The 56281-nt window shown below is 71.0% G+C and carries 57 protein-coding genes (2 of these 57 cut by a window edge); 28 read left to right on the top strand and 29 right to left on the bottom strand.

Annotated elements, in window-relative coordinates; translation table 11 throughout:
• A protein-coding gene (gene aspS, locus QSV35_RS06345) for an aspartate--tRNA(Asn) ligase (protein ID WP_286287783.1) crosses the window boundary here: on the top strand, positions 1-243 show its 3' end. The gene continues 1098 nt to the left of window position 1, outside the view; 243 of the gene's 1341 nt are visible here — the last part of the coding sequence; its start codon lies beyond the left edge, outside the window; it ends in the stop codon at positions 241-243.
• A gap of 183 nt (positions 244-426) precedes the next feature.
• On the top strand, positions 427-609 hold the full coding sequence (locus QSV35_RS06340) for a YegP family protein (RefSeq protein WP_286287782.1): 183 nt from the start codon (positions 427-429) through the stop codon (positions 607-609).
• A gap of 128 nt (positions 610-737) precedes the next feature.
• Here the strand turns inward: QSV35_RS06340 and QSV35_RS06335 are convergent, their stop codons facing one another.
• The 8 genes from QSV35_RS06335 to QSV35_RS06300 all read right to left on the bottom strand — a co-directional run bounded on the left by QSV35_RS06335 (position 738) and on the right by QSV35_RS06300 (position 5185).
• The gene (locus tag QSV35_RS06335; RefSeq protein WP_286287780.1) at positions 738-1034 is read right to left on the bottom strand and encodes a Dabb family protein; all 297 of its coding nucleotides are present in this window, start codon (positions 1032-1034) and stop codon (positions 738-740) included.
• Positions 1031-1300, bottom strand: a complete 270-nt coding sequence (locus QSV35_RS06330) for a glutaredoxin family protein (RefSeq protein WP_286287779.1) — start codon at positions 1298-1300, stop codon at positions 1031-1033. The genes QSV35_RS06335 and QSV35_RS06330 overlap by 4 nt, the downstream gene beginning before the upstream one ends.
• A gap of 118 nt (positions 1301-1418) precedes the next feature.
• The gene (locus QSV35_RS06325; protein WP_286287778.1) at positions 1419-1712 is read right to left on the bottom strand and encodes a rhodanese-like domain-containing protein; all 294 of its coding nucleotides are present in this window, start codon (positions 1710-1712) and stop codon (positions 1419-1421) included.
• Positions 1681-3429, bottom strand: a complete 1749-nt coding sequence (locus tag QSV35_RS06320; RefSeq protein WP_286287777.1) for an FAD-dependent oxidoreductase — start codon at positions 3427-3429, stop codon at positions 1681-1683. Before QSV35_RS06320 ends, QSV35_RS06325 begins: the two co-directional genes overlap by 32 nt.
• Complete coding sequence (locus QSV35_RS06315) at positions 3416-3685, bottom strand: metal-sensitive transcriptional regulator (RefSeq protein ID WP_286287776.1); 270 nt, start codon at positions 3683-3685, stop codon at positions 3416-3418. The genes QSV35_RS06320 and QSV35_RS06315 overlap by 14 nt, the downstream gene beginning before the upstream one ends.
• 115 nt (positions 3686-3800) lie before the next feature.
• Positions 3801-3899 (bottom strand): 30S ribosomal protein bS22, encoded by a 99-nt coding sequence (locus tag QSV35_RS06310; RefSeq protein ID WP_003792170.1) that lies wholly within the window; start codon positions 3897-3899, stop codon positions 3801-3803.
• Positions 3900-3980: 81 nt separating this feature from the next.
• The gene (locus tag QSV35_RS06305; protein ID WP_286287775.1) at positions 3981-4172 is read right to left on the bottom strand and encodes a helix-turn-helix domain-containing protein; all 192 of its coding nucleotides are present in this window, start codon (positions 4170-4172) and stop codon (positions 3981-3983) included.
• 89 nt (positions 4173-4261) lie between these two features.
• Positions 4262-5185: a TetR/AcrR family transcriptional regulator C-terminal domain-containing protein gene (locus tag QSV35_RS06300; RefSeq protein ID WP_286287774.1), complete on the bottom strand. Its 924-nt coding sequence runs from the start codon at positions 5183-5185 to the stop codon at positions 4262-4264.
• 83 nt (positions 5186-5268) lie between these two features.
• On the opposite strand from QSV35_RS06300, the gene QSV35_RS06295 reads away from it, so the two are divergent.
• Both QSV35_RS06295 and QSV35_RS06290 read left to right on the top strand, forming a co-directional pair.
• Positions 5269-6162: an ATP-binding cassette domain-containing protein gene (locus tag QSV35_RS06295; RefSeq protein WP_286287773.1), complete on the top strand. Its 894-nt coding sequence runs from the start codon at positions 5269-5271 to the stop codon at positions 6160-6162.
• A complete protein-coding gene (locus QSV35_RS06290) occupies positions 6159-6980 on the top strand; it encodes an ABC transporter permease (RefSeq protein ID WP_286287771.1) in 822 nt (273 codons plus the stop codon). The genes QSV35_RS06295 and QSV35_RS06290 overlap by 4 nt, the downstream gene beginning before the upstream one ends.
• Positions 6981-6999: 19 nt before the next feature.
• Here the strand turns inward: QSV35_RS06290 and QSV35_RS06285 are convergent, their stop codons facing one another.
• Positions 7000-7413 carry an ArsR/SmtB family transcription factor gene (locus QSV35_RS06285; RefSeq protein WP_286287770.1) on the bottom strand — a complete coding sequence of 138 codons (414 nt, stop codon included), beginning with the start codon at positions 7411-7413 and terminating at the stop codon, positions 7000-7002.
• Between the two features lie 96 nt (positions 7414-7509).
• Between QSV35_RS06285 and QSV35_RS06280 the strand changes: the two genes are divergently transcribed.
• Together QSV35_RS06280 and QSV35_RS06275 are read left to right on the top strand one after the other, a co-directional pair.
• Positions 7510-8898 carry a TrkH family potassium uptake protein gene (locus QSV35_RS06280; RefSeq protein ID WP_286287830.1) on the top strand — a complete coding sequence of 463 codons (1389 nt, stop codon included), beginning with the start codon at positions 7510-7512 and terminating at the stop codon, positions 8896-8898.
• Positions 8891-9562, top strand: a complete 672-nt coding sequence (locus QSV35_RS06275; RefSeq protein WP_286287769.1) for a potassium channel family protein — start codon at positions 8891-8893, stop codon at positions 9560-9562. The genes QSV35_RS06280 and QSV35_RS06275 overlap by 8 nt, the downstream gene beginning before the upstream one ends.
• 769 nt (positions 9563-10331) lie before the next feature.
• On the opposite strand, the gene proC is transcribed toward QSV35_RS06275, so the two are convergent.
• Entirely contained in the window at positions 10332-11159 is an 828-nt protein-coding gene (proC, locus tag QSV35_RS06270) for a pyrroline-5-carboxylate reductase (RefSeq protein WP_286287768.1), read from the bottom strand.
• Between the two features lie 456 nt (positions 11160-11615).
• Between proC and QSV35_RS06265 the strand changes: the two genes are divergently transcribed.
• The 3 genes from QSV35_RS06265 to QSV35_RS06255 are packed head-to-tail and all read left to right on the top strand — an operon-like array spanning position 11616 to position 14310.
• The gene (locus QSV35_RS06265) at positions 11616-12377 is read left to right on the top strand and encodes an SDR family NAD(P)-dependent oxidoreductase (RefSeq protein ID WP_286287767.1); all 762 of its coding nucleotides are present in this window, start codon (positions 11616-11618) and stop codon (positions 12375-12377) included.
• A gap of 56 nt (positions 12378-12433) precedes the next feature.
• Positions 12434-13399, top strand: a complete 966-nt coding sequence (locus tag QSV35_RS06260) for a cation diffusion facilitator family transporter (protein WP_286287766.1) — start codon at positions 12434-12436, stop codon at positions 13397-13399.
• Positions 13399-14310, top strand: a complete 912-nt coding sequence (locus QSV35_RS06255; protein ID WP_286287765.1) for an LLM class F420-dependent oxidoreductase — start codon at positions 13399-13401, stop codon at positions 14308-14310. The genes QSV35_RS06260 and QSV35_RS06255 overlap by 1 nt, the downstream gene beginning before the upstream one ends.
• 23 nt (positions 14311-14333) lie before the next feature.
• Here the strand turns inward: QSV35_RS06255 and QSV35_RS06250 are convergent, their stop codons facing one another.
• Positions 14334-14768 (bottom strand): nucleoside deaminase, encoded by a 435-nt coding sequence (locus QSV35_RS06250; protein WP_419956820.1) that lies wholly within the window; start codon positions 14766-14768, stop codon positions 14334-14336.
• Positions 14769-14903: 135 nt separating this feature from the next.
• On the opposite strand from QSV35_RS06250, the gene upp reads away from it, so the two are divergent.
• The gene (upp, locus tag QSV35_RS06245; RefSeq protein ID WP_286287764.1) at positions 14904-15536 is read left to right on the top strand and encodes a uracil phosphoribosyltransferase; all 633 of its coding nucleotides are present in this window, start codon (positions 14904-14906) and stop codon (positions 15534-15536) included.
• 18 nt (positions 15537-15554) lie between these two features.
• Here upp and QSV35_RS06240 read toward each other — a convergent pair whose 3' ends face one another.
• A complete protein-coding gene (locus QSV35_RS06240) occupies positions 15555-15851 on the bottom strand; it encodes a DUF3467 domain-containing protein (RefSeq protein ID WP_286287763.1) in 297 nt (98 codons plus the stop codon).
• A gap of 44 nt (positions 15852-15895) precedes the next feature.
• Complete coding sequence (locus tag QSV35_RS06235) at positions 15896-19420, bottom strand: TM0106 family RecB-like putative nuclease (RefSeq protein ID WP_286287762.1); 3525 nt, start codon at positions 19418-19420, stop codon at positions 15896-15898.
• Positions 19421-19513: 93 nt separating this feature from the next.
• Here QSV35_RS06235 and QSV35_RS06230 point away from each other — a divergent pair, with 93 nt between their 5' ends.
• From QSV35_RS06230 to QSV35_RS06205, 6 genes are read left to right on the top strand one after another with little or no spacing between them, the layout of a single operon-like run.
• Positions 19514-20815 (top strand): isocitrate lyase/PEP mutase family protein, encoded by a 1302-nt coding sequence (locus QSV35_RS06230; RefSeq protein WP_286287761.1) that lies wholly within the window; start codon positions 19514-19516, stop codon positions 20813-20815.
• Positions 20816-20865: 50 nt separating this feature from the next.
• Positions 20866-21114: a type II toxin-antitoxin system VapB family antitoxin gene (locus tag QSV35_RS06225; protein ID WP_286287760.1), complete on the top strand. Its 249-nt coding sequence runs from the start codon at positions 20866-20868 to the stop codon at positions 21112-21114.
• Positions 21111-21524, top strand: coding sequence for a type II toxin-antitoxin system VapC family toxin (locus QSV35_RS06220; protein WP_286287759.1), 414 nt, complete (start codon positions 21111-21113; stop codon positions 21522-21524). Before QSV35_RS06225 ends, QSV35_RS06220 begins: the two co-directional genes overlap by 4 nt.
• Before the next feature lie 57 nt (positions 21525-21581).
• Positions 21582-23663, top strand: a complete 2082-nt coding sequence (locus tag QSV35_RS06215; protein ID WP_286287758.1) for an NAD(+) synthase — start codon at positions 21582-21584, stop codon at positions 23661-23663.
• Position 23664: 1 nt separating this feature from the next.
• Positions 23665-25098 (top strand): phytoene desaturase family protein, encoded by a 1434-nt coding sequence (locus QSV35_RS06210; RefSeq protein WP_286287757.1) that lies wholly within the window; start codon positions 23665-23667, stop codon positions 25096-25098.
• A 4-nt stretch (positions 25099-25102) separates the two neighbouring features.
• The gene (locus tag QSV35_RS06205) at positions 25103-26605 is read left to right on the top strand and encodes a lipase maturation factor family protein (RefSeq protein ID WP_286287756.1); all 1503 of its coding nucleotides are present in this window, start codon (positions 25103-25105) and stop codon (positions 26603-26605) included.
• 160 nt (positions 26606-26765) lie between these two features.
• On the opposite strand, the gene QSV35_RS06200 is transcribed toward QSV35_RS06205, so the two are convergent.
• The 4 genes from QSV35_RS06200 to QSV35_RS06185 form a co-directional block, all read right to left on the bottom strand.
• Complete coding sequence (locus tag QSV35_RS06200; protein ID WP_286287753.1) at positions 26766-27596, bottom strand: SGNH/GDSL hydrolase family protein; 831 nt, start codon at positions 27594-27596, stop codon at positions 26766-26768.
• Positions 27597-27772: 176 nt separating this feature from the next.
• The gene (locus QSV35_RS06195; RefSeq protein WP_286287751.1) at positions 27773-30931 is read right to left on the bottom strand and encodes an AAA family ATPase; all 3159 of its coding nucleotides are present in this window, start codon (positions 30929-30931) and stop codon (positions 27773-27775) included.
• On the bottom strand, positions 30928-32082 hold the full coding sequence (locus QSV35_RS06190; RefSeq protein ID WP_286287749.1) for an exonuclease SbcCD subunit D: 1155 nt from the start codon (positions 32080-32082) through the stop codon (positions 30928-30930). Before QSV35_RS06190 ends, QSV35_RS06195 begins: the two co-directional genes overlap by 4 nt.
• 94 nt (positions 32083-32176) lie before the next feature.
• On the bottom strand, positions 32177-32473 hold the full coding sequence (locus tag QSV35_RS06185; protein ID WP_286287747.1) for a DUF2277 domain-containing protein: 297 nt from the start codon (positions 32471-32473) through the stop codon (positions 32177-32179).
• A gap of 114 nt (positions 32474-32587) precedes the next feature.
• Here QSV35_RS06185 and QSV35_RS06180 point away from each other — a divergent pair, with 114 nt between their 5' ends.
• A complete protein-coding gene (locus QSV35_RS06180) occupies positions 32588-32815 on the top strand; it encodes a hypothetical protein (protein ID WP_286287745.1) in 228 nt (75 codons plus the stop codon).
• A gap of 22 nt (positions 32816-32837) precedes the next feature.
• On the opposite strand, the gene QSV35_RS06175 is transcribed toward QSV35_RS06180, so the two are convergent.
• Both QSV35_RS06175 and QSV35_RS06170 read right to left on the bottom strand, forming a co-directional pair.
• Positions 32838-33137, bottom strand: coding sequence for a GNAT family N-acetyltransferase (locus tag QSV35_RS06175; RefSeq protein WP_286287743.1), 300 nt, complete (start codon positions 33135-33137; stop codon positions 32838-32840).
• Positions 33138-33146: 9 nt separating this feature from the next.
• Positions 33147-33716, bottom strand: a complete 570-nt coding sequence (locus QSV35_RS06170; RefSeq protein ID WP_286287741.1) for a P-loop NTPase family protein — start codon at positions 33714-33716, stop codon at positions 33147-33149.
• Positions 33717-34210: 494 nt separating this feature from the next.
• On the opposite strand from QSV35_RS06170, the gene QSV35_RS06165 reads away from it, so the two are divergent.
• The 6 genes from QSV35_RS06165 (at position 34211) to QSV35_RS06140 (ending at position 38478) form a co-directional block, all read left to right on the top strand.
• Positions 34211-35044 (top strand): winged helix-turn-helix domain-containing protein, encoded by an 834-nt coding sequence (locus QSV35_RS06165; RefSeq protein WP_286287739.1) that lies wholly within the window; start codon positions 34211-34213, stop codon positions 35042-35044.
• 191 nt (positions 35045-35235) lie between these two features.
• Positions 35236-35910 (top strand): VOC family protein, encoded by a 675-nt coding sequence (locus QSV35_RS06160; RefSeq protein ID WP_286287737.1) that lies wholly within the window; start codon positions 35236-35238, stop codon positions 35908-35910.
• A gap of 1 nt (position 35911) precedes the next feature.
• Positions 35912-36559, top strand: a complete 648-nt coding sequence (locus QSV35_RS06155; RefSeq protein WP_286287734.1) for a VOC family protein — start codon at positions 35912-35914, stop codon at positions 36557-36559.
• Positions 36560-36611: 52 nt separating this feature from the next.
• Positions 36612-37607 (top strand): DNA-3-methyladenine glycosylase family protein, encoded by a 996-nt coding sequence (locus QSV35_RS06150; RefSeq protein WP_286287732.1) that lies wholly within the window; start codon positions 36612-36614, stop codon positions 37605-37607.
• A 119-nt stretch (positions 37608-37726) separates the two neighbouring features.
• Positions 37727-38146 (top strand): VOC family protein, encoded by a 420-nt coding sequence (locus QSV35_RS06145; RefSeq protein ID WP_286287729.1) that lies wholly within the window; start codon positions 37727-37729, stop codon positions 38144-38146.
• A 65-nt stretch (positions 38147-38211) separates the two neighbouring features.
• Positions 38212-38478, top strand: coding sequence for a hypothetical protein (locus QSV35_RS06140; RefSeq protein WP_286287728.1), 267 nt, complete (start codon positions 38212-38214; stop codon positions 38476-38478).
• 51 nt (positions 38479-38529) lie between these two features.
• On the opposite strand, the gene QSV35_RS06135 is transcribed toward QSV35_RS06140, so the two are convergent.
• Complete coding sequence (locus tag QSV35_RS06135) at positions 38530-39690, bottom strand: ROK family protein (RefSeq protein ID WP_286287828.1); 1161 nt, start codon at positions 39688-39690, stop codon at positions 38530-38532.
• A 79-nt stretch (positions 39691-39769) separates the two neighbouring features.
• Here QSV35_RS06135 and xylA point away from each other — a divergent pair, with 79 nt between their 5' ends.
• Together xylA and xylB are read left to right on the top strand one after the other, a co-directional pair.
• Positions 39770-40975: a xylose isomerase gene (gene xylA, locus QSV35_RS06130; RefSeq protein ID WP_286287726.1), complete on the top strand. Its 1206-nt coding sequence runs from the start codon at positions 39770-39772 to the stop codon at positions 40973-40975.
• A 123-nt stretch (positions 40976-41098) separates the two neighbouring features.
• Positions 41099-42520, top strand: a complete 1422-nt coding sequence (gene xylB, locus QSV35_RS06125; protein WP_286287724.1) for a xylulokinase — start codon at positions 41099-41101, stop codon at positions 42518-42520.
• Here the strand turns inward: xylB and QSV35_RS06120 are convergent.
• Positions 42448-42990: a MarR family winged helix-turn-helix transcriptional regulator gene (locus QSV35_RS06120; RefSeq protein ID WP_286287722.1), complete on the bottom strand. Its 543-nt coding sequence runs from the start codon at positions 42988-42990 to the stop codon at positions 42448-42450. The genes xylB and QSV35_RS06120 overlap by 73 nt on opposite strands.
• A gap of 100 nt (positions 42991-43090) precedes the next feature.
• Here QSV35_RS06120 and QSV35_RS06115 point away from each other — a divergent pair, with 100 nt between their 5' ends.
• On the top strand, positions 43091-43690 hold the full coding sequence (locus QSV35_RS06115) for an NADPH-dependent FMN reductase (RefSeq protein ID WP_286287708.1): 600 nt from the start codon (positions 43091-43093) through the stop codon (positions 43688-43690).
• 54 nt (positions 43691-43744) lie between these two features.
• Here the strand turns inward: QSV35_RS06115 and QSV35_RS06110 are convergent, their stop codons facing one another.
• The 3 genes from QSV35_RS06110 to QSV35_RS06100 form a co-directional block, all read right to left on the bottom strand.
• The gene (locus tag QSV35_RS06110; RefSeq protein WP_286287706.1) at positions 43745-44164 is read right to left on the bottom strand and encodes a DUF1622 domain-containing protein; all 420 of its coding nucleotides are present in this window, start codon (positions 44162-44164) and stop codon (positions 43745-43747) included.
• Positions 44165-44209: 45 nt separating this feature from the next.
• On the bottom strand, positions 44210-45505 hold the full coding sequence (locus QSV35_RS06105) for a hypothetical protein (RefSeq protein WP_286287704.1): 1296 nt from the start codon (positions 45503-45505) through the stop codon (positions 44210-44212).
• A gap of 95 nt (positions 45506-45600) precedes the next feature.
• Positions 45601-47880, bottom strand: a complete 2280-nt coding sequence (locus QSV35_RS06100) for a heavy metal translocating P-type ATPase (protein WP_419956815.1) — start codon at positions 47878-47880, stop codon at positions 45601-45603.
• A 431-nt stretch (positions 47881-48311) separates the two neighbouring features.
• Here QSV35_RS06100 and QSV35_RS06095 point away from each other — a divergent pair, with 431 nt between their 5' ends.
• Positions 48312-48947 carry a GyrI-like domain-containing protein gene (locus tag QSV35_RS06095; RefSeq protein WP_286287702.1) on the top strand — a complete coding sequence of 212 codons (636 nt, stop codon included), beginning with the start codon at positions 48312-48314 and terminating at the stop codon, positions 48945-48947.
• Positions 48948-48972: 25 nt separating this feature from the next.
• Here QSV35_RS06095 and QSV35_RS06090 read toward each other — a convergent pair whose 3' ends face one another.
• On the bottom strand, positions 48973-49938 hold the full coding sequence (locus QSV35_RS06090) for an acetylxylan esterase (protein ID WP_286287700.1): 966 nt from the start codon (positions 49936-49938) through the stop codon (positions 48973-48975).
• 49 nt (positions 49939-49987) lie between these two features.
• On the opposite strand from QSV35_RS06090, the gene QSV35_RS06085 reads away from it, so the two are divergent.
• Positions 49988-50995 carry a LacI family DNA-binding transcriptional regulator gene (locus QSV35_RS06085; protein WP_286287698.1) on the top strand — a complete coding sequence of 336 codons (1008 nt, stop codon included), beginning with the start codon at positions 49988-49990 and terminating at the stop codon, positions 50993-50995.
• Positions 50996-51157: 162 nt separating this feature from the next.
• Here the strand turns inward: QSV35_RS06085 and QSV35_RS06080 are convergent, their stop codons facing one another.
• The 4 genes in view from QSV35_RS06080 to QSV35_RS06065 are tightly spaced (at most 9 nt apart) and all read right to left on the bottom strand, a layout consistent with a single transcriptional unit that may run on beyond the window.
• Complete coding sequence (locus QSV35_RS06080; protein WP_286287696.1) at positions 51158-53494, bottom strand: beta-xylosidase/alpha-l-arabinosidase; 2337 nt, start codon at positions 53492-53494, stop codon at positions 51158-51160.
• Positions 53491-54363 (bottom strand): carbohydrate ABC transporter permease, encoded by an 873-nt coding sequence (locus QSV35_RS06075; protein ID WP_286287695.1) that lies wholly within the window; start codon positions 54361-54363, stop codon positions 53491-53493. Before QSV35_RS06075 ends, QSV35_RS06080 begins: the two co-directional genes overlap by 4 nt.
• A gap of 1 nt (position 54364) precedes the next feature.
• A complete protein-coding gene (locus QSV35_RS06070; RefSeq protein ID WP_286287693.1) occupies positions 54365-55342 on the bottom strand; it encodes a carbohydrate ABC transporter permease in 978 nt (325 codons plus the stop codon).
• 9 nt (positions 55343-55351) lie between these two features.
• Positions 55352-56281, bottom strand: the 3' portion of a protein-coding gene (locus tag QSV35_RS06065) for an extracellular solute-binding protein (RefSeq protein ID WP_286287691.1). It continues 366 nt past the right edge of the window; the window shows 930 of its 1296 coding nt (coding positions 367-1296); its start codon lies off the right edge, out of view; the stop codon is at positions 55352-55354.

Below are 56281 nucleotides of genomic sequence, written 5' to 3'. Positions count from 1 at the left end.
GGCGTCGAGATCACGACCGGCGCGCAGCGCGAGCACCGCGTCGAGGTGCTCGAGGCGCAGGCCGTCGAGAAGGGCCTGGACCCGGCGGGCGTCCAGCACTACGTCGACTTCTTCCGCTTCGGCGCCCCGCCGCACGGCGGTTTCGGCATGGGCCTCGCGCGCGTGCTGATGCTGATGCTCGGCGAGTCCTCGATCCGCGAGGTCACGTTCCTCTTCCGGGGCCCGACGCGCCTGGCCCCCTGACGCCGCTTCCGAGGCCCGACGCGCCTCGCGCCGTAGCCTCCGGCTCCGCTTCACCTGTCACGTTCCGGGCCCTCACCCGCAGAACCTGACGGATCAAGGGCACCTTCCGCTCGCCGCCGTCGCCCGCTAGCGTGAGCGACGGCGTGCGATGTCGCGCGTCGTCAACCGGCGAAGGGGGCAGTCATGGCAGGAAAGTTCGAACTCTGGGTCGACAAGGGCGGCGACTGGCGATTCAATCTGAAGGCCGGCAACGGCCAGGTGATCGCGACGAGCCAGGGCTATTCGTCGAAGGCCAGTGCTGTCAACGGCATCGAGTCGATCAAGAAGAACGCGCCTGACGCCGAGGTCGTCGAGATCGAGAAATAGACCATCCGAACATGCAGAACGGCCCCGACGTCGGGGCCGTTCTCGTCTCCGGGCGGGTGTCACCGCCACGGATCAGGACATGCGAGCAGCGGCCGCCATATCCGCCATCGCTGCGCGGATGTCCTGATTCAGACCTCGAAGTCGACGGCGACGCGGTCGCTGACGACGCTGCGCACGTAGGCGACGACGGCCTGGTGATCGGGATGCGTCTGGTACGCGTCGAGCGCCGCCTCATCGGCGAAGTCCGCGACGAGCGCCACATCCCAGTTGCCGTCGACGACGTTCGGGCCGACGCTCAGCGTGTCGATCGACGGCACGACGCCGACCAGCGCCGCAAGGCGATCGGCGATGCCCTGTGCGTGCTCGGCACGGGTCTCCGGGTCGGATGCCGCGATCTTCCACGCGACGACATGCCTCAAGGTCACGATGCCTCCTCCAGAACGGCGGCGTCCAGCGCGGTGCGCAGGCGCGCCGCATCCACCCGCCAATGCGCATGCAGGCGGTCGTCGATGAGGACCACCGGGATCTTCTCCCACCACAGGTCGTAGAGCGCGGGGTCGTCGAGGATCGACGTCTCCACGACCTCGACATCGGCGTTCTCCGGGAGCTCCGCGATCACCTGATCGACGATCTCGTGCGCGACGTCGCACAGATGGCAGTCCGGCTTGCCGATGAGGGTGAGGGTGGTCACCGCTCCATCCTAAGAGCGGCCCGCCCTCGACGAGCTCTCGGGGACCGGTCCGCCGGGAACGACGAAGACCGGCCGCGGACGGCCGCCCCTCGACGAGCCCGGGAACCGCCCGAGGGTGTCAGTGCTCGACGGCGTACCCGGCGTCGATCCACGCCCGCGTGCCGCCGTCGACGTTTGTCGCGTCGTGACCGAGCCCCTCGAGGGCCTGTGCGACACGTGCCGAGCGACCGCCGAGCTCGCAGATCACGTCGAACTCGCCCTCGGGGAGCTGGTCGAGGTGGTCGCCGATCGTCGACATCGGGAGGTTCACAGCGCCGGGCACGTGGCCCGCGTGGAACTCGTGCTCCTCGCGCACGTCGATGAGGGGGATCTCCGAGCGGTCACGCCGCTGCTGAACGCTGATCGACTTCATGGGTCAGGATGTCCTTTCCGTGGTAGCTGAGGAGGGTCTGGATCCCTCCCGAGAGGTGGGCGGAGTCGAAGCCCGCCGCGTCGAGGATCCGGTGCGCCAGGTACGAGCGGATGCCGGAGGCGCAGTGCACGCGCACGGGCCGGCCGGCGGCGTGCGCGCGCACCTCATCGAGCCGCTCGCGCAGCTCGATGTGCGGGATGTGGAGCGCGCCCTGCAGGTGACCGGCATCCCATTCATCCTGCCTGCGCACGTCGAGGATGAGTGCCTCGTCGCGCACCGTGTCGAGGTCGGCAGCCTGCCACAGTCGCACGACGCCGTCGATGACGTTCTGGCTCACGAAGCCCACCATCGTGATCGGGTCCTTCGCAGAGCCGAACGGCGGGGCGTACGCGAGGTCGATGTCGGCGAGGTCCGTCACGGCGAGGCCGGCGCGGACGGCGGTCGCGAGGACGTCGATCCGCTTGTCGACGCCCTTGGCCCCCACGCCCTGGGCGCCGTAGATGCGGCCGGGCTCGGTGGCATCCGCCGGCGCGAAGTGCACGACGAGGTGGATCGGCGTCGCCCCCGGGAAGTATCCCGCGTGGTCGCCCGCGTGCAGGTGGATCGTCTCGAACGGGATGCCGGCGGCCTCGAGCTCGGTGCGGTTCGCACCCGTCATCGCGGCCGACAGATCGAAGACGCGCACGATCGATGTGCCGAGGGGAGCCGGCTGCGGCCGTGCGGGCACTCCCGTCGCCGCACCCAGAATCGCGTCGGCGATGAGTCGCCCGTCGCGGTTCGCGGGGCCCGCGAGCGCGACCGGACGGATGACGCCGGTCGCCGGGTCCTGCCGCGCGACGGCGTCGCCGGTGGCCCACACGTGCGGAGCGCTCGTGCGGCCGAGTCCGTCGACGACGATCGCGCCGTCGGCGGTGTCGACGCCGGCATCCTGCACGAATGCGGTGTCGGGGCGTGCGCCGGCGGCCACGACGATGACATCGGCGGTCGCGCGTGTGCCGTCGCTGATCTCGACGTCGGCGCCATCGGGCCCGTCGACGATCGCGGTCACGCGGGAACCCGCGTGCACGTGGACCCCGCCCTCGACGAGCGCGGCCGTGACGTGGGAAGCGAGCTCGCGCTCGAGGCGGGCGAGGGGATGCCGCGCCGACTGCACGAGGTGGACGTCGAGACCCCGCATCCGGAGCGCCTCCGCCGCCTCGACGCCGATGTATCCGCCGCCGATGACGACGGCGCGCGTGCCGATGGCAGCCGCATCGCGGAGCGAGAGCGCATCCTCCACCGTCCGCAGGGTCTGCACGCGCGGCGAGTCGATGCCGGCGACCTGCGGCAGCACGGCCGCGGCGCCGGGCGCGAGCACGAGCTCGTCGTACGCGAGGACGTGATCGCCGAGCAGCGTGCGCGCGGTGACGGTGCGTGCCTCCGGGTCGATCGCGACGACCTCGTGGTGCGTGCGGACGTCGAGGGCCAGCGCGGCCTTCAGCGACTGCGGTGTCTGCACGAGGAGGCTCTGCTCGTCCTCGATCTCGCCGCTGACGGCGTAGGGCAGACCGCAGTTGGCGAAGGAGACGTGCGCTCCGCGCTCGAGGACGATGATGTGCGCGTGCTCGTCGAGCCGGCGGGCGCGCGCGGCGAAGCTCATTCCGCCGGCCACTCCCCCGACGACGACGATCCGGCGAGGCGCGGCAGCGGTGCTGTCGGTCGCGTCAGGCGAAGGCATGGAACAGCCTCTCCAGGCGCGCGCGGTCGGCCGCGCCCTCTTCGCCGCGGGCGAGGCACTGCTCGAGCCCGCTCGTGATCACCGAGAACCCGGCGCCGTCGATGGCCTTCGAGACCGCCGCCAGCTGCGTGAGCACGTCGCGGCAGTCGCGGCCGCTCTCGATCATGTTCATGACGCCGGCCAGCTGGCCCTGCGCGCGGCGCAGCCGCGGCAGCACGTCGGTCATGTCGACGTGGAGTCCCGTGTCATCCTGCATGGCGCCCACTATACCCCCCAGGGTATAAAGCTCCCTGAGTGCGCGGATCAATGAACGTGCGCGGAGAAACACGAAGCGCCCATCCGAACGGACAGGCGCTTGGTGTCGGAGCCGCTTACTTCTTGTTGCGGCGCTGGTGGCGAGTCTTGCGAAGCAGCTTGCGGTGCTTCTTCTTCGCCATGCGCTTGCGGCGCTTCTTGATGACAGAACCCACGGAAAACCTCACAATGTCGGGGTCTGGACGCTCCTGGAGGGCGTCCGGGATCGGGCAGATGGAAAAATGCCTCGGAACAGTCTAGCCGACGTCGGCGACGGGCCGTTGCAGGGCCTCGGTGACAGCCCCTTCGGGAACCCGATAGCTGCGCCCGAAGCGCACCGCGGGCAGTTCGCCTGCATGGATCAGGCGATAGACGGTCATCTTCGAGACCCGCATCAATTCGGCGACTTCCGCGACCGTCAGAAACCGCACGTCCGGCAGTTCGGCCATGGTCCCCTCCGCATTCCCCAGCAATGTATCCCCACACTCTAGATCCCTGGCGGGACGCGTGTAAACCCGTGTGGCGTGTGTGACTCGCGTCACCCCTTGCCGTGATCGCGCGCCGCCCGCTCGCGCGCTTCGCGCAGGACGGCCCGTTCCTCCCTGTGCGCCGCGCGCAGCAGCTTCTCGGCCTCGCGCACCTTCTTCCGCGCCTCGCGGACCTTCTTGTCGGCGATGACCTCGGCGGCCTCCGGCACGGGACCGGGATGCGGCGGCACGTCTGTGCCCGCCGCGAGCGCGTCGAGGTGCGCGGCGATGCCGTCGAGGATGCGGTCGAGCGCGAAGGCGAACGGGTCGCTTCCCGACGCCAGCACGCCTGCTGCGATCGCTCGGTGCAGCGACGGGTATTCGTCGGCGGTGACGAGCCGGGCGAGGAGGTCGTCCGACTCGTGGCCGACCGCATCCACATCGCTTCCGGTCTCGACCGCCCGGCCGGACATGCCCGTGACGACGGTCGCGGTCCAGAAGGCCGAGCCGGTGAGCATCAGGGTGAGCGACAGACGCGAGTCGTCGTCGAGCGGCGTGCCGTCGAAGACCTGGATGCCGGCATCCATCCACGCCGCCGAGTTCGGCGTCGGCGAGACCCCCGTGATGCGGATCTCCACGCACCACGGGTGTGCGAGGTATGCCGCGAGCAGCGCCCCGTGGAACGCAGCGGCTCGCTCGCGCCATCCATCTCCCTCGATGGGCCCGGGGGCGCCGAGCGCGGACTCCTGCATGAGGAGGATGAGGTCGTCCTTTGCGCTCACGTATCGGTAGAGCGACATCGGCGTGTAGCCGAGCCTCGATGCCACCGCCGCCATCGACACGGCGGACAGCCCCTCGGCATCGGCGAGCTCGACGGCCGCCTCGACGATCCGCTCGACGCTCATCTCGCGCTTCGGCCCGCGCTGCGGGCTCGCCGCGATCCCCCACGCGAGCGCGACGCCGCGCGGGAGGTCGTCGAGATCCGGTTCGCTCATGCTCGCCATCCTAGGCTTGTGTACGTCATAAACAGTATGTTACCGTCATAAACAGTTTTGGTCGTATACAGAAAGGAACCGACATGGCACCCGCGATCGACGTGCGCGACCTGCACGTCTCCTACGGCGCACACACCGTGCTCACCGGTCTCGACCTCGCGGTCGAGCCGGGCGAGGTGTTCGCCCTCCTCGGCCCCAATGGCGCCGGCAAGACCACGGCGATCTCCGTCCTGACGACGCTCACCGCCCCGTCGCGCGGTACCGCCCGCGTCGCGGGATTCGACGTCGCGGCCGACCCCGTCGAAGTGCGGCGCCGCATCGCCCTCACCGGTCAGAGCACCGCCGTCGATGACGCGCTGACAGCCACCGAGAACGTCGTCATGCTCGGGCAGCTCTCCGGACTGTCCGCCAGCGCCGCCCGCGCCCGTGCCGGGGAGCTGCTCGAGCGCTTCGCGCTGACGGATGCCGCATCCCGGCGCGTCAAGACGTTCTCCGGCGGGATGCGGCGACGCCTCGACCTGGCGCTCAGCTTCGTCGTCGTCCCCGAGGTCCTGTTCCTCGACGAGCCGACCACCGGGGTCGACCCGCGCAGCCGGCTCGACCTGTGGGACGTCATCCGCACGCTCGCGGATGCCGGCACCACGGTCTTCCTCACGACTCAGTACCTCGAGGAGGCCGACCTCCTCGCCGACCGCGTCGCGATCCTCGACGACGGACGCATCGTCGAGACCGGCACCCCCGATCGCCTCAAGTCGCTCGTGGGCACCGACACCCTCGTCCTGCACGACGCCGACGGCGAGACGGTGGACGAGATCCCCACCGACGGCACCGTCGAGGGCCTCCGCCGCGCGCTCGACGGCGCGGCGTCCGCCGCATCCGTGTCCCTCCGCCGTCCGACGCTCGACGACGTCTTCCTCAGCCTCACCGGGTCCCCGGCCGCAGCCCAGGACTCCCGCATCCCTCAGGAGATCGCATGACCACCGCAGTCGCACCCCCGTCCCTCGGCGTGACCCGCCCGCGGCCCGCACCGCGCCCGCGTCTGCGCGGCTTCGCCGCGGAGTCCGTGTTCATCAAGCGCAGCCTCACGCTGTCCCTGCGCGACGGCGAGACGCTCAGCATGTCGATCATGCTGCCCGTCATGCTCATGCTGCTGTTCACGTTCGTGTTCGGCGGCGCGCTCGAGCCCGGCGGCGGCTATGTGAACTACGTCGTGCCCGGCATCATCCTGCTCTGTGCGGGATTCGGCGCCGCGACGACGGCGACCTACGTGTCGCGCGACATGACGACGGGCATCATCGATCGCTTCCGCTCGATGCCGCTGCGGTCGGGAGCAGTCCTCACCGGGCACGTCATCGCGAGCCTCGCACGCAACCTCGTCGCGACCGCCGTCGTCATCGGCGTCGCCCTGCTCGTCGGCTTCCGGCCGACGGCGAACGTCGCCGAATGGATCGCCGCGGTCGTCGTGATCGCGCTCTACATCCTCGCGATCACGTACCTCTTCGCGGCGATCGGCCTCGCCTCTGGCAGCCCCGAGGCAGCGAGCGGGTACGGGTTCATCCTGATGTTCCTGCCGTACCTGTCGAGCGCCTTCGTCCCGGTGGACACGATGCCCACCTGGCTGCAGTGGTTCGCCGAGAACCAGCCGATCACGCCGATCGTCGAGACGATCCGCGGGCTCCTCATGGGCACGCCGATGGGCACGGCGCCGTACTGGGCGATCGCCTGGATCGCCGTCATCATCGCCTTCTCCGCGGTGTGGGGCGCTTGGCTGTTCGGGCGCCGCCGACGGCACTGAGCCGGCGACTCGGAGGCCGCTACGGCCGGCCGGGCAGCTTGCGGAAGGCGGACGCCACAGCGTGCTTCGCCGACGCGGCCGCCCGGCCGACGACTTCCGCGGCGTGGGCGGCGGGCTCGGAGAGGCTCGAGTCGAGTGCCGCCGCCACGACCTCGGACTCGTCCACCACGAACGGCATCAGCCAGTCGTCGACCTCATCGAGCGGGGCCGGCGACAGGCTGTAGAAGCGGTGCTGGCCCTCCTCCCGGACCGACACCAGGTCGGCTTCGCGCAGCACCTTGAGGTGCTTCGAGACCGTCGGCTGGCTGACCCCCAGCTCCTGCACGATGTGCGACACGCTGGTGCCGTCGTCGCCGTTGTTCGCGCGTTCGAGAAGGAAGCGCAGGATGTCGCGCCGCGTTCCGTCTGCGATCACGTCGAAGATGTCGGCCATGTGCAAAGACTAGCCGCGCACCCATCCGAGTACCATGACGGCGTGGCGCGTCCGGACAGTACTGCGGCCGCGGGGGGACGCCCGCGGCGCTGGGTCGTGCGCACCGGCGACGGCATCCAGCATTTCGCCACATCCTCCCCGTCTCGGTTCGCGGTGATCGTCTTCACCCTGCTGATCCTGCTGTTCACGGCCCTCTTCTCGCTGCCCGCGTCGGCCGCGAGCGGGAAGGTCACGCCGCTCGCGGACGCGCTCTTCACGGCCGTCTCGACCATCTGCGTGACGGGTCTGTCGACGGTCGACATGTACACGTACTGGTCACCGTTCGGGCACTTCCTCACCTGGATCGGCGTCAACATCGGCGCGATGGGCGTGCTGACCCTCGCCTCGATCATGGGTCTCGTCATCTCGAAGCGGCTGAGCCTGCGCGCGAAGCTCATCGCTGCGGGCGACACCAATCCGCTCCGCGCGCACGGCGGCCCGGTCAACGAAGGTCAGACCGTGCGCCTCGGCGAGGTCGGCCAGCTGCTCATGACCGTCGCGCTCTCGACGCTGGTGATCGAGGCATCCCTCACCGTACTCATCTACCCGGCGCTCCTGGTCGCGGGGATCACCCCCGCAGCGGCACTCTGGGAGGCGCCGTACTACGCGGCGATGGCCTTCACGAACACCGGATTCACGCCCGCCAGCGAAGGCCTCGCTCCCTACATCAACCAGTACTACTTCCTCTCGGTGCTCATGCTCGGCGTGTTCCTCGGGCAGCTCGGATTCCCCGTCATCCTGACCCTGTTCCGCCAGCGCTGGCACCTGCGCCGCTGGTCGCTGCACGCGAAGCTCACCATCATCACGACAGTCCTGCTCTTCGTCGTCGGCGGGCTGGTGTTCCTCGGACTGGAGTGGGACAACCCAGCGACTTTCGGGCCGATGGATGCGGGGCAGTCGACGTTCCAGGCCTTCTTCCTGTCCGCGATGACGAGGTCGGGCGGGTTCTCCACGATCGACATCGGACACCTCCACGGATCCTCGCTCCTCGTCGGGACGATGCTGATGTTCGTGGGCGGCGGGTCCGCATCCACCGCCGGCGGCATCAAGGTCACGACCCTCGCCGTCCTCGCGCTCGCCGTGTGGTCGGAGGCGAAGGGGCGCCCCGCGGTGCAGGCGCTCGGCCGCCGCATCCCGAGCGACGTCCAGCGCGTCGCCCTGTCCGTCGTGGCGTGGGGCGCCACGATCGTCGCGCTCTCGACGATCACGATCGCGCAGATGACCCAGGCGCCGATCGAGCATGTGCTCTTCGACGTCGTCTCCGGGTTCGCGACCGTCGGTCTGTCGACGGGGCTCACCGCCGAGCTCCCGGATCCCGCCGTCTACGTCCTCGCCGCCACGATGTTCATGGGGCGCGTGGGTACAGTGACCCTTGCGGCCGCCATCGCGGCCACGAGCCGATCGCAGCTGTACTCGCTGCCCGTCGAAAGGCCCATCGTTGGTTGAGCATCTGCGCGGCGATGCGCCCGTCCTCGTGATCGGCCTCGGCCGCTTCGGCGCCGCGTGCGCGGGCGAGCTCGACCGCCTCGACCGCGAGGTGCTGGCGATCGACGACAACCTCGAGCTCGTGCAGAAGTGGTCCGAGCGGGTCACCCACGCCGTGCAGGCCGACGCCCGCCACCTCGAGGCGCTGAAGCAGATCGGCGCGCAGGACTTCCAGGTCGCCGTCGTCGCCGTCGGGTCGTCGATCGAGGCATCCGTGCTCATCACGGCCAACCTCGTCGACCTCAAGGTCCCGCTCATCTGGGCGAAGGCGGTGTCCGAGTCGCACGCGAAGATCCTGAAGCGCATCGGCGCGAACCACGTCATCTCCCCGGAGCGCGAAGCCGGCGAGCGCACCGCGCACCTCGTGAGCGGGCGGATGCTCGACTTCATCCGCTTCGACGACGATTACGCGCTGGCGAAGATGTACCCGCCGAAGTTCATCCGCGGCATCGGCCTCAGCCAGTCGGGCGTGCGGTCGAAGTACAACGTCACGGTCGTGGGAGTGAAGAGCCCGGGCAAGCCGTTCCGCTACGCGGACGCGGACACCGTCGTGACGAACCACGACCTCATCATCGTGTCCGGCACCAACAGCGACATCGAGCGCTTCGCCGACCTCGATCGCTGAGGCTGCGGGCGCTGCGACCGTCGACGGGCGCGTGGCTGGCGACATCCACCGCCCCGCGCCGACACTCGCGCGACGCCGACGTCAGCGCTCCTCGCCGACACGCTCATTGCCGTCCGAGGCACCTGGCGGCGCCGAGCGTTTGGGACGCGCGGGGGTGTTTCGGCGCAGGGCGCTGATCTCGGCCGCGGCTCAGCGCCGACATCAGCGGCGGCCGCCGAGACGCACACTGCCGTCCGAAACACTCGGCGGCGCCAAGCGTCTCGGACGCGCGGGGGTGTTTCGGCGCAGGGCGCTGATCTCGGCCGCGGCTCAGCGCCGACATCAGCGGCGGCCGCCGAGACGCACACTGCCGTCCGAAACACCCGGCGGCGCCAAGCGTCTCGGACGCGCGGGGGTGTTTCGGCGCGGGGCGCTGATCTCGGCCGCGGCTCAGCGCCGACATCAGCGGCGGCCGCCGATACGGCGAGCGCCGCGGCGCGTGTGGGTGGGACGCGCTGATGTCGATGGATGCGGTCAGGTGCCGGCGATGGATGCGGCGGGCGCGGACGGCTGCCGTCTCGAGCGCCGCGCCGACTCGGACGCTGGCGCGTGACCGCCGACATCAGCGATCCTCGCCGAGACGCGCGCTGCCGTCCACGACACCTGGCGACGCCGCGCGTTTCGGACGCGCAAGGGTGTTTCGGCGCAGGGCGCTGATGTCGGCGAGGCGTGGGATGGCGGAAACAGGGGGGTTGATGCGGGTCAGGCCCCGGGGGGTGGCTGACGCGGGTCAGGCGCCGGCGGCGAGCTCCCGGGCGCGGGCGAGCGCGGCATCCGTCGCCTCCACGAAGACGTCGTCGAGGTGCGCGTCCTGCAGCACGGCGATCGCGCGCTCCGTCGTCCCCTTCGGGCTCGTGACGCGGCGGCGGAGTTCGGCGGGGTCCTCGCCGGTCGACTCGAGGAGGTACGCGGCGCCGATGAAGGTCTGCTCCACCATCGCGCGCGCCTCGGGCTCGGCGAACCCCTTGCCGACGGCGGCCTTCGTGAGCTCCTCCATGAGGAGGAAGACGTAGGCCGGCCCGGATCCGGAGATCGTCGACAGCGCGTCGATCTGCGACTCCGGCACCTCGATCACGGTCCCGACGGTCTCGAACATCTCCCGCACGACGGCGATATCCGCGGCGGTCGCGCTCGTACCCGCAGCGAGGCCCGTGACCGCGCGGCCGACGAGGGCCGGCGTGTTCGGCATCGAGCGGAGGACCGGGATCCCGGCACCGAGGATCTCCTCGAACGTCGCGATCGTCACGCCTGCCGCGATGCTCACGACGATCGTCCCAGGACGCAGGCTCGGCGCGATCTCGCGCAGGAGATCCGGGACCATCGCGGGCTTCACCCCCACCACGACGATGTCGGCGGATGCTGCGGCATCCTGATTCACCGTCGGGTCCGCCTCGAGCGCGTAACTGGTGACGCCGGGCAGCTCCGCGAGCGCCGCGGCCTTCGCCGGAGTGCGGTTCGTCACGGCGATGCCGACGGACAGACCCGAGGCGACGACCCCGTGCAGGATGGCGCCTCCCATCGATCCGGCACCGAGGAAAGCGAGAGGGGGAAGCGTCATGGGCCGATCCTACGGTGCGCGCTCCAGCCCGGCGCCTGCGCTCGACCGTCTCGATCCGCCGCCTCAGTGGCGCGACACGGCGGATCGAGACCGGTCGATCCCCCACCCTTCGCTGACCCGTCCCAGTCCGTCGCCACGACGAAACGACACCGCGGATCGAGACCGGTCACTCCCCCACCCCTCAATGACCCGCCCCACTCCGCCGCCACGACGACACGACGCCGCGGATCGAGGCCGATCAATCCCCCCACCCTTCGCTGACCCGTCTCATTCCGTCGCCAAAGCACCGGGACACGACGAAACGGGACAGGCGAAGGTGCGCCGCATCCACTGACCCGTCCCGTTCCGTCGCCTCAGCAGCGCGCCACGACGAAACGGGACCGGCGAACCTCCCACCCCGCATCCCCATCCCCACCCCGCCTCCCCAACGTGCGCGGGAGCCATAGGATCGCGGGCATGGTCGAGAGCAATGCGAGGCCCGTCGCGATCGTCACCGGCGGGTCGCGCGGGATCGGTGCGGCGATCGCCCGCCGGCTCGCCGGCGACGGGTGGGATCTCGTGCTGACGTATCGAACGGATCGGGATGCGGCGGACCGCATCGCGACGGAGTGCCGTGCTGTCGGCGCGGACGCCGTCGCAGTGGCAGCCGATCTCGGCGGGGCATCCGACGACGCCGTGGAAGCACCCTTCGCCGCCGCGCGCGAACGGTTCGGGCGTCTCGACGCGCTCGTGAACAACGCCAGCACGACGACGCGCTACGCACCGCTCGCCGACACGCCCCCGGACGAGATCCGGACGACGATCGACCTCGACTACACCGCCGTGGTGCTCGGCGCGCGGCTCGCGGTGCGCGAGTTCACGTCACAGGAGCGTCTCGGCGTCATCGTCAACATCTCCTCCGGCGCGGCGACGATCGGCAGCCCCGGCGAGTACGCGCACTACGCGGGCGCGAAGGCCGCGGTCGACGCGTTCACGATGGGGCTCGGGAAGGAGGTCGGCCCGCTCGGCATCCGCGTGGTCGCCGTCGCACCGGGGCTCGTCGACACCGACCTGCACGCGTCCACGGGGGACCCCGACCGCGCCGCCCGTATGGCCGCCGACATCCCGCTCCGCCGCACGGCGGAGGCCGGCGAGATCGCCGACGCCGTCGCGTGGCTGCTGAGCGACGAGGCGGCCTACGTCACCGCGACGACGCTCCGCGTCGCGGGAGGTCGGTGAGCGCCCACGCCGGTCACACGCCGGGACGGAGGCCGCAGCATCCCTAGACTCGAAGCATGAGTGCTTCCGGCGGCGGCAAGGCGATCCTCGCGGCGTTCCTGGCGAACCTCGGCATCGCCCTGGCGAAGATCATCGCGTGGCTCGTGTCCGGATCGGCCTCGATGATGGCCGAGGCCATCCACTCGCTCGCCGACAGCGGCAACCAGGTGCTGCTCATGTTCGGCGGGCGCCGCTCGCGACGCGAAGCCGACCGCGAGCATCCTTTCGGCTACGGCCGCGAGCGCTACATCTACGCGTTCCTGGTCTCGATCATCCTGTTCTCGGTCGGCGGCCTCTTCTCGATCTACGAGGGCGTCGACAAGATCATCCACCCGCATGCGCTCGAGAACTGGTGGATCCCGATCGGCGTGCTCATCATCGCCATCGTCCTCGAGTCGTTCTCGCTGCGCACCGCGGTCAAGGAGTCGAACGAGCACCGCGCGCCCGGGCAGTCGTGGGTCGGCTTCGTCCGCCACGCGAAGGCGCCCGAGCTGCCGGTCGTCCTCCTCGAGGATGTCGCGGCCCTCACAGGCCTCGTGTTCGCATTCCTCGGCGTCGGCCTCACGGTCATCACCGGCAACTCCCTCTTCGACGCGATCGGGACGCTGTTCATCGGGTCTCTGCTGGTGCTCGTGGCGATCGTCCTCGGCATCGAGACGAAGAGCCTCCTCGTCGGCGAGGGTGCGACGGATGCCGACGCCGACCGCATCGTGGACGCCATCAACGGCGGCGCGGAGATCGAGAAGATCATCCACATCAAGACGCTGTACCTCGGCCCCGACGAGCTCATGGTCGCTGCGAAGCTGGGCTTCGCGGGCGACCGGGCGCTGAGCGTCGTCGCCGCCGACATCGACGCCGTGGAGGCCCGCATCCGCGAGGCCGTCCCCGCCGCCCGCGTGATCTACCTCGAGCCGGACGTCTACCGTCCCGGCCTCGACCCCAGCCCCTCGACCGACGCGTTCGTCGTGAAATCGGAGAATTGATGGAGTTCTGCCTGTTCTCGGAGCCGCAGCAGGGCTTCTCCTACGACGAACAGCTCGCCTTCGCGCGCGCGGGTGAGGATGCCGGCTTCCACGGGTTCTTCCGCTCCGACCACTACCTCCGCATGGGCGCAGGCGACCCGCATCCCGGCCCGACGGACGCGTGGACCACGCTCGCCGGCCTCGCGCGCGAGACGTCGCGGCTGCGGCTCGGCACCCTCGTCTCGTCGGTCACGTATCGCGTGCCCGGCATCCTCGCGATCCAGGTCGCCCAGGTGGACGCGATGTCCGGCGGCCGCGTCGAGCTCGGGCTCGGCACGGGGTGGTTCGAGCAGGAGCACCAGGCCTACGGCATCCCGTTCCCCGCGAAGCGGTTCGATCTGCTCGAGGAGCAGCTGGCCATCGTCACGGGACTGTGGGCCGCCGACGCCCCCTTCTCATTCGAAGGCGAGCACTACTCGCTGACGGACGCCCCCGCGCTGCCCAAGCCCGTGCAGGAGCGCGTGCCGGTGATCGTCGGCGGCGACGGACCCGTTCGGACGCCCGCGCTGGCCGCCCGCTACGCGACCGAGTTCAACATCGGGTTCGAGTCGGAGGAGGTCATCGCCGCGGCGTTCGCCCGCGTGCGGGCCGCGTGCGGGCGGATCGACCGCGACCCCTCGACGCTGAAGCTCTCGGTGGCGCTTCCGACGCTGGCGGCGCCGGATGAGGCGACCCTGACGCGACGCGCGGGCGCCATCGGCCGCCCGCTCGACGCGTTCCGCGACGGCGTGAACATCGCGGGCGACGCCGACGTCATCCGCGCCAAGGTGGAGCGGCTCGAGGAGCTCGGCGCGGAGCGCGTCTACTTCCAGCTCATGGACATGCGCGACCTCGAGCAGGTCGCGTATCTCGGCGATGCCCTCGGTCTCTGAGCCCACCGGCTCCAGGGCGGGCCCTACGCCCGCCGCGACTCGAAGAACTCGCGCAGAAGCGCGGTCGCCTCATCCTCGCGCACCCCGCCGACGACCTCGGCGCGGTACGGCAGGCGGCGGTCGCGCACGACGTCGTACATGGAGCCCGCCGCTCCTGCCTTGTCGTCCCACGCGCCGAACACCACGCGCGAGACGTGCGCCTGCAGGAGCGCCCCCGCGCACATGAGGCACGGTTCGAGGGTCACGACGAGCGTGCAGCCCTCCAGGTTCCAGTCGCCTACGGATGCCGCGGCCTCCCGCAGCGCGACCACTTCGGCGTGCGCCGTGGGGTCGTGCGTCTGTTCGCGCAGGTTGCGTCCCTCGCCGACGAAGCGGCCGTCCGCATCCACCACGATCGCGCCCACCGGCACGTCGCCGGCCGCCGCGGCATCCCGCGCCAGCGCGAACGCGCGATCCATCGCGGCATCCATCGCCGCCTCGACCGCGGCGGACTCGCTACTCACCCTCCGACCGTAGCGCGCCGCCACACGCCGCGCCGGGGCCCGCTGCCCGATCGCCCCATCGAGCGCCGCGCCGATCGGTAATCTGTGCGTATGCGCGTCCACATCGCCGACCACCCGCTCATCACCCACAAGCTCTCGGTGCTGCGAGACGAGCGCACACCCTCGCCGGTGTTCCGCCAGCTCACCGAGGAGCTCGTGACGCTCCTCGCCTACGAGGCGACGCGCAACGTGCGGGTCTCGCCGATCGAGATCACGACCCCCGTGACGACCACGACCGGGGTGCGCATCAGCGAGCCGCGGCCGCTCGTCGTCCCGATCCTGCGCGCGGGGCTCGGGATGCTAGAGGGCATGGTGAAGCTCCTGCCGACGGCCGAGGTCGGCTTCCTCGGCATGGCGCGGGACGAGGAGACCCTGCAGCCGACGACGTACGCGGAGCGCCTGCCCGTCGACCTCAGCGACCGCCAGTGCTTCGTACTCGACCCGATGCTCGCCACGGGCGGATCGCTCGGAGCGGCGATCGACTTCCTCTTCAAGCGCGGGGCGCAGGATGTCACGGCCATCTGCATCCTCGCCGCACCCGAGGGCATCGCCGCCATCGAGCGTCAGGTCGGCGATCGCGACGTGACCCTCGTCCTCGGCGCGCGCGACGAGCGGCTCAACGAGAAGGGGTACATCGTGCCCGGACTCGGCGACGCCGGCGACCGCCTGTACGGCACGGTCTGATTCTCGCCGGCTCCAGGGTCAGGGGGTCGCGCGGCGGCCGGTCTCCTGCTCCCAGAACTCGAGCTGCTGCGTGAGCGCCTTCGCGAGTTCGAACACCTGCTCCGGGGGGATGCGGATGCGGCTCACGACGCGCGCCGGAACGACGGCGACGCGCTCGCCCGAGCTGGTGTCCTCGCGCGGAGGCTGCGCGAGCGTCACGAAGTCCATGACGAAGACGGCCGGCGTGTGCCACACGTTCGCGAAGTCGGCGTAGTTGCCGGCGACGATCTCGGGCGGGAGGTCGATCTCGAACTGCGGGGGAAGCTCGTCTGCCATGGGGCACTCCTCGTGCTGCAGGGGTCGGGCCGGGTGCGGCGAGTCTACGCGGGGACGGTGACCGTCAGGGCCGGTTCCGTGGCGGGCTGCGCGTCCTCCACGAGACGGGCGAAGGCGCTCAGCCGGGCCACGCCGTCCGGGGTGCGCGGCAGGTCGTCGAGGATCCCGGGCGCGAACACCACGTACGCGGTGTGCTTGGCGCGCGAGATGGCGACGTTGATGCGGTTGCGCAGGAGGAGGAACTCGAGGCCGCGCGGCGCATCCCGCCCGCTCGACGCTGCGAGCGAGACGATCGCCACGGCGGCCTCCTGGCCCTGGAACTTGTCGACGGTGCCCACCGGAACATCGCCGAAGCCGGCCGCCGCGAGCGCCTCCTCGACGAGCACCTGCTGCGCGTTGTAGGGCGTGACCACGATGACGTCGGACGCGCGCAGCGGGCGCGGCGGCACCGCCGCTTCGTCGACCACGTCCGTCCACGCCCGGCCCACGACGGAGCGGACGAGCTCGACGACGACCTCCGCCTCGTCCGGCGACGCGGTGGCGTTGCCGTGGTGGCGCACGGGGAGCGGGATGACGCCCGGTTCCACACCCTCGAGCGCGCGCAGCGCGGTCGACGGGTGCGCGGCCAGCTCCCCGTCGTAGGAGAGCCACGACACCGCCTCGGCGACGGCGGGATGCATCCGACGCGACTGCGCGAGGAAGAAGCCCTCCTCAGGGCCGACGACGTCGACGCCCTCCATGACCCACCCGAGCGCCGACGTGTCGACGGGAGCCGGATGCGTTCCCTGGCTGACCTGCGGCAACTGCTGAGGGTCGCCGAGCAGCAGCAGCCGCTTCGCCGCGAGCGACACGGCGATCGTCGAGGCGAGCGAGAACTGACCCGCCTCGTCGATCACGAGGAGGTCGAGGCCCCCGCGGGCGATGCGGGTCTCGTTCGTGAAGTCCCACGCCGTGCCTCCGACGACGAAGCCGGTGGCCGCGCGCTCCTCGGTGAAGGGGGCGAGGCCGTTCGGCTGCAGGGGCGTGAACGAGACGACGTCCGCCTCCGTCGCCCGCGGCACCTTGCCGACGAGGCTCCGGTCGAGCCCCGCCGCCACGACCCGGTCGAGCAGGTTCTCCACGACCGCGTGCGACTGTGCGACCACGCCGATCCGGTACTTCCGCTCGGCGACGAGCCGGGCGATCACGTGGGAGCCGACGTACGTCTTTCCCGTCCCGGGCGGGCCTTGCACGGGAAGGTAGCTCCGGTCGAGGTCGGCGACCGCCCGGGCGATCGCATCCACGTCGGCCTCCGCGCCGTACCGCGTCGCAAGGAACGCACCTTCGGTCGTGCGCGGCGGGCGGCGCAGCAGGATGTCGGTCGCGGGGTCTGACGGCATCTCCGGTGCGGCCTGGATGAGCGCGTCCGCCCACGCGTCGATGGCCTTCTGCAGATTCCCCGTCTTCGGCGGTGCGGCCGGGGCGAGGGCGACCGGGAGGTCGCTCCACGTCTCGCCGTCGATCGCGTACTCCTCCACGATCGCGCCGTCGTCGAGCTCCTCGACGACCGTCACCGAGCGCGGGGCGGTGTGGATCCACCGCGGCGACACCTCGGTCGCGAACGGCGCGGGCAAGTCGTACACCGCGTACGGCCCGCTCCCCTCACGCAACAGGGTGCCCGGTGCGAGCTCGCCCCGCAGTTCGACGCGGCGCCGGAACGTGCGGGAGCGCCCTTCATCGGGAATGTGCCAGTCGACGGCGACCCTGCTGCGCGCAGGATCGACGACGAGCGTGTCGCGCGTGTCCTCCCAGACCGACAGCGGCTCCCGCAGACGCTCGAAATGCCCGGCCCAGAACGTCTTCGCCTCGCGCGGGTAGTAGTCGATGGCGGCCGCCGCGAGCCGCAGCGCCTCCGCCTCGCGCTCGGGCGCCTCCGCCGCCATCTTCTCCAGGAACCCGGCGTGAGGTGACGGCTCGTACCGCGCCTCGGCCGGCTCGAGGTCGGCCGACGGCAGCAGGTTCGCCTCCCGTGCCCGGTCGACCAGCCAGTCGCGCAGGCGCCTCGTCGACACGCAGTCGTACCGGTTGTAGTCGGCGAGGTCGTCGAGGATCAGCTGGGCCGCGGCATCCTGCCCGTCGTCGGCGAAAGCGCGCGCCTCGACATAGCGCTCGATCGAGACGTCGCCCTTCTGGACGTCGCTCGTGCGCACCTCGTCGCCCATGTAGAGCGGCTCGAGCTTCTTGATCGAGTACGAGCGCGACCCCACCCGCAGCGCGCGCCGCACGATCGGGTACAGGTCGACGAAGACGCCCTCGCGCAGCAGCCGGTCGATGTCGCGCTCGCAGACGCCGTACCGCGCGGCCATCGCGACGAGGTGGGAGGTCTCGTACGGCGCGTAGTGGTAGATGTGCATCGCAGGGTGCTGCTGCCGACGCAGGTTCACGATCTCGACGAACGTCTCGAGTGCCTTCTTCTCGTCGGCGAACGAATGCGCCCACAGCGCCGTGTACTGCTCGCGCATGTCGACCCACCCGAACAGGTAGTCGATGCCCCAGACCGCCGGATCGGATTCGGTGTAGAGCGGATCGCCCTCGAAGTCGAAGAAGATGTCGCCGTGGTCGGGCCGTGGCAGCGCGCCGAGCGCCTGGGGCAGCACGACCTCGTACGTCGGGGCGATCGCATCCGTCACTTCGGAGCGCAGCTGCAGCCGCGCCTGCGTCTGCAGCATCGCGAACGTGTCGGGGTTCATCCGCTCGGGCCCGGCGGGCGCGTCGGCGAGCGCATCGATCGTGGCGATGCCCGCATCCCGCAGCCGCTCGCGCTGCACCGGGCGGACGCCTGCGACGAGGAGGAGATCGCGGGATGCCTCGACCTCTGCCGTGCACGTCGCACAGCGACCGCACGCGACGACGCCGAGCTCGCCGCGCGCATCGCCCCACGCGATGGCGGGGATTCCGTCACCGAGGTCGAGGCGGCGGTCGGCGACGAGGGCACGCAGGCGGTCGCGGCGCAGTCGGAAGGTGGGAAGGAGATCGTCGACCTGGTGGATGCTCGTCGTGCCGTCGCCGAGGAGGAGCTCCACGCGGTCGGCGCGCGGCACTCCGAGCCGGTCGAGCTGATCGACGTATGCCGCGAGCTGCATGAGCGCGGTGACGCGGGCGTGGCGGGCGAGCTTCGAGTCCTGCACGACCCAGGTGCCGGACGCGGGGTCGCGCAGCAGGAAGTCGGCGAACCCGACGAACTCGGGCGTCGCGAACGCCGCCTGGTAGACGACCGTGGCATCCGACGCCAGGGCAGCGTTCGTGAGTTCGACCGCGGCCGCGAGTGCCTCGGCATCCGACGACCGCGCCTGCGGGATCTCGACCACGCCGTCGCCGTACTCGGCGAGATAGCGCTCCAGGACACGTCGCTCGTGGGCGTCCCCGAGGCGGCCGGCGCGCGCGAGCGTGGCATCCTCCGGCTCTTCCACCGGGGCGACCCGACCGAGCTTCGCGTCGATCGCGCGCAACCAGGCGAACTCGCATTCGGCAGCGGCCTTGAGGTCGCTGGCACTCCAGACGATGCGACGTTCTGCCTCGATGAATCTCACCTTCTCGACAGTAGCCGGGGCCGACGACACCGCCGCCGGCGCGGACGTGATCCTTCGGTGCAGGCCGAAGCATCCCGGGGCTACTCTCACGCCATGAGCATCCTCGAAGACCCGGCGTACACGGTCGTCCCGGTTCCGCAGGCGACCTCGGGCGTCGCATGGCTGCGCGCGCACGTCGCCCGCTTCAGCGAGGGCGAGGACCACGCCCGGCGACGAACGCTCGCGGAGCGCCTGCTCGCGACGGTGGATGCGTCCTCCCTCCGCCGCCCGGGTGCCCCCACGGCGAACCTCGCGGCCGCGCTCGGATTCCCGCGCAATCGCGCGCTCGTGGCGGACGTCGCGCTCGTCGGCGCGGCCTACCAGCCCTACTTCGTTCAGTCGCAGGAGGCGGACGACGCCCTCGCCCGTCTCGTCGATCGCGCCGGCGGCCGATGGGACGAGGAGACCGCCGCCCGGATCGCGCTCCTCGTGCAGTCGCACCACGCCACGAACGCGCTGATCGCCGGGGCCCATCCGCCCGTGCCCGCGACACGGCGAATCTCGCCGAAAGGCGAGGAGGTGCAGGTCGACCTCACCGCGACCCCGTTCGGCGCCGGCCGGCACGCCTGTCCCGGCGAAGACCATGCGAGGGCGATGGCCGACGGAGCGCAGGCCTTCCGGCGGCTGCACGACGGCCCCGCACCGCTCGTGCTGCCGAACGCGTGGGATGCCGCATCCGCCGCCGCATTCGCCTCGGCCGGATTCGCCGCGATCGGCACGACGAGCCTCGGCGTCGCGGCCTCGCAGGGCCTGCCCGACGGCGAGGGGCTCCTGCTCGACGAGACGCTCGCCCTCGCGCGACGGCTCGCGACCCTCCCCGTCCCGGTCACCGTCGACATCGAGTACGGCTTCGGCGCGGATCTCGAGGAGTTGGGTGCCGAACTGTCGGCCATGGGGATCGCGGGCGTCAACCTCGAGGACGGACGTGGCAACGGCCTCGCCGACCCGGCGGAGCAGGCCGAGCTCATCCGCCGGCTGAAGGCGGATGCTCCCGAACTCTTCGTGAACGCGCGCGTCGACACGTACTGGGTCGGGACCGCGCACGACGAGACGCTCGGTCGCGCTCAGGCGTATGTCGACGCCGGGGCGGACGGTGTCTTCGTCCCCGGCCTCACTGATCCCACCGAGATCGAGCGGATCGTCGCGGCGGTGCCCGTTCCGCTGAACCTGCTCGCCGGGCTGCCCATCCCGCAGTTGACGGACCTCGGCGTCCGCCGCGTCAGCACGGGCTCGCTGCTGTTCCGCTCGGCGATCACCGCGGCGGTGGATGCGGCGCGCCGGGTGCGCGACGGCGGAGACCTTCCGGAGACGATGCCCTACGACACGGTCCAGGGATTGAGCGGGGCCTTCCGCTGACGCGACCGACCCGACGGTAGAAAGACACCGTTTCCTGGTAGAATGGTGCCGTGAGCCTCAACATCAAGAACGACGACGTGCACGAAGCCGTGCGCGAACTCGCGGATGCGCTCGGGGTGAGCCAGACGTCCGCCGTCGAGATCGCTGTGCGGGCGAAGCTCGCCGAGCTCGACAGCAGACGGGATGCGCGCGTCGCCCGCCTGCGCAGCACGGTCGCCACCGCGCAGGCTGCCTTTGCAGACGTCGACCTGCGCACTGTGGAAGCGGACCTCTACGATGAGGCAGGACTCCCACGGTGATCGTCGACACGTCGGCGCTCATCGCGCTTCTGAAGGCCGAACCGCACGCGCCGGCGATTCTGGCGGCGTTCGAGGGCGACGGCGACGCGGCGATCTCCGCCGCGACCCTCCTGGAGGCCTCCATCGTGGCAGATGGCTCGCGCGATCCTGTGCGGTCCGCACGCTTCACCGCGCTCCTCGACGCGCTCGAGCTCGAGGTCGTCTCGTTCGACGCCGAGCAGGCCGATGTCGCGCGCCGCGCCTACCGCGACTACGGGCGCGGGTCCGGGCATCCGGCCGGGCTCAACCTCGGAGACTGCTTCGCGTATGCACTCGCCACGACGCGGCGTGACTCTCTCCTCTTCGTGGGTGACGACTTCACCCGCACCGATCTCAGCTCGGTCCTGCCCGACCCTCGTCCGACGGCCTGACCCACCGGACCGCGATCCCGCCCCGTGCCTGACGGGGCGCAGTGCCAGACTGGACGGATGAGCCTCGCGTACGACAGCGCCTACCGGCACGGGTTCGCCCGCGTCGCTGCCTGCACGATCCCGGTCGCGATCGCCGATCCGGCGTCCAACGCGGAGGCCGTGCTCACGGCGGCGCGCGAGTGCGATCGGGATGCGGTGGCCGTCGCGGTCTTCCCCGAGCTCTGCCTCACGGGCTACGCGATCGACGACCTCGTGATGCAGGACGTCGTGATCGACGCCACCGTGGCCGCGATCGAGCGGCTGGTCGAGGCATCCCTCGATCTCATGCCGATGCTCATCGTCGGAGCCCCCCTGCGCCACCGGAACCGGCTGTACAACTGTGCCGTCGTCATCCATCGCGGCGAGGTCCTCGGGGTCGCGCCCAAGTCGTACCTGCCGACGTACCGCGAGTTCTACGAGCGCCGCTGGTACGCGCCGGGCGACGATCTGGCCGGCGACGACATCACCATCGGCGACCGGCAGGCGCCCTTCGGTCCCGACCTCCTCTTCCGCGCGCTCGACGTGCCCGGCCTCGTCGTCCACGCCGAGGTGTGCGAGGACATGTGGGTCCCCGTCCCTCCGTCGTCGCCCGCCGCGCTCGCCGGCGCCACCGTGCTCGCGAACCTCTCCGGCAGCCCGATCACGATCGCCCGGGCGGACGACCGGGCGCTCTTGTGCCGCGCGCAGTCGCTCCGTGCGAACGCGGCGTACGTGTATGCGGCCGCGGGGCTCGGCGAATCCTCGAATGATCTCTCGTGGGACGGCCAGACCATGGTCTTCGAGGCCGGCGACCTGCTCGGCGAGACCGAGCGGTTCCCCGACGGACCGCGGCACACCGTGGTCGACGTCGACCTCGATCGCCTCCGGCAGGAGCGCCTGCGCCAAGGCACGTTCGACGACAACCGTCGCGCGGTGCAGCCGGAGGCGCGCACAGTGCATTTCCGGGTGAACCCGCCGGTGGGCGACATCGGGCTGCGCCGCATCCTCGACCGCTTCCCGTTCGTCCCCGACGACCCCGCCCGGCTGGCGCAGGACTGCTACGAGGCGTTCAACATCCAGGTGTCCGGACTCGTGCAGCGGATGCAGGCCATCGGCAATCCGAAGCCCGTCATCGGCGTCTCGGGCGGCCTCGACTCGACGCACGCGCTCCTCGTCATCGCACGCGCGATGGACCGGCTCGGCCGCCCGCGCAGCGACATCCTCGCCTACACGCTGCCCGGTTTCGCGACCTCCGACCACACCAAGTCCAACGCCATCGCGCTCGCCGAGGCCATGGGAGCGTCGATCGAGACGATCGACATCACCGAGCCCGCCACCGCGCTGCTGCGCGGCATCCATCACCCGTTCGCGGACGGCGAGCCGGTGTACGACGTCACGTTCGAGAACGTGCAGGCCGGAATGCGGACCGACCTGCTGTTCCGCCTCGCGAACCAGAACGGCGGGATCGTCATCGGTACGTCCGACCTGTCCGAGCTCGCTCTCGGGTGGGCGACGTACGGAGTCGGCGACCACATGAGCCACTACGGCGTCAACGCCGGCATCCCGAAGACGCTCATCCAGCACATCATCCGCTGGGTCGTGTCGCACCGGGAGGGCGTGTCCGACGAGGCGGCGGTCATCCTGCAGGCGGTGCTCGACACGGAGATCAGTCCCGAGCTCGTCCCGCCCGGCGCCGATGGCGCGGTGCAGTCCACCGAACAGTCCATCGGCCCGTACGCCCTGCACGATTTCACGCTGTTCCACGTGCTCCGCCGAGGCTGCCGGCCGACGAAGATCGCGTTCCTCGCCGAGCACGCGTGGCGGGATGCTGCGGCCGGCGAGTGGCCGCCCGGGTATCCGGCGAAGGACCACCGCGCGTACGACCGCGAAGAGATCGTGACCTGGATGCGGGTCTTCCTCAGCCGCTTCTTCGGTTTCGCGCAGTTCAAGCGCTCGGCGCTGCCGAACGCGCCGAAGGTCTCCCCCGCGGGCTCCCTGTCGCCGCGCGGCGACTGGCGCGCGCCGTCGGACGGCAACGCGCGGGCGTGGCTCGCGGAGCTGGATCAGGTGCCTCTCCTCGGAGACTCCGACCTTCTCGGAGATCCCGCCTCGGAGGGCTGACATGGCGCGCACTGCGACAGTCGTCGGCAGCGGTCCCAACGGGCTCGCCGCGGCCGTCGCGCTCGCCCGCGGCGGATACGACGTGCAGGTGCTCGAAGCCGCGCCCATCGCGGGCGGCGGCGTCAGCAGCGCGGAGCTGACGCTTCCCGGGTTCATCCACGACGTCTGCTCCGCCGTGCACCCGGTCGCCCACAGCTCGTCATTCATGCGCGCCTTCGGGCTCGACCGCATCGAGTGGATCCGGCCGGAGATCTCGTTCGCGCATCCCCTCGACGGCGGACGCGCAGCCGTCGCATGGCGCGACCTCGAGCGCACCGCCGAGGGACTGGGAGCGGACGCGCGCGCGTGGCGCGCGGTCGCGAGGCCCCTCAACCGGCACCTCGAGGGCGTCGCCGATTTCACCGGACACCAGCTGCTGCGGATGCCGCGGCATCCCGTCACCACCGCGAGATTCGGGATGCGGGCGCTTGAGCTCGGCACCCGGCTCGGACATACGACGTTCCGCACCGAGGAAGGCGCGGCCTTGTACGCCGGGGTCGCCGCGCACGCGAACACGCCGCTGCCGTCGCTCGGAGCCGCGGGGTCCGCGCTGCTGCTCATCGCGCACGCGCACTCGATCGGATGGCCGTATCCGCGCGGCGGTGCCCAGCGGATCGCCGACGCGCTCATCGCGGATCTCGAGGCGCACGGCGGGGTCGTCGAAACGAGCCGCCGCGTGAGGTCGCTCGAGGAGCTCGACGACGACCTCGTCCTCCTCGACACGTCGCCGCGGCTGCTGCTGACTCATCCCGACCTCCCCTCGTCCTACGCCCGCGCCCTCCGGCGATACCGGTACGGACCGGCGGCGGCGAAGGTCGACCTGGCGTTGGACGGACCGGTGCCGTGGACGAATCCGGATGTTGCGGCGGCGCCCACCGTGCATGTGGGCGGCACGCGGCAGGCTGTCGAGGCGAGCGAGAACGCCGTCGCCCGGGGGCGCGTGACCGCGAACCCGTATGTGCTCGTCGTGCAGCCCTCGGTGCTCGACCCCACGCGCGCTCCGGCGGGGATGCAGACGCTGTGGGCCTACATCCACGTGCCGCTGTCGTCGCCGCTCGACCCCACCGAGCTCGTCCTCCGCCAGCTGGAGCGTTATGCGCCGGGCGTACGCGATCGCGTGCTCGCGTCGCACGCGACCCCCGCATCCGAGCGGGCGACGCTGAATCCGGCGGAGCTCGGCGGAGACATCCTGGGCGGCTCGTTCACACTCGCGCAGGCGGTGCGCCGACCGGTGATCTCGCGCACGCCGTGGCGCACCCCGCTGCCGGGCGTCTACCTCGCGTCGGCGTCGACCCCGCCCGGCCCCGGCGTGCACGGCCTCGCCGGCTGGTGGGCGGCGCGCCAGGCGATGCACGACGCCGGCGAACACGTCGAGCTGGGCGACCTGTTCTGGTGACGATGTGGACGGGTTCGCGGCCGTCGACTTCTTCCTCGCTCGCGAGGTGCTCCAGCGCGGGATCGCTGCGCTGTACGCCATCGCCTTCCTCTCGTCGTGGAACCAGTTCCCGGCGCTCCTCGGCGAGAAGGGGCTGCTGCCGGCGCCCGCTCTTCTGAGGTGGGCTTCGTCATCGACACGGGCGGCCCGGATGCTGCGCCCGACCGTCTTCCGCTCCTGGCGCTACACCGACCGGCGGCTCCGTCTGCTGTGCGCCCTCGGCATGGTCGTCGGCCTGGCGCTCGTCACCGGCATCCCCCAGCTCGGACCGCCGTGGGTGCCGGCCGTGTGCTTCCTCGCCCTGTGGCTCGGGTATATGTCGATCGTCTCGATCGGGCAGACGTTCTACGGGTTCGGCTGGGAGATGCTGCTGCTCGAGGCCGGATTCCTCGCGGCCTTCCTCGGGTCACGCGACCAACCGCCGCCGACGGTCGTCACCGTGCTGTTCTGGTGGCTCGTGTTCCGTCTCGAGTTCGGCGCCGGGATGATCAAGATCCGCGGCGGCAGGGAGTGGCGCGATCTCTCCGCGCTCACGTACCACCACGAGACCCAGCCGATGCCGGGCCCCCTCAGCCGTCAAGCGCACCTGCTGCCGCGCTGGTTCCACCGCGGCGAGGTGCTCGGCAACCACTTCGCTCAGTTGGTCGTGCCGTGGTTCCTCTTCGTGCCCCTCCTCGGCCTGTGGGTGGCGAGTCCATGGCCCTACATCGTCGGGGATGTCGCCGCGGCGATCGTCATCGCGACGCAGCTGTGGCTCATCGTCACGGGCAACTTCGCCTGGCTGAACTGGGCGACGGTCGTACTGGCGTTCTCGGCGGTGTCGGTGCCCTTCGCCGCTCGGATCCCCGGCTCGCATCCGGTCGCCGGCTCCCATCCGGTCCCCGAGCCCGTCGAGGGGTCGCTGCCGTTGTGGTGGCTCGTCGTGACCTGCGTCGTCGGGCTCGGGTACCTCGTGCTCAGCTGGTGGCCGGCGCGGAACCTCGCCTCGCGCCGGCAGCTCATGAACGCGAGCTTCAACCGCTGGCAGCTCGCGAACGCGTACGGCGCGTTCGGGACCGTCACCAAGGAGCGCATCGAGATCGTCGTCGAGGGAACCCTGTCGAATGCGACGGATGCCGAGTGGGTCGAATACGCCTTCAAGGGGAAGCCCGGAGACGTGCGTCGCCTGCCCCCGCAGGTCGCGCCGTACCACCTGCGCCTCGATTGGCTGATGTGGTTCCTGCCCCTCGGCGGGCTGCGGAGGCTCGACGATCCGTGGTTCGAGGCGTTCCTCGCAGCGCTCCTGCGGGCGGATGCCCCGACGCTCCGGCTCATCGCCCGGGACCCGTTCGACGGCACGCCGCCCGCATCCGTGCGTGCCGTCGCGTACCGCTATCGGTTCTCGACCCGCGCGGAGTACCGCGTCTCGCGCGAACGGTGGCGGCGGACGCGGTTGGGGGTGGTCGTCGGTCCGGCGCGGCTGCGCTGAGCAGCCGCATCCCTCTCCCCTGGCTCGACCGCCGAGGCCGCTCTCGTTCCCCTTGCACTGTGGATCGAGCACGGTCCCGGCGGAGCCGGGGAGTCCTGAACCCCGGGGGCCTCCCCAGTCGGTCCCCGCGGGTCAGACAGCGTCGGTCAGGACTCGCCGGTCAGGATGCCCATTGGGACGCCGTCCACGTCACGCCGGCCAGGTGCCCCTGGCCCGTGAGCGAGGGGTGGAAGTAGTCGCGCGTCGAGATGTCCGAGGTCGTGAACTGATAGTTGTAGACGGCGCCCTTGTCGTACGTGCAGTTGACCGCCGCTGTGCACTCGGCGAGGAGTGCTGCGTTGTAGGCCTGGACCTGTGCCTCGACGGCATTGCGCCGCGCGGTGTCTGCCGGCGAGGTGCTGCCCGGGTTCGCGAGCATCGACTGGCAGATGCCGAGGATCGACCACCAGAACCGAGCGCCCCAGTTGTTCCTGTTGAGGTTGTACATCCGCAGCAGGCTCGGCACGCTCGCGACGAAGACCTGCGGGCGAACGGTGCTGCCGGCGAGGGCGGCGAGCGCCTGGTGGATCCGGGCCTGGTACGTCGCCGTCGGCGTCATGCCGGCGACGGTCGAGGTGCACGCGTCGTTGGCGCCCATCTCGATCGTGACGTATTGGGCCCCCTGGGCCGCGGCTGCGTTCGCCTGTCCGAGAAGATCGGCGGACGTCGCGCCGGACACGGAGTCGTTGAAGGCGGTGATCGCGATGTTGTACTTCGCCTTCAACCGCAGATACTGCGAATTGACCGTCGTGTTGGTGCCTGTGGACCAGCTGTTCGCCGGACACGCCGTGAGCGTGCTGCAGGTCATCGCGGCCTGCGAGATCGAGTCGCCGAGCGCGGCCATGCTGCTCGGCGGGGGTGGCGCCGCGGAGGCGGACGAGGCCGAGAAGAGCGCCCCGGCGACGAGGGCCGCGGCGGCCGTGATGGATGCGACGGTGCGTGAGATGCGCATGATGACTCCCCAGCGATCAAATGCGAACTGCGCCGCAGGATACACCCGCGTATCGAAGCGCAACAGGGGGTCTTCGTGCGGGCCTGACGGGGCTGTGCGACCGGATTCCACGGTCTGTGCGGGGCGACTCCGGCCGCTGTGCACGGTCGATGCCGGGGTACCGCGCGCACTGTGATTCAGCCCGGTATCGACGCGCCCTGGAGGATGCGGCTCGGCCCCTGCGGCGTCGCCTCGACGCGCAGCTGCGCGGGCACCTGCTCCTTCATGGCCTCGACGTGGCTGATGATCCCGACGGTGCGCCCGCCCTGGCGCAGCTCGTCGAGGGTGCGCATCGCGAGGTCGAGGGTCTCCGCATCCAGCGACCCGAAGCCCTCGTCGATGAAGAGGGTGTCGAGCCGGATGCCTCCCGCGTTCGCTGTCACGGCCTCGGCGAGACCCAGCGCGAGCGCGAGCGATGCGAGGAACGTCTCCCCGCCGGACAGCGACTGCGGCGGGCGCGCCTGCCCCGTGAACGAGTCCATGACCTCGATCCCGAGCCCCGAGGCGGTGCGCCGGCGCGCGAGGGCATCCGTGTGCTGGAGCCGGTAGCGCCCGGCGGACATCTCGGACAGGCGCAGGTTCGCGCGCTCGACGATCTCCTCGAGCTCGGCGGCGAGCACGAACGTCTCGAGGGTCATGAGGTGCGTGTTGGGCGCACGACCTGCGACCGTGTGCGCCAGGCGCTGCACGACGGCCGCCCGTTCGGCGAGCTCCGCAGTGGCCGCATGCGCCGCATCCGCCTGCCCGACGAGGTCGCGGAGCGACCGGGCCGTCTGCTGCGCCTCGATCGCCGCCGACACCGCGCGGTCCCACGCGTCGCGCGCGACCGCGGCGGCGCGTTCGGATGCGGCCGGGTCGAGCTCCGCTCCGTCGTCGGCGGCGAGCGCGAGCTCCAGTTCGAGCAGGCGCGCCTTCTCCCCCTCGAACGCGATCTCGTGCGCACGGATGCGGGCGTCGAGGGCCGCGCGGACGGCACCGTCGCGGAAGGCCGCCCGAACCGCGCCTGCGGGGTCGTCGGGGTCGTCGGCTTCGGCGGGCTCGGCGGCTTCGTCGGGCTCGGCGAAGACGGATGCCGCGATCCGCGCATCGCGCTCTCCGATCGCGGACGCGAGCTCGGCGATACGGGACGCCCGTGCATCGATGGCTGCCGCGAGCGACTGAGCCGCATCGCGGAGGGCCGTCGCCGCGGCGACCCGGGCGGCGACGGACTCGGCGTCACCGCGTGCTTCCTCCACCGTGACCTCTGCTTGCGTGAGCGTCGTCTGCGCCGCAGAGAGTTGCGCCCGGGCGTCGGTGAGTCGCATGACTGCGACTTCGCGTTCTGCTGCCGCCGCCGCATCCTTCGCCACAAGCCCATCGCGCTCGGCGACCGCGGCGATGCGCTTCTCGGCGGCCGAGCGAGCAGCGGCGAGCGTCGCCGTCTGCGTCACCTTGCGCGCTCCGAGGGTCTCGACATCGTCGCCGCCGGCGCGGGCAGCGGCCTCACCGTGCGCGGTGCGTGCCGCGCGGGCGGTTTCTGCGGCCGCGCGCTCGGTCTCGGACGCGGCATCCTTCGCCCGTTCGGCGTCCGCGAGGTCGCCGTCGGTGACCGGAACCGCGCCGGGGTCGGGCTGCGCCGGGTGCGGATGGTCGAGCGATCCGCACACCACGCACGGCTCGCCATCGACGAGGTCCGCCGCGAGCTCGCCCGCGTGCCCGTTCAGCCGGCGCCGCATCAGGGAGGCGAGCGCGGACGCGGCCGCGAGCGCCGCCTCGATCGCCGACGCGTACCTGGTCTCGGCGCTATGGAGGGTCGCCGCGAGAGTTTCGGCCTGCCGGGCGGCGACGAGGCGCACCTCGGTCTCGGCGAGGGCGGCTTCGGCCGGAGCGACGCCGGATGCATCGGCTGCGAGTCCATCGATCTGTTCGCCGAGGTCCTTCAGCAGAGCGGGGGTCGACGCCCGGTCGGTGTCGATGCCGGAGATCGTGGTCTCTGCGGCGGTCACGGCTCCCGCGGCCGCAGCCACGTCGCGACGCAGCGCGTCGAGCCGCTGTTCGATCGCCTGGGCGGCCGTCCAGAGGGCGATATCGCCCGTGAGACGTTCGGCGCGTTCGCGCAACGTGCCGGGATCGGGATGCGCCGCCGCATCGCCCGGGGCGCCGTCGGTTGCTCCCCCGTGAGCTCCCACGGATGCTCCGTCGCCGGCGGGCATCGCCGCCCATCGCGCGAGCGCGTGCTCTTCGGCGACGCGCGCCTGCGCGGCCGCGCCCTCGGCGCGTTCGGCGGCCGCGATGATGTCGCGGAGCTCCTCCGCGCGCGCGGCGCGGTCGAGCACGATCCGGTCGGCGGCGATCGCGGGCGCCTGCTCCTCGAGTGCTGCGAGCGCCGCGCGCGAGTGGTCGCGGGCTCCGCGCGCCTTGACACGCTCCTGCACCCCGATGTGCGCGGCCGTCGCGTCATCGGCCGCTGCCTTCGCCGCATCCCGCGCCAGCGCTGCCGTCTCGACGCGGTAGTCGGCTCGCGCGACCGCCCGGTCGTCGGCCGCGAGCCGCCCGACGACATCGGTCGGAACATCGCCCGCCGGCACGACGTCGTCGTTCCGCGCGAGGTCGTCGCCCCCCGGCGCATCGGCGTCGCCCAGCCCGTGCACCGCGACGAGGTGGTCGACCTGGTCGAGCAGTGTCGCGAGACGCACACCGCCATCTCCGAGCGCGCGGTCGGCGTCACGTCGGCGCTCCTCGAGCGCCTCTTGGTAGTCGGCGTAGCGCCGTGTGCCGAAGAGAGTGCGCAGGAGGGCCTGGCGCTCATCGTTCTTGGCGAGGAGGAACTGCTGGAAGCGCCCCTGCGCCAGCAGGATCACCTGGAGGAACTGGTCGCGCGTGAGCCCGAGCACCTCGTCGAGCGCGAGCCCGACGTCGCGCGGGCCGGAGGCGCGCGCCATCCATCCGCCGTCGACCCATTCGTCGAGCTGGGCGCGCTGTCCCTCCTTCGTGACGCCGTCGCCACGGCGCTTCGGACGCTCGTACTCCGGCGACCGCGTGATCTGCCAGCGTCCGCCGGACACCTCGAAATCGAGGACGACCTCGCTCGCGTCGTCGGGATCGCTGTGATCGCTGCGCAGCCTCTTGTCGCCGTCGGGGTACCGCGGCACGGAGCCGTACAGCGCGAAGCACACGCCGTCGAGGACGCTCGATTTGCCCGCGCCGGTGCGGCCGGTGAGGAGGAAGAGCCCGTCGTCCGCGAAGGCGTCGAAGTCGACGATCTGCCGTTCTCGGAAGGGGCCGAACCCCTCGAGCTCGAGTCGATGCAGCTTCACGCGGAGGCCTCCGCCACGACCCGTTCGTCGATGATCTCGCGGATGAGCTCGCGCTCGGCGTCGGTCACGCCCTCGCCGCCCCGCACGTGGGTGAGGAAGGCATCGATGAGCTCGACGTCGTCGCGGGCGCGGCTGACGCGCTCGGCGTAGGAGGCGCGGCCGTCGGACGGCCGGGCGGGAGGTGCGTGCGAGACCGTCGCGCAGAACGGGAAGCGCTGCTGCAGTGCCCGCATCGGCTCCAGCCGCGGCGTCGGGTCGGTGTACTCGGCGGCGACCCACGCGTTCTCGTACTCCGCGTACACGGGGTCGGACAGCAGGGCATCGAACGTGTCGTGCAGGGTCTTCAGCGGCCGCGGTACGGGCAGCTCGAGCCACTCGACGCCGGCGAGGCCCGCGGCATCCATCGTCACGAGCCACGACCCGCGCGGCTTGTTCTGCTCGCCGAAGCTGTAGTGCAGCGGCGCTCCCGCGTACCGCACGCGGTCTTCCAGCTGCTGGCGCCCGTGGATGTGGCCGAGCGCGACGTAGTCGGGTCCGTCGAAGGTGCGCAGGGGCACGACATCCAGCGTGCCCTGGCGGATCTCGCGCTCGACGCCGGGCGTCACCTCGACGCCGGCCGCGAAGCAGTGGGCGATCGCCACCGACCGCCCCGGCCGCGAAGCGAGGTCCTCCCGCACGAGCCCCATCGCGTGCGCCATCGTCTGCGCCTGCGTGCGCAGCTCGACGTCGGGCCACACGCTGCGCACGATCGCCGGCTCGAGGTACGGGATGCCGTAGAACCGCACGGGCCCGTCGGCATCCTCGATCTCGATCGCCCGCCCGACCGCGCGCGGGTCGGTGAGGACGTGGATGCCGTCGCGGAGCAGCTTCGCCTGGAACCCGAGCCGCGCGGCCGAATCGTGGTTCCCGCTCGTCACGATGACACGTGCGCCCGCGTCGCGGAGGGCCGCGAGCGCGTCGGTGAGCAGGGTGTAGCAGGCGGGTGCGGGGGCCGCCGAGTCGAAGACGTCGCCCGCGATCACGACGACGTCGACGTCGTGTTCGCGCACCTGGGCTGTCATCGCCTCGAGCACACCGCGCAGCGCATCGAGGGTCGCGTGCCCGTGGAAGGTGCGCCCGATGTGCCAATCGCCGGTGTGGAGGATCCGCATGCATTCAACGGTATGGTCGCCCTCCGACATCGCCAGGGCGACAGGCGGGGAACCGGCGCGCCCGTCGGCGGGGACGTTCAGGTCCGGATGCGGCTCACGCCTGCGCCTGCACCGCGCGCGGAGCGTATCGACCGCTGCGCTCGGCCCGGGCGCGCGCCTTCGCCGCCTCCTCCTCGCGGTTCTTCGGCGGTGTCACGGCGACGAGGTCCTCGATGAGGTGGCCCGTGATGTGCGCGATCTCCGCGACGGCACGGTCGAAGGCGGCCTGGTTGGCCTTCGACGGCTTGGTCGTCCCCGAGATCTTGCGGACGTATTGGAGCGCCGCCGCGTGGACCTCTTCGTCGGTCGCGGCCGGCTCGAAATTGTGGAGGGTGTGGATGTTGCGGCACATGCTCCGAGGCTACGCTCGCGCTCCGGCATCCGGGCAGGACCGCGTCATCCGGGAATGTCCGACCCCCTGACTAACTTGAATCTCAGCAGGATCACACAAGATCAAGGAGACACGATGTTCGAGCTGTACGGGGTCGACGTCCGGTTCCACCAGGAGTCGACCTTCCGCGATCAGGAGATGCACATCACCGAGGTCCGCGCCCAGCGGCTGGTGCCTGAGATCGTCCGTCGCATGCACACGTGCGCCGGCCGTGTGCGCAGCGCGCTGCGCGCGAGCAACGGCTCGTGGGCGCGCCCCATCGGCATCAGCTCGGGTCGCGCACGTCGCGCGGTCGCGGGCTGAGGCTCCGCCTCCACGAACGCCGTCAGGCGCTGCGGCGCTCGTGGAGGATGCCGGCTCGGTCGGGGTTCTTGTCGAACCACTCGGCGACGTACCAGCAGACCGGGATGACCTCGCGGTCGCCCTGCTCTTCGAGCTCGGCGACCGCGCGGTCCACCAGCTCTCCCGCGTAGCCGCGACCGCGGAACGTCGGGACGGTGAACGCGCGCGTCATCGCGACGGTGCTGCCGTTGTCGTTGTAGTCGAGGACGGCCACGAGCTGGTCGCCGTCGTGCAACGTATAGCGCGAGGCATCCTTCTCGTGGGCGAAGCGGAGCGTGGTCACCGCGACAGACTACGCCCGCGCCGACCCGTCACGGGTCGTCTCGGACGCGATGGCGGCCACCCATTCGTCGACGGCGCGCTGGCCGCGCAACTGCACAACGGGCACTCCCGCGGCGATGCGCGCCAGCATCCTCTCCCGGACGATCGGATGCTGCACCCACGCGAACCGCATGATGTTCTCGTCCGGATCCCATCGCAGCCAGGACGACACGCGCTCTCGATTGCCGTGCCACAGTTCTTCCCGCAGGATGCCGCGGCGCACCGTCCTGCGGATGACCCTGCGCATGACGGCGGGGCGCGAGTGGTCGATCCACACGAACGTGTCGGCGCCCCCGGGCGTGCCCGGGTCGAGGAGTCCATCGAGGCGACTCGTCCAGTTGCCGTCCGCGACCCAGCCGCCCGGGTTCCGTGAGGCGAAGTCGCGGACGATCGCGAGCGCCTCGTCGAGGTCGCGGAAGGTCCAGTCCGCATCCCAGAACACCGCGTCGAGGTCCAGGCGCGGCAGGCCGAGTTCCGCGGAGAGTCGCTCGGCGAGGGCGGTCTTCCCCGATCCCGAGATCCCGACGATCCGCAGTTTCACGACGGCGAGTATGCCACTCGATGCGTGCCGACGGCCTGAGCACGTCCCGACCCGGCGAGCGACGAACCGTGCATTTTGCGAGGGAAATGGAGAAATATGATGCTCGCGTCACATTTCGTCATGGACGGGCCGTGCAAGGTGTGCTATTTGACTCATACCGTCACGATCGGTCATAATCGGCGTCATGACTGACAACGCACGCACTCTGTCCGCCTGGGAGGCGAACGAGGCTGCCGGCCGCATGATGGCCGGTCGTGTTGTCATGTGCTGTCGAATGTGCAGCTGAGACGGTGACCACCGCCGGGCTCGCGCGCCGCGTCTGACCTGACGCTACGAGCTACTGCCGCGCCGAGCCCCCGAGACACCGGGAGTCCGCGCTCACCCGCGCGCCCGCGTGACTCGCATACCGCCCCCGATCCGACATCCGGGGGTCGCGCTCAACAGCATCCGAACCCGATGACATTCCGGGTTCCGCCTCAAAGGACAGCACTCCAATGACCACCGTTCTCGACGCTCCCGTCCGCACCGCCACCACGACGGGCAACGCCGCTCCCGCCGGCCTCCGCGAATACGCCGCCCTCACCGCCGCCACGCAGGGCCGCACCGCGCAGGACCTCGCGGCCGCCCGTGCCGCTGCTGCCCAGCAGGCCGCCGCCCAGCGCGCCGCCGCCCAGGCCGCGCAGCAGGCGCCGGCCGCCCCCGCCGCGGGTCGCAGCCTCCCCGCCGGCACCGCCCCGCGGGGCTTCGCCCTCTACGTCGGTCTCGACGAGGTGAAGGCCGCGGCATCCGGAGTCTCGCTCGGCGTCATCGTCGAGGCCCTGCGCCGCACGATCGCCGAGCTCGCACCGGCCGCGGAGACCTACGCGACCGTCGCCCTCGCCCCGGCGGGCGCCGGCGGACGCGATGTCGACGTCGTGCGTCTCGCGCTCCACGAGCCGAGTGCCGTCGCGCGCACCCAGCCGGACCCGGAGCCGGAGATCGAGGACGCCCCGGGCGTCGTCGTCGACATCTCGCGCAAGCGCGTCGTCATCGACGGGGAGTCGGCCGCCTTCACGTTCAAGGAGTTCGAGCTGCTGCAGTACCTCGTCCTTCGCGAGGGTCGCACGATCGAGCGCACCGAGCTCGTCTCGTCGCTGTGGCAGGGCGCATCCGACGAGGACGCCCCGGGCGAGCGCACGATCGACGTCCACGTCCGTCGTCTGCGGGCGAAGCTCGGCCGCTACGAGGACATCGTCCGCACCGTGCGCGGCGTCGGCTACCGCTTCGATCGGCACGCGGATGTCGTCATCCGCTACGGCCACGGCACCCCTTCGCCCGACCGCTTCTGAGCTGCGTCAGGCCGGCCTGAGCCAGCCGGCCGTTCGCCGACATCAGCGAACCGCGCCTGCACGGCCCGCGACGCCCCGCGCCTCGACCGGACGCGCTGACGTCGGAAGGAGAGCCCTCGACCGAGGCAGGGGATGTCCGCAGAGGATGTCCGCGGCCGGGTCTAGCGTCATGAGCGAGCCGAGGAGCGCACATGACCGACCGAGAAGGCACGAGCGCGGAGCACATCAGCGCGCAGCAGTTCCACGAGGCCCCGGGCACCGCGGGGTGGCACGTTCTGTATGGCGGCGCGCAGGCGATCTTCCCCACCGACTCGCTGCAGACGGGCGCGGAGTTCGCGCTGCGAGTGGCGGACGCCGCGGCTGAGCTCGACCGAGAGCCGGACATCGACCTGCGCCCGCACGCCGTCGCCGTGTGCACGGCGCGCAACCGACGCGGCCGGCTCGATCGCATCGACGCCGAGGTCGCACGGCGCGTGTCCGACGTCGCCAGCGGGATGGGTCTCGCCCCCGACGCATCGCGTCTGCAGACGGCCCAGATCGGCATCGCCCAGGCCGAGGGCGTCGACACGAGCGAATTCTGGCTCGCCGCGCTCGGCTACGAACGGGTCGACGACGTCCTCGCCGATCCGCTGCGCCGCGGACCACGGCTGTGGTTCTACGAGCTCGACAGACCGGGTCGCGGACGCACCCACATCGATGTGGCCGTCCCGAACGACCAGGGGGCGCCGCGGGCTGCGGCCGCCATCGCCGCAGGCGGGCGTCTGGCGATCGGCGACGACATCCCTGCGTGGTGGGGGCTCGCCTCGCCCGACAACCACAGCGTCGACATCGCTGCCTGGGGCGACGTGTCCGAGCAGGTGATGTGACGTGGCCGACGAGACGATTAGCGGGAAGACGTTCCACTCGGCTGTCGGCGTCGCAGAGTGGCGCGTGCTGTTCGCCGGCGCGATGGCGCATTGGCGCACGAACTCGCTCAGGGAGGGCGCCCGCTTCGCCGCCCGGATCTCGGCGGCCGCGGAAGAGCTCGGCCGTGATCCCGACGTCGACATCCGTCCACGAGACGTCGTCGTGACGACGCGTCGCCCCGACGGGACGCTCGACGAACGGGACCTGGCGCTGGCGCAGCGGATCTCGAGCATCGCGCGCGACGCCGGGCTCGAATCCGACCCGACGGTCCTGCAGGCGATGCAGATCTTCGTCGCGCAGGCGCCGGGTGTCGACGTGCGACCGTTCTTCGAGGCGGCGTTCGGCTACGAAGACCTCTACGACTCGGATGCCGTCGACCCGAACCGGCGCGGCATCCCGTTCGCCTTCAATCCCATCGCCCGCGCCGGACGCGGGCGCACGCACATCGATGTGTCCGTGCCCGCCGATCAGGCCGAGGCGCGCGTGCGGGCGGTCGTCGCGGCGGGCGGCCGCCTCGTCGACGACAGCCACGCGCCGATGTGGTGGACCCTCGCATCCCCCGACAACCATGGCGTCGACATCGCCGCGTGGGCCGACATCGACAACTGACGCCCGCGCACGCGGCGGATCCGGTGTCGGGTGCCGCGCGTATCGTGAGGACATGACCATCACGCCCGAGGCCTCCCGCGCCGGAGGGCCGCGGGGAGCCTCGCGGCGCACGGCCCCAGCGCCGCCGGCCGCGGGCCCGGTCGTCGAGACCGAGTACCGTCCGCGCGGCCCGCTGGATCTGCGCGCGACCGTCCTGGCGCACCGGCGCGGTCCGGGAGACCCCTCGATCGTCTCCGACGGCGGGGTGATCTGGCGTGCGATGCGCACGCCCGCAGGCGTAGCGACGATCGCCATCGCCGAGCGCAAGGATGCCGTCAAGGCCACCGCGTGGGGCCCCGGGGCGGAATGGGCGATCGCACAGCTGCCCGCGTTCTGCGGAGCCGACGACGATGCGACCGGGTTCGACGCGTCGTTGCATCCGCTCGTCGCCGACGCCCACCGGCGCAACCCCGGCCTGCGGATCGGTCGCAGCGACCTCGTCTTCGACGCCCTCGCGGGCTCGATCATGGAGCAGAAGGTCACCGGTCTCCAGGCGTTCGGGGCGTGGCGGCGCATCCTCCAGTGGTGCGGCGAGCGCGCACCCGGCCCGACACCGCGGCCGATGTTCGCTTCGCCCACCATCGACGGCTGGCGCGCGATCCCCTCGTGGACGTGGCATCGGGCCGGCCTCGAACCGCCGCAGTCGCGCACCATCGTCGCGGCCGCTGCGCGCGGTGCATCGATCGAGCGGGCGTTGGCCGGCGCATCCACCGGCTCCGAACGCGACCGCATCCTGACGAGCCTCGCCGGCGTCGGCCTGTGGACCTCGGCCGAGACCCGGATCCGCGCGCTCGGCGACCCCGATGCGGTGAGCGTCGGCGATTACCACCTCCCCCACGAGGTCGGGTACGCGCTGACCGGCGAGCGCACGGACGACGACGGGATGCTGGAACTCCTCGCCCCGTGGACGGGTCAGCGGCAGAGGGCGATCCGCCTCATCCTGGCGTCCGGCGTCCGCGAGCCGCGGCGCGGTCCGCGGCTGCATCCGGAGGACCATCGGACGCGCTGACCGCAGCATCGAATCCGCCCTCGGCTTAAGCCGTTGTGGATGTCGGACCCCCTGGGCACACTGATCCCTGTCCGCTCGTCACACGCGGGCGGCCCCTCCACCAGTCAAGGAGCACAACCGTGTCCATCCTCAACCCCTACATCTCCTTCAAGAGCAACGCCCGCGAGGCGATGGAGTTCTACCAGTCCGTCTTCGGCGGCACGCTCGATGTGTCGGTGTTCGGAGACATCCCCGGCATGGCGCAGGATCCCGCCGAGAACGACCTCGTCATGCACGCGCAGCTGACGACCGCCGACGGGTTCACGCTGATGGGCTCCGACACGCCGGAGCGGATGCCGTACTCCGCACCGACCGGCATCTCCCTGTCGATCAGCGGCGACGACGAGGCGAAGCTCGAGGGCTTCTGGAACGCGCTCGCCGTCGGCGGCGAGGTCACCATGCCGCTCGACACCCCGCCGTGGGGTGGGAAGTTCGGAATGCTGAACGACCGGTTCGGCATCGGCTGGATGGTGTCGGTCAACGCGGCCCCGGCGGCCTGACGCGCCCACTGTCCGACCCGCCGGCGATCCGGCGCCTCCCGTCGGTGCCCGAGTAGGCTCGCCTCATGACGACGCCATCGGGCACCGGCGGGCCCTCGACAGGCTGGCCGCGCGGCCGCACCCAGTGGATCATCGGCACGGTCGTGCTCATCGGGCTCGGCGTACTGGTCGGCGTGCTCCTGCACAACGTCCTGATCGGGCTGCTCCTGGCAGCTCTGGTTTCGATCGGCTGGATCATGGCGTTCGAGTCGTCGCGCGGCCGCAAAGTCGGCATGAACAAGCACAGCGGCGACCCGTTCGACGATTCCGACGACAACGGGGCTCAGCTGTAACGGAGGCTCAACACCGCCGCTCCGGGTGCTCAACCGGCAGGCCGAGCTGCATCACGCCGCCGACGCGTGCAGCGGGTGGTGCAGCAGATCGCGGAATGCGATCTCGGCGGCTCCCACAAGCAGTCGGTCCACGCCGAGAGAGGCCTGCCGGATCTCGAGCTCCTCGCCGTTCGCCGACATGCACTGCGCCCGGACGAGCGCGAGGAGGTCTCCGGATGCCGCGGCGAGCGTGGCGAGGAATCCGCCCAGCACGACGACCGACGGATTCAGGACGTTGACCGCGTTGGAGAGCGCGGTGGCGAGGATGCGGGACTGCCGCGCCAGCTCGGCCGCCACAGCGGGATCCGTCGACGCCGACAGGGCGGCGGCGAGGGTCGGCTCGTCGGCGCCGGGCATCGCCATCATGGCGAGCACGCGATCCCGGTTGACCTCGTCTTCGAGCACTCCGCCCGGCACACGCTGGTCGGCCGGGTCGGCGATGCCTGGCCGGTTCTGCCCGAACTCGCCGGCATAGCCGGCCGCGCCGGTGACCGGCATGCCGTGCACGATCAGCCCGCCTCCGATGCCGCTCGCGCTGTCGAGGTAGACGACGTCGTCGACACCGCGGGCGGCGCCGTACAGGTGCTCGGCGAGCGCGCCGAGGCTCGCGTCGTTGTCGACGGTGACGGCGAGCCCGGTGCGCTCTGCGACGAGATCGCGGATCGGCGCATCGCGCCAGTCGAGGTGCGGAGCCTGGCGGACGAGGCCGTCGGCGGCGCGGACGAGCCCGGGGACCGCCACGCCGATTCCGACGATCCGATGGCCGGCCAGTTCGTCCGACGCCCACTCGCGCACGCGCTCGCCGATGAGCTCGGCCGTCGCCTCGGGCCCGAGCGGGCCGGCGATCGCGATGCGTTCGCGCAGGGCCACGGACTGGTCGAGCCGCACCGCGCCGAGGGTCACGGCATCCACTTCCGTGTTCGCGGCGATCGCGACGACGCGCGGATCCACCGACGCCATCGGCGACGGCCGCCCGACGCGCTTCGTGGGCTCCGGAGCGCTCTCCTCCGCGAGTCCGCGCTCGGCGAGCTCGCCGATGAGGCTCGCGATCGTCGAGCGGTTGAGACCCGTGCGCTCCGTGAGGCTCGCCCGCGAGTGCGGCCCCTCGAGATGGAGCAGCTGCAGCACGCGACCCAGGTTCGCCTCTCGCGCACCGGGGAGCGCAGCATCCATCGTCACGAACCTCACTGTACGCACCCGTCGATATGTTGTATATTTCAACAAATACTCTTCGACGACGAACAGGACTCCCATGCCGACCCCCACACGCGACGACAAGTTCTCCTTCGGTCTCTGGACGATCGGGTACAACGGCACCGATCCGTTCGGCGGCCCCACCCGCCCACACCTCGACGTCGTGCACGCCGTCGAGAAGCTGGCCGAGCTCGGGGCGTACGGCCTGACGTTCCACGACGACGACCTGTTCGCCTTCGGGTCGACGGATGCCGAGCGCCAGGCGCAGATCGATCGCCTCAAGGCCGCCCTGGCCGACACCGGGCTCATCGTGCCGATGGTCACGACGAACCTCTTCTCCGCACCCGTCTTCAAGGATGGCGGCTTCACGTCGAACGACCGCCAGGTGCGCCGGTTCGCGCTGCGCAAGGTGCTGCGCAACCTCGATCTCGCCGCCGAGCTCGGCGCCAAGACCTTCGTCATGTGGGGCGGGCGCGAGGGGGCGGAGTACGACGCGGCGAAGGACATCCGTGCCGCGCTCGAGCGCTACCGCGAGGCCGTGAACCTCCTCGGCCAGTACGTCACCGACAAGGGCTACGACATCCGCTTCGCGATCGAGCCGAAGCCGAACGAGCCGCGCGGCGACATCCTGCTGCCGACGGTCGGGCATGCGCTCGCGTTCATCTCCTCGCTCGAGCGCCCCGAGCTCGTCGGCCTCAACCCCGAAGTCGGGCACGAGCAGATGGCGGGCCTCAACTTCGCCGCCGGCATCGCACAGGCGCTGTACCACGGCAAGCTCTTCCACATCGACCTCAACGGCCAGCGCGGCATCAAGTACGACCAGGACCTCGTCTTCGGTCACGGCGACCTGCACAACGCTTTCGCACTCGTCGACCTCCTGGAGAACGGCGGCCCCTCGACGGGCTCGGGGACCACAGGCGGCCCGGCGTACACCGGCCCGCGCCACTTCGACTACAAGCCGTCGCGCACGGAGGACGAGACCGGCGTATGGGACTCGGCTGCCGCGAACATGCGGACCTACCTGCTGCTGAAGGAGCGCGCGGCCGCCTTCCGCGCCGACCCCGAAGTGCAGGAGGCCCTGGCCGCGGCTCGCGTCGACGAGCTGCGCACCCCGACTCTCGGGTCGGGCGAGTCATACGATGACCTCCTCGCCGACCGCTCCGCGTTCGAGGACTTCGATGCGAGCGCCTACTTCGGTGCCCGGGGCTTCGGCTTCGTCCGCCTGCAGCAGCTCGCCACCGAGCACCTGATGGGTGCCCGCTGACAAACCTTCTGCGCTGACTTGCGGCGGTTGGCGGGATAGCGTGCACCGAATGCAGCCATTCGCCGCAAGTCAGCGCACAGATGAGGCGCACAGAAGAAGCGCACGGAAGAGGGAGGGAGCGCGATGACGCTCGTCGCCGGCGTCGATTCGTCGACCCAGTCCTGCAAGGTCGTGATCGTCGACGCGGAGACCGGCCGGGTCGTGCGGATCGGGCGCGCCGCCCACCCGGACGGCACCGAGGTCGACCCGGAGGCCTGGTGGGTCGCGCTGCAGAGCGCGATCGCGGATGCCGGCGGCCTCGACGACGTCGCGGCGATCTCGATCGGCGGTCAGCAGCACGGGATGGTGGTCCTCGACGCGGAGGGACGCGTCATCCGCCCCGCCCTCCTGTGGAACGACACGCGGTCGGCGGATGCGGCGGCCGACCTCGTCCGCGAGGTCGGCGCAGAGGAGTACGCCCGACGGACCGGTGTCGTCCCGGTCGCGTCGTTCACGGCGACGAAGCTGCGGTGGCTGCGGGATGCGGAGCCGGAGAACGCGGCGCGCGTCGCCGCTGTCGCGCTCCCCCACGACTGGCTCACGTGGCGTCTGCGCGGGTTCGGGCCGGCAGACCCGGACCTCGACGAGCTCGTCACGGACCGGTCGGACGCCTCGGGCACGGCGTATTGGGGGCCGGACGGCTACGACCGCGACCTGTTGGTTCGCGCGCTCGGCCATGACGCTGTCCTGCCGCGCGTGTTCGGGCCCGCCGAGTACGTCCACGACGGCGACCTCGTCATCGGCGCGGGAGCGGGCGACAACGCCGGCGCAGCACTGGGACTCGACGCAGCCCCGGGCGATGTCGTCGTGTCGCTCGGCACCTCCGGAACGGTGTTCGCGGTGACGTCGGCGCCGGTCGCCGACGCGACCGGGACCGTCGCCGGATTCGCGGATGCTGCGGGCGGATACCTGCCGCTCATCGCGACGCTCAATGCGGCGCGCGTCCTCGACGCGACGGCAGGGCTCCTCGACGTCTCGCACGACGAGCTCGGCGAGCTCGCGCGGCAGGCGCCGCCCGGCGCGGACGGCGTCGTGCTCGTGCCGTGGTTCGAGGGCGAGCGGACGCCGAATCTGCCGGACGCGCGCGCCTCCCTCTCCGGGCTCTCGCTGGCGACGACGACCCGGCCGCATCTCGCGCGGGCCGCGATCGAGGGGATGCTGTGCTCCCTCGCGCTCGGACTCGAGGCGATCCGAGCCGAAGGCGTGGAGGCGCGGCGCATCCGCCTGATCGGCGGAGCCGCACGCAACGCGGCCGTCGCCGAGATCGCGGCGCAGGTCTTCGACATCCCGGTGACCGTGCCGGCGCCGGCCGAATACGTCGCCCTCGGGGCCGCGCGCCAGGCGGCGTGGGCGCTCACGGGCTCACGGCCGGCGTGGGACGTCGAGGTCGAGGCATCCCCAACCCCGGATACGCGGCCCGAGATCCTCGCGAACTACCGTGCAGCTGCGACTGTCGCCGCTTCGCCCGCTCCTCGGGCGACCGCACCGGCCCGTTCGGCGATCTGAGCGCACTCCGACGGGCAGGCCGCCGCCATCGCGTCGAGCACTTTCGCGGAGATGGCGCGCAGGGATTCCTGCTCGCCGGCGTCGAGGACGTCGAAGAAGATCTCGCGCATGACGGTGATGCGTTCGGGCAGCGCCGCCTCGACGGTGTCACGGCCGGACTCGGTCAGAACGACCCAGGTGCCGCGCATGTCGGACTCGCATTCGCGGCGCTCGATGAGCCCGCGCGCCTCCATGCGCCGCAGCTGATGCGACAGGCGGCTCTTCTCCCAGCCGAGTGAGGCGGCGAGCTCACCGGAGCGGGCGACGCCGTCGGGCCGGTCGAGGAGCGCCGCCAGCACCTCGAAATCAGGGCCGGAGACGGATGCGCCGTTCAAGCGCGTCTCGACGGAGCCCTCGAGGCTGCGGTGCATCGTCGTGAAGGCGCGCCACACCGACCACTCGGTCTCGCTGACGGCTGGACAGTCCTCCACGCTTCACAGCATAACACGATTGGTGACATGTCAACTTATGCGCTAGCATCTGTTGATACATCATCAACTGACGCGTCAACCTCCCCAGATTGGAACCTTCGTGTCTGACCTCAACATCGGAATCATCGTCGGCAGCACCCGCCCGGGCCGCATCGGCCACTTCGTCGGCGACTGGGTGAAGGCGAACGCCGCCGCCCCGGGCGTGAACTTCGAGGTCGTCGACCTCCACGACTACAAGCTCCCCCTTCTCGAGGAGATGTTCCCGATGGGCGCGGGCAACTACGCCGGTGCCGCCGCCAACGCCTGGGCGCACAAGATCGCCGAGTTCGACGGCTACATCTTCGTCACCGGCGAGTACAACCACTCCATCCCCGCCGCGCTGAAGAACGCGCTCGACTACGTCAAGTTCGAGTGGCAGAACAAGGCAGCCGGCATCGTCTCCTACGGCTCGATGGGCGGCGTGCGCGCCGGCGAGCACCTGCGTCAGGTCCTCGGCGAGCTGTCGGTCGCCGACGTGCACCAGCACGTCATGTTCTCGATCTTCACCGACTTCACCGGCTTCGGCACCGCCGACGTCGAGTTCACCCCGGCCGAGATCCACAAGGCCGAGCTCGACGCGCAGGTCTCCGAGCTCGTCTCCTGGGCCGGCGCCCTCCGCCAGGTGCGTGAGCTCGCCGCCGATGAGCAGGTCGCGGCCTGATCGCCTCGTGACACACGGAACCCCCGGTCTTCGGACCGGGGGTTTCGTCGTTCTTCAGGACTGGCGTCGGGCGCCCGCGTCCTTGGTGCCCGCATCCCTGATGGCGGATGCGGCGACCTGCGCGCCGCTCGTCAGCAGGGCGCGCCGCCACGGAAGCGTGCCGTCGATCTCGATCTGGATCGACATCGACAGGAACGTGCGGATGAGCACGATGATGCCGAGGGTCGCGGCATCCTGCAGGGTCGGCTCCCGGAGCGTCCGGATGAGGTCGGCGGCGACGAGCACCTCGAGGCCGAGGAGGATCGCACCGCCGAGCGTCGAGCGGACGACCTGGAAGGTCTTCGCGCCTCCTTCTCGCCGGATGAGCGAGCGGACGCCGAGCACCACTGCGAAGAGGAAGCCGACGATCATCACGGCGGCGCCCACCACCTCGAACGCGACGACCGCCGCGCCGAAGATCTCGTCGATGTTCATGCGCCGATCGTAGAGCCCCGCGCCCCCGACAGCGGCGAGGACGCGTCAGAGCGACGGATAGACCTCCACCGTCGCGCCGGGCGGCAGGTCGTCGTAGAAGCGCACCGCGAACCGCGTCCGGCCGCCGGCGGGGACGCGATCGATGACGTCGTACTCGCCGCCGACGATGTTCCCATCGGCGTCGCGCACGATGGCGGAGACGAGCACCGACTCCTGATCCTGACCGAAGGACGAGACCACGGTGCCCCGGACGACAGGACCGTCGCCGTCCGCGGTCGCGGCGACGTCGGCGACCTGGAACCCTCCGGCGTCGGCGGGAAGGGCGGTCGCGTCCGATGTCGGCGGGGTGCGCACCTCGATCTTCGCGACATTCTCATCCCCGAGGTTCTCGAAGTAGCCGGCGACGCCCGACTTCCCGGGGAGCACCGTGACGTACTCGGGCGACGAGTCGAGGATCGTGCCGTCGGCGCCGACCGCCTCGACAGTGAGCTGGGTCGCGTCGTAGACCGCATCCGTGTTCGGGTTCTCCAGTTCGAACGCGTACCACCACGTGCCGTCGGAGGCCTGCCCGAACCCGGTCGCCGTGATGGCGAGCGCCTTCGCGTCCGCCACCGGCGCACCGTCGCGCAGCCCGTCCGCCGGGGCGCTCGTCTCCGTGCCTTGCGAAACCGAGCCGTCGCCGCCGAAGGTGCTCCACCCGAACATGCCGATCGAGACGACGGTCATGACGATGGAGACGATCCAGCCGACGACCGACACGACGATGGCCGCGATGCTGAGCCCCGTGCCGCCGTGCTTCTTCGAGATGAGCGCGATCAGACCGATGATGAAGCCGGCGAGGAGGAGGACGCCGGAGAAGAGGGTCGCGACGGGGACGAAGGCGACCACGGCGCCGACGACGGCGAGGACGAAGGCGATGATCGCCAGCGTCTTCGGACGCGTGTCGGGTCCGGGCGACACCCCGTAGCCGGGAGGCGCGGGATACAGCGGCTGGCCCGGGTACTGCGGCGGCAGGCCCGGGTACTGCCCTGGCTGTGCGACGGGCGGGGCGCCGTACGCCTGCTGGCCGACGGGCGGGGCGCCGTACGCCTGCTGGCCGACGGGCGGGGCGCCGTACGCGGGCGCCGTGCCCGGCGCCAGAGGCAGCGCGCCGTAGGGGACGGTCGGCGCCGTCTGGTCCGCGGTCACGCTCGGCTGCGGCCCGGCCTGCCCCGGCGGCACCCATGCTCCGGGCTGCTGGGCGGCGCCCTCCGACGGAGCCGGAGCGTACGGGGAGGTCGGCTGCTCGGGCGCGCCCATCGGCGGCTGCGGCGGCTCGGTGGGCGGCTGCTGGTCTGACAAGGATCCTCCTCGGCGGGCACGTCTGAATGAATCCTAGGAGAGAGGTACGACCAGGCTGAATGGCGGCGGCCGCACGGGCCGCCGCCATCCATCGCCTACGTGGTCAGGATCGCTCGGACGCTCGCCTCGGGCGAGAGGTCGAGCCGGCGCAGCAGCTGCGCGTTGAGCGCGACGACGATGGTCGACAGCGACATCAGGATGGCACCCACCGACATCGGCAGGACGAATCCGATCGGGGCGAGGACGCCCGCCGCGAGGGGCACCGAGATGAGGTTGTATCCGGCCGCCCACCACAGGTTCTGCGCCATCTTGCGGTAGCTCGCGCGCGACAGCTCGATGACGGAGAGGACCGAGCGCGGGTCCGAGCTCGCCAGGATGACGCCCGCGGATGCGATCGCGACATCCGTCCCCGCGCCGATCGCGATGCCGACGTCGGCCTGCGCGAGTGCAGGAGCATCGTTCACGCCGTCGCCGACCATCGCGACCTTCCGCCCCTCGGCCTGCAGCTCGGCGACCTTCGCCGACTTGTCCTCGGGGCGCACGCCCGCGAACACCCGGTCGATGCCGAGGTCCGTCGCGACCGCGTGGGCGACGGCATCCGCATCCCCCGTGATCATGACGACCTGGATGCCGAGGGCGTGCAGCGCGTCGACGGCTTCCCGCGACTCGGGCCGCACCTCGTCGGCCAGCGCCAGCCCGCCCATCACGACGCCGTCACGCACGACGTGGAGGATGATCGATCCGTCCGCTCGCCAGGCGGCCGCCGCATCCACCTCTTCGCCGCCGATGTCCTCGAGCAGGCGCGGGCCGCCGACGCGCACGTCACGTCCGTCGACGAGCGCCCGCACCCCCACCGCCGGCGACGACGTGAAGTCGGTCGCCCGGGGGATGTCGAGCCCGCGCTCGCCCGCGGCGCGCACGATGGCCTTCGCGAGGGGGTGCTCGCTGTCCGCTTCGGCGGCAGCAGCCAGGGCGAGCAGCTGATCCTCGGTCGTGGTCGACTCGATCGCGACGACCGTCGGCTCGCCCTTCGTCAGCGTGCCGGTCTTGTCGAACAGGACCGTGTCGACCGTGCGCATGCTCTCGAGCGCCAGGCGGTCCTTGACGAGGACGCCGCCGCGGGCAGCGCGTTCGGTCGCGATCGAGACGACGAGCGGAATGGCGAGACCCAGCGCATGGGGGCACGCGATGACGAGGACGGTGATCGTGCGGACGACCGCGTCGTCCGGCAGGCCGATGGCGGTCCACACCACCGCCGTGATCGCCGCAGCGCCGAGCGCGAACCAGAACAGCCAGGCGGCGGCGCGGTCCGCGAGCAGCTGTGCCCGCGACGTCGAGTTCTGCGCTTCGGCGACGAGCCGACGGATGCCGGCGAGCGTCGTGTCGTCTCCGGTCGCGGTGACCTCGACGCGCAGGCCCGAGTCGGTCGCGACGGTCCCCGCGGTGACGGCGTCGCCGATCGCGCGATCGACCGTGCGCGACTCTCCCGTGACCATCGACTCGTCCATGGCGGCGCGGCCGTCGACGATGCGCCCGTCGGCGGGCACGCTACCGCCGGGCCGGACCACCACGACGTCGCCGACCCGGAGGTCGGCCGGGCTCACCGTCTCGGTGCCGTGGGCGGTGACGCGCTCCGCCTCGTCGGGCAGGAGGGCCGCGAGCGAGTCGAGCGCCGACGTCGTCTGCACGAGCGAGCGCATCTCGAGCCAGTGGCCGAGCAGCATGATCACGATGAGGAGCGCCAGCTCCCACCAGAAGTCCAGCTCGTGGTCGAGGATGCCGAGGCTCGCGCCCCACGATGCGACGAAGGCGACGGTGATCGCGAGCCCGATGAGGAGCATCATGCCGGGCTTGCGGGCCTTGATCTCCTGCACCGCACCGGTCAGGAACGGCCAGCCGCCCCACACGTACATGACGGTGCCGAGGATCGGCGGGATGACGGCCGCCCACGCCGGCACGTCGTATCCGACGATCATCGCGAACATCGAGGAGAACGCGACGACGGGGACGGCGAGGATCAGGTTGATCCAGAAGAGCCGGCGGAAGGATGCCACGTGGTCGGCGCCGTGACCGGCGTGTCCGCCGTGGTTCATGTCGTGGCCGGCGTGGGCACCATTGTTCATGTCGTGGCCGGCGTGGCTCGCGTCGTGGTTCATGTCGTGTCCGGCGTGGCTCGCGTCGTGGTCGGAGTGGGCGCCGTGGTCGGAGTGGGCGCCGTGATCCATCCCGTGGCCCGCGTGGGCGCCGTGGTCCATCCCGTCGCTCGCGTGGACGCTGTGATCCATGTCGTGGCCGACGTGCGCCGCGTGGTCGTGCGCTGCAGTGGCGCCGTGCATGTGCGCCGCGTGGTCGTGCCCTGCGTGGGGGTCGGTCATCGCGATCTCCTCAGCCTGCGTATCCCTGTTCACACAGGCTAGAGCAAGATACCCCCCTGGGGTATTCCCGGTGATCTCGACGCGGGTCCGCCCGACCTTATGAAACCGGTAAGAATCACGAAAAGATAACACGATCCCCTTCCCTCCGTTACCGCTTCGTTATATAGTTCAAGAACGGTAGTTGTTTTGCTGTGGCAGCTACCGACATGTGATTGCAGGACACTCTTGGTGCAAGGGACAAGGGCCGGTCGGGAGCCTCTCCGACTGGCCCTTTCTCATGCCCGGCGCCGTACGGATGGCGAGAGATCGCACGGATGGCGAGAGGTTCGGGCCGGTTCCGCTCGCCAAGCGTGAGATGTCTCGCCATCCGTGCACGCACGGCCGAGAGCGGTGCCCGGCCCGTGTCGGCGGCCGCCGCTAACGTGACCCGGGTGACGGACAAGACCGACTTCACCAAGGCGCTCGACAGCTACCGGGCGAAGCGCGGAGAGTTCCGCATCCTCGAGGTCCCGGAGCGGCGGTACCTCATGATCGACGGGCACGGCGATCCGAACACGTCGCCCGCGTACGCCGACGCTCTCGCCGCGCTGTACCCCGTCGCGTACGCGCTGAAGTTCGCGAGCCGACGGGAGCTCGAACGCGACTACGTCGTCCCGCCGCTCGAGGGCCTGTGGCACGCCGACGACATGGACTCTTTCACGACCGCCCGCGACAAGTCGAAGTGGGATTGGACGATGATGATCCTCGTCCCGGACTGGATCGATGATCTCCGCGTCGACGCAGCGATCGGCCAGGTCGCGGCACCGGCACGAGGCAAGACCCCGCCGGCAAGGCTCGGCGACATCCGGCTCGCGTCGCTCGCAGAAGGGCTGTGCATCCAGACGCTGCACGTCGGCTCGTTCGACGACGAAGCCCCCGTGCTCGAGCACCTGCACCATGTGCTCATCCCCGAGCAGGGCCTGCGGATGACGGGCATCCACCACGAGATCTACCTGAGCGACGCGCGAAGGGTCGCTCCCGAGAAGATGCGCACCATCCTGCGCCAGCCGGTGGCGCCGGCCGGGTGACGGGAGGTCACGCCGGAGGCGGGCGTCAGACCCGGGAGCGGACGAACGCCTCCTGCCCGACCCACTGGTACGCCTGGCCGCCCTCGTGATTGTTGTAGCGGTACACCGACATCTCGCGCGGACCGGCGTACCGGTTGAACGCCGCGTACACCGTGGACGGAGGGCACGTCTCATCCATCAGCGCGACCGAGAACAGCGCCGGCACGCTCGCCCGGCGCGCGAAGTTCGCGCCGTCGAAATACGACAGCGTGTCGAACACGCGCTCCTCGGCACCGCGGTGCACGGCGAGATAGCGCACGATCTCCTCGTAGGGATACCGATCGGTGAGTCCGACGGCACGCTCGAAGTGACAGAGGAACGGGACGTCCGGCATCACGGCGACGAGTCCGTCGCACAGCGCGCCCGCGGCGAGCGTGATGCCGCCGCCCTGGCTTCCGCCCGTGACGGCGACGCGAGCAGGGTCGACCTGCGGCAGCGTGCGCACCGCATCCACCGCTCGCACCGCGTCGGTGAACACCCGGCGATAGTAGTAGTCGTCGGGGCTCTCGATGCCGCGCGTCATGAAGCCCGGGGTCGACGGACCGGTGCCGTGCGGATCGGGCGTGTGCCCGCCCATCCCCCATCCGGAACCCTGCCCTCGCGTGTCCATGAACAGGTAGGCGTACCCCGCGGCCGGCCACTGCAGGCGCTCCGACGGAAGTCCGCGCCCGCCTCCGTACCCGTTGAACTCGACGACCGTCGGGAGCGGCTCCGTCGCGCCCGCGGGCGCGAGGAACCACGCCTTGATCGGATCCCCCGCGAAACCGGGGAACGTGACGTCGAACACGTCGAACGCCGACAGCGGTGACGACGTCCGCTCCACGACGACATCGCCGTCGATCGCACGCGCTGCGGCTATCGTCGTCTCCCAGAACGCGTCGAAGTCCGCCGGCTCGCGGACGTCGGGACGGTAGGACTCGAGTTCGGGCAGCGTCAGATCAAGCCAAGGCACGCGTTCACGTTACCGATGATTCGATAGTTTCGGCCACTACCATCGAAACATGTCAGATGTTCCGCGCGTCACCCTCGCCGAGATCGCGACCGAGGCGGGCGTCTCGCTCGCCACGATCTCGAAGGTGCTGAACGGCCGGACGGATGTCGCGCCCGCCACACGCTCCCGCGTCGAGGAGCACCTCGCGCGCCACGGCTACCAGCGCCGCGGCGGCAAGCGGCGCGGCGACTTCATCGAGCTCGTCTTCCACGAGCTCGAGAGCAGCTGGTCGATGGAGGTCATCGAGGGCGTCGAGAGCGTCGCGCAGCAGGCGGGACTCTCGGTCGTGCTGACGGTGAGCGGCAGCCGGCACTCCCCCGCGGCCGACTGGATCGACGCCGTGCTGCGGCGCCGCCCGACCGGGGTCGTGCTCGTCTTCAGCGAGCTGCCGCCGCCGTGGCGCGACAAGCTCGCGTCTCGCGGCATCCCCTTCGCGATCGTCGACCCGGCCGGCGACCCGTCGCCGGAGGTCCCGAGCGTCGGCTCGGCGAACTGGGCGGGCGGCGTCGTCGCGACCCGCCACCTCATCGAACTCGGACACAGGCGCATCGCCGCGATCACCGGCCCCGAGGACATGATGTGCTCGCTCGCCCGCGTCGACGGGTATCGCAGTGCGATGAACACCGCGGGGCTCGAGGTCGACCCGGCATGGGTCCGCTTCGGCGATTTCCACACGACGGGCGGCGAGGCCCGCGCGGCCGAACTGCTGCGTCTGGACAACGCGCCGACCGCGATCTTCGCGGGCAGCGACCTCCAGGCGGTCGGCGCGATCGCCGCCGCTCGTGCGGTGGGGATGTCGGTTCCGGACGACCTCTCGATCGTCGGCTACGACGACATCGCCCTCGCGCGGTGGATGAGCCCGCAGCTGACCACGGTGCACCAGCCGCTGCGACGCATGGGCGAGGAGGCGACACGCCTCGTGCTGCGCATGGCAGACGGCGGCGAGCCCGACACCCTCCGGATGGATCTCGCGACCCACCTCGTGGTGCGGGGCTCGACCGCCGCGCCGCGCGCGTAGTCCGGGGCCGTCCGCCGCTCGCCGACTTGCGGCGAACGGCGGTTATCGCGGCCTTCACAGTCACCATTTGCCGCAAGTCGAGGGATGCCACGGGCCTGGGCCGGGGCCGGGGCCGGGGCCGGGGCCGGGGCGGGGCCGGGGGCCGGGACGGAGGCCGAGAACCTAGCCGGCCAGCTGACCCACCGGCACCGCGACCCGCACCTCCGGTTCCAGCGCACGGTCGTGCCCGACGACCCGGACCGGTCCGTCGAGGGTCACGTGGACCGACGACGCGAGGTCGGCGCTCGACCGGCCGGCGGAGAGGACGAGCGCACCCGGCTCGACGATGCGGCGCAGGTCGCGTCCGGTGAAGGATGCCAGGTCCGCCGGCACGTGGAACTCCACCGTCGCCGACTCCCCCGCCGCGAGCGCGACGCGGGCGTACCCGATGAGGCGCTGCACGGGTCGGACGATCGAGGCGACGGGATCATGCAGGTAGAGCTGCACGATCTCGGAGCCCCCGCGCACACCGACGTTCGTCACCGTGAGCGACAGGTCGAACGCGCCGTCCGTCGCGGCATATGACGAGGCCGCTACCAGCGGCGACCAGTCGAACGACGTGTAGGACAGTCCGTGCCCGAACGCGAAGGCCGCGGTCGGGTCGATGTTCGAGACATCCGTCGCCCGAGCGAGCGGCGGGGCGAGATACGTAGCGGGCTGTGCGCCGGTGCCCGACGGGATGCTGACCGGCAGGCGTCCGCTCGGGTTCACGCGGCCGGACAGCACTCCCGCCACCACTGTCGCCCCCTCCTCGCCGGCGAAGAACGCCGCCACGATCGCCGACGCCTCACTCGCGCCGCGGCCGAGGGCGTACGGGCGACCGGCGAGCAGCACGACGGATACCGGGGTGCCGGCATCCAGCAACGCGTCCAGCAGCTCCTGCTGCGCGCCCGGCAGGGCGAGGGACTCCGCATCGCATCCTTCCCCGCTCGTCCCGCGTCCGAACAGGCCGGCGCGGTCGCCGAGGGCCAGGACGACGACGTCAGACTGGGAGGCGAGCGTGACCGCCGCGGCGATCCCCTCGGTCTCTCCGCCGTCGACACTCGTGCCGCGCGCGTGCCGCACGGAGGCTTCGGGGAACTCCTCTCTCACCGCCTCGAGCAGCGTCGGGATGCGGATGCCGAGGGCGACCCCGGGATGCTGCGACACGACGTGCGTCGGGAACGAGTAGCAGCCGAGCATCGCGTACGGGTCGTCCGCATTCGGCCCGATCACGGCGATCCGCAGGGGTGCGGATCGCCGTGAGGCCGAGAGTGGCAGCATCCCGTCGTTCCGGAGGAGGACGACAGCCTCCTCCGCGAGGCGCGCCGCGAACTCCCGGTTCCCCGCCGGATCGAGATCGACGGCACCCCGCAGAGCGGTGGGATCGGACAGGTCGAGGCCCACGAGCGCGGACGGCATGGCCGACCACGAGGGGTCGAGCAGCCCGAGCTCCTCCTTCTGACGCAGGACGCGGAGCAGGGCCGTGTCGATCAGGGCGACGTCCACGGCACCCTCCTCGACGGCCCGCTGCAGCGGCTCGCCGAACGTCTTCACCGTCGGCAGCTCGACGTCGATGCCGGCGTGCAGGGCCGCGCCCGCGGCATCCGCCCACGTGTCGGCGACACCGTGGAGGAGCTTCAGGAACGCGACCGCGAAGTAGTCGGCGACGACGGTGCCCTCGAACCCCCAGGTGTCTCGGAGAAGCGAAGTGAGCAGCGACCGGTCGGCCGCCGACGGCACCCCGTCGAGGTCGGTGTACGCGTTCATGACGCTGCGCGCACCGCCGTCCCGCAGCGCCATCTCGAACGGCGGGAGCAGCACATCGGCGACCTCGCGCGGCCCGATCGACACGGGAGCGAGGTTGCGTCCCGCGCGCGAGGCCGAGTAGCCGACGAAGTGCTTGAGGGTCGCGACGATGCCCGACGACTCCAGCCCGCGCACGTACGCCGTGGCGACCGTGGCGACGAGGTGCGGGTCCTCCCCGATCGTCTCCTCGACACGACCCCAGCGCGCGTCCCGCACGACGTCCAGCACGGGCGCGAGACCCTGATGGACGCCGACCGACCGCATGTCGGCGCCGATGCGCGCGGCCATCTCCTCGACGAGCGCGGGGTCGAACGACGCGCCCCACGACAGCGGCACCGGGTACGCGGTGGCCCCCCACGCGGCGAAGCCGGCGAGGCACTCCTCGTGCGCGACAGCGGGGATGCCGAAGCGGGACGCCGTGCGGATCCGTTCCTGCGTCCGTGCGAGGGATAGCGCTCCGAGCGCCGCATCCACCGGTCGGGTGCCGAACGGGCGGGTCAGCTGACCGAGCCCCGACGGCAGCAGCGCGTCCAGGTCGATCTCGTCGTCCATCTCGTGCTGGTGGGGCGCCACATCCCCGCCGCTCTCGGATGCGCCGACCCACACGCCGTACAGCTGGGCGATCTTCTCCTCGAGCGTCATCTCCGCGATGAGCTCGTCCGCGCGCGTCATCCCTTCACCGCCCCGGTGAGACCGCCGACGATGCGGCGCTGCGCGAGCGTGAAGAACGCGATCGCCGGGAGCATCGCGAGCGACGTGAACGCGAGGACGGATGCCGTGTCCTGCGAGTACTGCGTCGAGAACTGCTGCACGCCGAGCGGCAGCGTGTACGCACTCGGATCGTTGAGCGTCAGCAGCGGGAGCAGGTAGGCGTTCCAGCTGCCGATGAACGCGAGCACGCCCACGGTCACGAGGCCCGGGCCCGACAAGGGCAGCATGATCCGCCAGAAGAAGCCGATGCGACCCGTTCCGTCGATGGCGGCGGCATCCTCGAGCTCGCCCGGGATCGCCCGGAGGAACGGCACGAGGATGATGATCGTCGTCGGCAGCGCGAAGGCGATCTGCGGGATGAAGACGCCGGCGAGCGAGCCCAGCAGTCCGATGTCCTTGAGCATCAGGTACAGCGGCAGGATCGCGACGGTCAGCGGGAACAGGAGGCCCGCCGTGAACATCGAGTACAGCGCGTTCCGCCCGCGGAAGTCGTACCGCGCGATCGCGAACGCCGCCATGACGCCGAGGAGGACGACGCCGACGGTCGTGGCGAGCGCGATCAGCGTGCTGTTGACCACCTGCTGCCAGAACGCCGGCGCGGTGAGCACGTTCGCGTAGTTCGTGAGGACCCACGGATCGGGCCAGCCGGCCGGATCGGCGTTGAGGGCCGCGGTCGTGCGGAATCCGCCGATCCAGATGTAGGCGACGGGCGCGATGGTGATCCCCGCGATGACGAGCGCGAGCAGGTAGACGAAGGGCTGGCCCCAGTCGAACCTCCGGCCCGCCGGAGCCGAGTCGACGCCCGGTGCGAGGAGGGTCTGCGTGGCCATCTCAGGACACCCCCGAGGTCAGGGCGCCCTGAAGATCGCGGCGCAGGACGAAGCGCTGATACACCAGCGCGAAGATGAGCGAGACGATGAAGATGATGACGGCGACCGCGCTGCCGAAGCCGAGCTGGTTGCGCTGGAAGCCGTATTGCACCATGTAAGTCGCCATCGTCGCAGTGGCGCCCGCGGGGCCGCCGCCGGTGGTCACCCAGACCATGTCGAACAGCTGCAGCGAGCCGATGATCGACAGGAACGCCCAGATGCGGATCGTGGGTCCGAGCAGCGGGACGGTGATGTGCCGCTGGATCTGCCACCAGTTCGCGCCGTCGAGCTGCGCCGCCTCCATGAGCTCGTCGGGCACGCCCTGGAGCCCCGCGAGGAACAGGATGACGGCGAAGCCGATGTACTTCCACGTGAGGATCCAGAACATCGTCCACATCACGACGTTCTCGTCCGCGAGCCACAGCTTCGTCAGGTGCTCGAGCCCGATCGCCTGGAGGAACGCGTCGAACGGGCCGTCGGGCTGCAGCAGCAGCTTCCACGTCAGGCCCGCGATCACCTCGCTGAGGACGTACGGGATGAAGATGATGATCCGCAGCAGCGTGCGCCCCCGCATCCTCCGGTTGAGCAGGAGCGCGAGCACCAGCGCGATGGGCCCCTGGATGATCAGGGACATGAAGACGATGAAGAGGTTGTGGCCGATCGCGCCGATGAAGACGGGATCGGTGAGCGCCCGCACGTAGTTGGCGGGGAAGTTGACGTCTTCGAGCGGCCCGTAGCCGTTCCACTTGAAGAAGCTGTAGACCGCGGCCAGCACCACGGGGACGAGGACGAACCCGATGTACACCACGGTCGCGGGACCGGCGAAGAGCGCGATCTCGAGGCGGGTGCGGGTCCTGGCGGATCTTCTGCGTCGAGCGGGGGCCGGGCCCGCGGCGTGCGCGGACCCGACCTCTGCTGCTCGTGTCTCGGTGATGGTCATCTTTCCCGACTACTCCGTCGCCGCGGCATCCTTCATGCCCTTGACGATGTCCTCGGGCGTGCCCTTGCCGGCGAACAGGTTGACGATGCCGTCGTTCATCGCTCCGCCGACGGTCGTGCCGTACGCCGTGTCGAGCCACAGTTGGACGTACGAGGCGTCCTGCTTGCCCTTCAGGACGGCCTGCAGGTTCGGGTCGGCAACGGCGGATGCCGCTTCCTTGACGGTCGGGATGCCGGCGCCGCTCTCGGCGAACCGCTTCTGGACGTCCGGGCTGAGGATGTACTTCAGCAGCTCGACGCACTCCTTCGGCGCGTTCTTCGCGCACGCGAAGCCGTCACCGCCGCCGAGAGCCGCAGTCGGGTCGCCTGCCGCACCCGTGATGCCCGGGAAGTTGAACCAGCCCATCCAGGACGGCACCTTCTTGTCGGCGGTGAGCCCGCCGACGACGCCCGGCTCCCAGTGGCCCATGAGCTCCATGGCCGCTTTGCCGTTGGCCAGCAGGCCCGCCGAGCTGCCGGCGCCCTGCTGGGCCGGGGTGGCGAGGAAGCCCTCATTGAAGGGGTTCGTCGTGATGAAGGTCTGCAGATCCTGACCGGCCTTGACGAAGCACTGGTCGTCGAACACGTGCTTCGACTGCGCCTTCTTCAGGGTCTCGGGCGAGCAGTCCTTGAGGGCGAAGTTGTACCACCAGTGCGCAGCGGGCCACTTGTCGCCGGCACCGACCGCGATCGGCGTGATGTTCGCGGCCTTGAGCTTCGCGATGTCGGCATTGAGCTCGTCGAAGGTCTTCGGGGTGTCGGTGATGCCGGCCTTCGCGAAGAGGTCCTTGTTGTACCAGAAGCCCTCGATGCCGTACGAGAAGGGGAGTCCGTAGGTCTTGCCGTCGATCTGCCAGCCGCTCGCGGTGGGGCCGATCGAGGCGAGCTCGTCCTTCACGTC

The organism is Microbacterium candidum, assembly GCF_030315975.1.
GTDB classification, from domain to species: Bacteria; Actinomycetota; Actinomycetes; order Actinomycetales; family Microbacteriaceae; genus Microbacterium; species Microbacterium candidum.
Note: the sequence above shows the minus strand (reverse complement) of the source record. Positions and strands in the feature narration are given on the sequence as shown.

Bases quoted from the DNA above. Each gene is read 5' to 3' on its own strand.
- QSV35_RS06290 (WP_286287771.1), top strand. From the start codon at position 6,159: ATGACCACCGCAGTCGCACCCCCGTCCCTCGGCGTGACCCGCCCGCGG.
- upp (WP_286287764.1), top strand. From the start codon at position 14,904: ATGCGCGTCCACATCGCCGACCACCCGCTCATCACCCACAAGCTCTCG.
- QSV35_RS06085 (WP_286287698.1), top strand. From the start codon at position 49,988: ATGTCAGATGTTCCGCGCGTCACCCTCGCCGAGATCGCGACCGAGGCG.
- QSV35_RS06150 (WP_286287732.1), top strand. From the start codon at position 36,612: ATGACCATCACGCCCGAGGCCTCCCGCGCCGGAGGGCCGCGGGGAGCC.
- xylB (WP_286287724.1), top strand. From the start codon at position 41,099: ATGACGCTCGTCGCCGGCGTCGATTCGTCGACCCAGTCCTGCAAGGTC.
- QSV35_RS06265 (WP_286287767.1), top strand. From the start codon at position 11,616: ATGGTCGAGAGCAATGCGAGGCCCGTCGCGATCGTCACCGGCGGGTCG.
- proC (WP_286287768.1), bottom strand. From the start codon at position 11,159: ATGACGCTTCCCCCTCTCGCTTTCCTCGGTGCCGGATCGATGGGAGGC.
- QSV35_RS06240 (WP_286287763.1), bottom strand. From the start codon at position 15,851: ATGGCAGACGAGCTTCCCCCGCAGTTCGAGATCGACCTCCCGCCCGAG.
- QSV35_RS06285 (WP_286287770.1), bottom strand. From the start codon at position 7,413: ATGGCCGACATCTTCGACGTGATCGCAGACGGAACGCGGCGCGACATC.
- QSV35_RS06075 (WP_286287695.1), bottom strand. From the start codon at position 54,363: ATGGCCACGCAGACCCTCCTCGCACCGGGCGTCGACTCGGCTCCGGCG.
- QSV35_RS06190 (WP_286287749.1), bottom strand. From the start codon at position 32,082: ATGCGGATCCTCCACACCGGCGATTGGCACATCGGGCGCACCTTCCAC.
- QSV35_RS06305 (WP_286287775.1), bottom strand. From the start codon at position 4,172: ATGGCCGAACTGCCGGACGTGCGGTTTCTGACGGTCGCGGAAGTCGCC.
- QSV35_RS06340 (WP_286287782.1), top strand. From the start codon at position 427: ATGGCAGGAAAGTTCGAACTCTGGGTCGACAAGGGCGGCGACTGGCGA.
- QSV35_RS06250 (WP_419956820.1), bottom strand. From the start codon at position 14,768: ATGGATCGCGCGTTCGCGCTGGCGCGGGATGCCGCGGCGGCCGGCGAC.
- QSV35_RS06325 (WP_286287778.1), bottom strand. From the start codon at position 1,712: ATGAAGTCGATCAGCGTTCAGCAGCGGCGTGACCGCTCGGAGATCCCC.
- QSV35_RS06100 (WP_419956815.1), bottom strand. From the start codon at position 47,880: ATGACCGACCCCCACGCAGGGCACGACCACGCGGCGCACATGCACGGC.
- QSV35_RS06165 (WP_286287739.1), top strand. From the start codon at position 34,211: ATGACCACCGTTCTCGACGCTCCCGTCCGCACCGCCACCACGACGGGC.
- QSV35_RS06260 (WP_286287766.1), top strand. From the start codon at position 12,434: ATGAGTGCTTCCGGCGGCGGCAAGGCGATCCTCGCGGCGTTCCTGGCG.
- QSV35_RS06300 (WP_286287774.1), bottom strand. From the start codon at position 5,185: ATGAGCGAACCGGATCTCGACGACCTCCCGCGCGGCGTCGCGCTCGCG.
- QSV35_RS06210 (WP_286287757.1), top strand. From the start codon at position 23,665: ATGGCGCGCACTGCGACAGTCGTCGGCAGCGGTCCCAACGGGCTCGCC.
- QSV35_RS06160 (WP_286287737.1), top strand. From the start codon at position 35,236: ATGACCGACCGAGAAGGCACGAGCGCGGAGCACATCAGCGCGCAGCAG.
- QSV35_RS06320 (WP_286287777.1), bottom strand. From the start codon at position 3,429: ATGCCTTCGCCTGACGCGACCGACAGCACCGCTGCCGCGCCTCGCCGG.
- QSV35_RS06295 (WP_286287773.1), top strand. From the start codon at position 5,269: ATGGCACCCGCGATCGACGTGCGCGACCTGCACGTCTCCTACGGCGCA.
- QSV35_RS06185 (WP_286287747.1), bottom strand. From the start codon at position 32,473: ATGTGCCGCAACATCCACACCCTCCACAATTTCGAGCCGGCCGCGACC.
- QSV35_RS06110 (WP_286287706.1), bottom strand. From the start codon at position 44,164: ATGAACATCGACGAGATCTTCGGCGCGGCGGTCGTCGCGTTCGAGGTG.
- QSV35_RS06215 (WP_286287758.1), top strand. From the start codon at position 21,582: ATGAGCCTCGCGTACGACAGCGCCTACCGGCACGGGTTCGCCCGCGTC.
- QSV35_RS06230 (WP_286287761.1), top strand. From the start codon at position 19,514: ATGAGCATCCTCGAAGACCCGGCGTACACGGTCGTCCCGGTTCCGCAG.
- QSV35_RS06255 (WP_286287765.1), top strand. From the start codon at position 13,399: ATGGAGTTCTGCCTGTTCTCGGAGCCGCAGCAGGGCTTCTCCTACGAC.
- QSV35_RS06135 (WP_286287828.1), bottom strand. From the start codon at position 39,690: ATGGATGCTGCGCTCCCCGGTGCGCGAGAGGCGAACCTGGGTCGCGTG.
- QSV35_RS06315 (WP_286287776.1), bottom strand. From the start codon at position 3,685: ATGCAGGATGACACGGGACTCCACGTCGACATGACCGACGTGCTGCCG.
- QSV35_RS06200 (WP_286287753.1), bottom strand. From the start codon at position 27,596: ATGCGCATCTCACGCACCGTCGCATCCATCACGGCCGCCGCGGCCCTC.
- QSV35_RS06070 (WP_286287693.1), bottom strand. From the start codon at position 55,342: ATGACCATCACCGAGACACGAGCAGCAGAGGTCGGGTCCGCGCACGCC.
- QSV35_RS06180 (WP_286287745.1), top strand. From the start codon at position 32,588: ATGTTCGAGCTGTACGGGGTCGACGTCCGGTTCCACCAGGAGTCGACC.
- QSV35_RS06080 (WP_286287696.1), bottom strand. From the start codon at position 53,494: ATGACGCGCGCGGACGAGCTCATCGCGGAGATGACGCTCGAGGAGAAG.
- xylA (WP_286287726.1), top strand. From the start codon at position 39,770: ATGCCGACCCCCACACGCGACGACAAGTTCTCCTTCGGTCTCTGGACG.
- QSV35_RS06140 (WP_286287728.1), top strand. From the start codon at position 38,212: ATGACGACGCCATCGGGCACCGGCGGGCCCTCGACAGGCTGGCCGCGC.